Here is a 43,825-nt window from a genome sequence, read left to right on the forward strand (position 1 = left end):
GTGTTGGCATACAGTAAATCAACAAAACCAAGAATAGTACCCTAATAACAGCAATTTAACCGCTCCAAAACTTTTTTTTAACGACAATTTAAAATTAAATAAAATCAACATATTAAAAAATAGCTCAAAAAAAGGGTTTTCAAAGCCAAAATTGTTGTTTATCTTTATACAGCAAGATTTATCAAATCTTAAGCTCTACCTTAACGCCGTGTAGGCGGTTTAGAAATACCCGACTAAAGTTTTCCTTTAGTAATTCCACCTTAACGCCGTGTAGGCATTTAATCAGAATAAAATCAACGATATAGTTATAAAGACACAACAATCTTTCCAAAAATGATGGTTATGTTATTTGTCCTATTCCGGCGTCAGAATGTGCCGACAACAGAGCGAGGTTAGCACGCCAAACAGGGATGTTTGGCGAGGCTATGCTTCGCCGGGAGCGAATCATAGCCGGTGCGTCAAGACCGAGCGTCGGCGTCGGGCAGCCGCAGGCCACATTCTGCAGCCAAGCGCGGGATTGCTAAGGGAATTCGCTCTAATTCCCTTAGCTCGGACGTGGTCACGGTAGCTATTTTATCCACTCAAGGTCAAAACGTCCGAAACCACCGCACCCAATCCATCCTATTCACCAACCCAAAAAGGCCTGATTTTACACCCAAAAATCGGTCAGAAAAGGTATTGATTTTATTAAAGTTTTTATTTAATGGTTTTACCAAAAACCATAAAAAAACCCAGCCAAAGCTGGGTTCTTATTTTAACCAACTAATTAAATTTTAGTTGTAAATGTACGAGCAATAACGTCGCGTTGTTGTTCAGCAGTTAGTGAGTTAAAACGCACCGCATAACCAGAAACACGAATGGTTAATTGTGGATATTTTTCTGGATGTTGTACGGCATCTTCTAAAGTTTCACGACGAAGAACGTTTACATTTAAATGTTGACCACCTTCAACTTTAACAGTTGGGGCAACATCTAATGGGACTTCACGATATTCGAATTTACCTAGTTCTGCAGTTGGGATCACTTGATCTTCTTTATAAACTGATTTAGCAGCTACACAACGTGCTTCTTTTGTAGCGTTGTCTAATAACCAGAAAGAGTTAAGAAGTGCTGCATTGTCTGCTTTAGTAATTTGGATACCTGTAATCATTTTAAATCCTCCTAACGGGGCCTTATTGCCCTAAAATAATTAGGGTTAATATAGCACTTTGGATATTTGATTAAAGTCAAAAAAAGCTATCAATTCAATAAGCAATACCTTTGTTTAGCATTTTAGCTATGGTTGTATGAAAACTATTTATTACATTAATTATTTATTTTCTTTGTTAATTGTCCTTTTAGCAATAAAGGAGCACGACTGAATATTTAATACTCTTGATGTAGTGAGGTTTAAGCTGATTAGCATTAGGTTTATTATGATTTTTAGGTATAATTATTGTAATCAGCAAGTAGCATTGTTGAGTCATATAAAATTATAGTATAGGTATTGTATGAGTAATCAATTAACATGGCATGACGTCATCGGCGGTGAAAAAGAGAAGCCCTATTTTCAGCATATAATACAATTTGTGGCATCTGAGCGCGCTAATGGTAAGATTGTGTATCCGCCCCAGCATGATGTGTTTAATGCGTTTCGTTTTACGCCATTTGATCAAATCAAAGTCGTAATTTTAGGGCAAGATCCTTATCATGGTCCTAATCAAGCCCACGGACTTTCATTTTCTGTTTTACCGGGCATTAAGCCACCACCATCGTTAATGAATATCTATAAAGAGCTATCAACAGATATTGAGGGATTTACAATTCCTTCCCATGGTTATTTAGCTTCTTGGGCGACTCAAGGCGTATTATTATTAAATAATGTGCTCACTGTTGAAGCAGGGCAGGCGCATTCTCATGCAAAAATAGGTTGGGAAACCTTTACTGACCATGTGATAGCCGCAATTGATAAACATCTTGAGGGTGTGGTTTTTTTATTGTGGGGATCACCTGCACAAAAAAAAGGGCAGTTTATTAATCGTCAAAAACACCATGTATTAACGTCAGTGCACCCATCGCCGTTGTCTGCTCATCGTGGCTTTTTTGGTTGTAAGCACTTTTCTAAAGCAAATGATATTATTACGCAGCAAGGTAAAACGCCAATTGATTGGCAACCAACGCTACCGGAAGATCATAAATGAATACGAATAAAAAACGTCGAACAAGTTTGCAAGAGATCGCTAATTTAATTGGGATTAGTAAAATGACGGTGAGTCGTTTTTTGCGCGATCCTAATTCAGTGTCTAAGCCTCTTCAATTACAAATTTCTGCTGCGATTGATAAGCTTGGTTATATTCCGAATAAAGCGCCTGATATGCTGTCTAATGCAAAAAGTAATGCAATTGGCGTTGTGTTTCCTTCGTTAACTAATCAGGTTTTTGCTGATATCTTAAAAGGTATCGAAAAGGTTACCGATGTTAGGGGTTATCAAACTATGATTACCCATACTGGCTACAGTGCAGAAAAAGAAGAGTCTCGATTACGTTCACTGCTTTCTTATAATATCGATGGCCTAATTTTAACCGAAAGAATACATACCCCTGCAACATTAAAAATGATCGAAATTTCTGGTGTTCCTGTGGTTGAAATTATGGATAGCGTTTCCCCCTGTATTGATATGGCTGTTGGATTTGATAATTTTACTGCGACTAGAAATATGATCCATCGTATGATAAATAAAGGGCGTCGTAATATTGTCTATTTTAGTGCAAGGCAAGATCAGCGCAGTATTATTCGTCAACAAGGTTATGAAAAAGCAATGGAAGATGCGGGATTAAATCCACGAACGCTAGCGACTAAAGAAGCATCGTCTTATGAATTGGGTGCAAGATTTTTACATCAAGTTTTAAATGATTTTCCTGATGTTGATGGTATTTTTAGTACTAATGATGACTTAGCTTTAGGGGTATTGCTTGAATGCCAGAGAATTGGAATCGAAGTGCCAAAACAAATCGCGATTGTCGGATTTCATGGACACCAAATTGGTCAATTTATGAATCCAAAATTGGCGTCTATCCATACCCCAAGAGTTGAAATGGGGCAAATTGCTGCCGAGCTGTTATTAAAACGAATTAATGGTGAAAAAGTCGAGCAAAAAGTGGTTGATTTGCCGGTTGAGTATTTAGACGGCGAAAGTATCTGATCAAATAATTTTAATAAAACAACTGTTAATATTAAAATTGATTTTACTTTATCCAGCTCGTTGATTTCAGGTTTTCATAAAATGAGTTCTATGTTAGAATTATCGCTCAGTGGTTATTTATACCTACTAATAGATTATAGAAATAACACTGAGGTTCCCTCCCATGAAAATAGTTGAAGTAAAACACCCTCTCGTTCGCCATAAAATTGGTTTAATGCGTGAACATGATATCAGTACCAAGGACTTTCGCGATCTGGCCAGTGAAGTTGGTAGCTTATTAACTTATGAAGCAACGGCTGATCTCCCTACCGAAAAAGTCACCATAAATGGTTGGTGTGGACCGGTTGAAGTTGAGCAAATTAAAGGTAAAAAAATTACTGTCGTGCCTATTTTGCGTGCGGGCTTAGGTATGATGGATGGTGTGCTTGAGCATATTCCAAGTGCTCGTATTAGTGTTGTCGGTTTTTATCGTAACGAAGAGACACTTGAACCTGTTCCTTATTTCCAAAAGTTAACCTCAGATATTGAAGAGCGAATGGCTTTGGTTGTTGATCCAATGCTGGCAACAGGCGGTTCTATGGTTGCGACGATCGATCTGCTTAAAAAAGCAGGCTGTAAAAATATTAAAGTATTAGTTTTGGTTGCTGCACCAGAAGGCATTAAAGTGCTTGAACAAGCTCATCCTGACGTTGAACTTTATACCGCATCAATCGATGAGAGGTTGAACGAAAAAGGCTACATATTGCCAGGACTTGGGGACGCTGGAGATAAAATCTTCGGCACAAAATAAAATCTCAAATTTTAGACCGGTTAATCCGGTTTTTTTATGCCTGTCAATTAGGCAAGTTATACAACAAATTAGTTAAGTAAGAGAGGCGCGATGTGAGCAATATCACAACAGACAAAACAAAAAATATAACATCACTGCATAAGCATTCTTGGCAGGATATTTTTACTGGCGCACAAATGTTATTTGTCGCATTTGGTGCATTGGTGTTAGTACCATTGTTAACGGGGTTAAATCCCAATGTAGCGCTTTTTACTGCTGGGGTAGGTACTTTACTATTTCAATTAACCACTAAAGGTAAAGTGCCGGTATTTTTAGCTTCATCATTTGCTTTTATTGCCCCTATCTCATTTGGTGTTGCTCAGTGGGGGATCCCCGCTACGTTAGGTGGTTTAGTTGCCGCTGGTTTTGTATTTATGCTTTTGGCTTTTTCAGTCAAAATGAATGGTAGACATGTTATTGACCTCATTTTACCGCCGGTTGTGACCGGTCCAATTATTATGGTTATTGGTTTATCGCTTGCACCGGTTACTGTTGGGATGGCAATGGGTAAAAATAGTGGGCTACAAGCTGAAAATTATCAATTGATTCTTATTTCAATGGCTTCACTATTAACAACGCTAGTAGTGGCTATTTGGGCAAAAGGTTTTTTAAAATTATTACCAATTATTTCCGGTATTGTGGTTGGTTATGTGCTTTCTTGTGTGTTCGGTATTGTCAATTTTCAACCGGTGATTGATGCGCCATGGTTTAAAGTGCCTGATTTCACGTTTCCTGAATTTCACTGGCAAGCGATTTTGTATATGTTGCTAATTGTGATTGCTCCAACCATTGAACATGTTGGTGATATTATGGCAATTGGTGCTGTTACAGGTAAAGATTATACGCGTGATCCTGGTTTACATCGCACATTACTCGGTGATGGACTAGCAACTTCGGCAGCTGGATTTTTTGGTGGACCACCTTGTATTACTTATGCCGAAGTGATTGGTGCGGTTACATTAACGCGTAATTTTAAAACTCGCGTTATGACATGGGCGGCAATTTGGGCTATTTTAATGTCTTTTATTGGTAAAATCGGTGCACTTTTAGGAACAATTCCAACTGTAGTCATGGGGGGAATTATGGTGCTATTGTTTGGTTCAATTGCATCAGTAGGCATTAATATTTTAGTCAAACATAAGGTAGATCTATCCGTGCCTCGAAATATGTGTATTGTCTCATTAGTTTTAGTTTTTGGGATTGGTGGAATGATTTTTGATTTTGGGTCATATGCATTACAGGGTATAAGCTTGTGTGGGATTTTAGCCATTGTGTTAAATCAGATTCTACCACATCAAGGAAGCTCAACTGATATTCATTAAGTCCTTCTCCTATAATCGTTGGCGCTATTATGGTGGCCAACGATATAGATAAATCAACGTACTAATCTATCGTGGTATTGTGCATTTTTTATGGCTTGCATGAATAGTTAAAAGTGAATAATTACTCACTTCTTTATTTTTATTGGACACAGTTAAGAACACCTATCTTTATTTCCTTATAATGAGCCCCCTCAACCAATTTTCCCTTCGTTTAGTTATGTTATTTTTGTTGTTCTATTAGCATAATGTATATTGTTTTTTTGAGTATGTAAGTAAAAACTCACAACTGATCATGGCTTTTATATATTGAGTATTAAATAAGGTTTAATTTAGATTTAAGTAATATTAATGGGTGCGCCTTTGGGGAGAATGATGCAGATCTGTTTATCTTAATTGTGGGCGAAGTGAGTGCTTAAGCATAAAAACTCACTTATCAAAAATAAGTGAGTTTTAAGTAATAATTGACTTTATTTGATTGGACGCATAGTCGGGAATAAAATCACGTCACGAATAGTGTGACTATTGGTAAATAGCATCACGGTACGGTCAATCCCAATCCCCAGTCCTGCTGTAGGTGGTAGGCCGTGTTCAAGTGCGGTGATATAATCTTCATCATAAAACATGGCTTCATCATCACCCGCATCTTTTTGTGACACTTGGTCAGCAAAGCGCTGTGCTTGATCTTCCGCATCATTAAGTTCTGAGAATCCATTGCCAATTTCACGACCACCAATAAAGAATTCGAATCGATCAGTAACAAATGGGTTGTCATCGTTACGGCGAGCAAGTGGTGAAACTTCGGCTGGATATTCAGTAATAAACGTTGGTTGAATTAAATTTGCTTCAGCCACTTCTTCAAAGATTTCAGTCACAACACGACCAAGTCCCCAGCCTTTTTCGATTTTGATGCCAACAGATTGAGCAATGGCACATGCTTTATCAAAATCATCTAAATCGGCATTATTGGTTTCAGGGCGATAATGGCAAATGGCTTCACGCATGGTCATTTTAATAAATGGTTTACCAAAATCGAAAGTATGCTCGCCATATTGCACAACAGCATCACCTGTTACGGCAATCGCTAAACGACGGAATAAGGCTTCTGTTAACACAATTAGATCTTTATAATCAGCATAAGCCATATACATTTCCATCATGGTAAATTCTGGATTATGTCTTGGCGATACGCCTTCGTTACGGAAGTTACGGTTAATTTCAAAGACACGTTCAAAGCCACCTACCACTAAACGTTTTAAATAAAGCTCTGGCGCGATTCGTAGATACATATCTAAATCAAGCGCATTGTGATGCGTAATAAATGGTTTTGCTGATGCACCACCTGGAATGACTTGCATCATTGGAGTTTCAACTTCCATAAAGTGATTTTCAAGCATAAAGTTACGGATTTCGCTAACCACTTTTGAACGAGCCTTAAACGTCTCTCTTGATTCTTGATTGGTGATAAGATCCAAGTAACGTTGACGATAGCGCATTTCTTGATCGGCAAGTCCATGAAACTTATCAGGCAATGGACGTAGCGCTTTGGTTAGTAAACGAATTTCTTCACAGTGAATAGAAAGCTCGCCTGTTTTTGTTTTAAATAGGTAACCTTTCGCACCGACAATATCGCCTAAATCCCATTTTTTAAATTGTTCGTTATAAAAACCTTCAGGGAGATCATCGCGGGTAACATAAAGTTGGATCTGTCCAGCAACATCTTGCAAAGAAACAAATGACGCTTTCCCCATAATACGGCGCATCATCATACGTCCTGCGACCGTTACGGTAATTTTGTTTTCAATAAGTTCTTCGTTAGTTTTATCGCCATATTGTTTGTGGAGATCATTGGAAATCGCATCACGGCGAAAATCATTAGGAAACGCAACACCTTGTTCGCGAAGATGAGCGAGCTTTTCGCGACGTACTTTTAGTTCGTTATTTAACTCTTCAATTTGTTTTTGTTGATCTTGCTGCTCTGTTGACATAGTTTTACCTTTTATTTATAGCCAAGCGGTTTATAAGCCTGCTTTTAAGCTTTCTTCAATAAATTGATCTAAATCGCCATCTAATACGGCCTGCGTATTACGCGTTTCAACACCAGTGCGTAAATCTTTAATACGTGAATCATCAAGCACGTAAGAGCGAATCTGACTGCCCCAGCCGATGTCAGATTTGTTTTCTTCCATCTGTTGCTTTTCGGCATTTTTTTTCTGCATCTCAAGCTCATACAGTTTTGCTTTTAACTGTTTCATGGCTTGATCTTTATTGCTATGTTGTGAACGGTTATTTTGACACTGCGTCACAATACCGGTTGGCACATGGGTAATACGTACAGCAGACTCAGTTTTATTCACATGCTGTCCACCCGCACCTGATGCACGGTATACATCAATGCGAAGATCAGCTGGGTTAATGTCGATATCAATATCATCATCAATTTCAGGATAAACAAACACTGACGAAAACGAGGTGTGACGTCGATTACCTGAGTCAAATGGACTTTTACGGACAAGGCGATGTACGCCTGTTTCAGTACGTAACCAACCGTAAGCATAATCACCGGATACTTTAATCGTTGCTGATTTAATACCGGCAACATCGCCATCAGAGACTTCCATCACTTCGGTTGCAAAGCCTTTTGATTCCGCCCAACGCAAATACATTCTCAGTAGCATTTCAGCCCAATCTTGTGCTTCAGTACCGCCCGATCCAGATTGAATATCCAAATAACAATCTGCACTATCGTAATTGCCTGAAAACATACGCCGAAATTCAAGGCCGGCCAGTTTTTTTTCTAGTTGTTCAAGTTCGCTATTTGCTTCATCGAAAGTCTCTTGATCGTCCGCTTCGATAGCTAGTTCAAGTAAGCCTTCAACATCGTCAAGACCTTGCGTTAATGAATTGATAGTATTAATAATTTCATCTAATGCAACGCGCTCTTTACCTAACGCTTGCGCTTTTTCGGGATCGGCCCAAACTTCGGCTTGTTCTAGTTCGGCATTAACTTCTTCTAGCCGTTCCTTTTTGACATCATAGTCAAAGATACCCCCGAATCACGGCCGTGCGTTCGGTAAGTTCTGCTATCTTTGATCTAACAGGATTAATTTCAAACATGATTTAAATTGGTTTGCTCAGTTTTATGATTTTTTAACAAGCGTTCATTGTAGCGGATTTGGGCATAATTTAGCAATTGCCAATTGCCATTTTGACTTGAACTTGATGAATAAAGTGCTCAGCGAAAAGCAAAGATAGCGCATAAAGCGCTATCTTTTTAGTCGAAGATATTTAGTGCAAGCTGGGTTATTTTTTTGCTTCAGCGTATAGCTCAGCAACTTTATCCCAGTTAACCACATTCCAAAATGCACCGATGTAATCAACACGACGATTTTGGTATTTCAAATAATAAGCGTGTTCCCAAACATCAAGCGTTAAGATAGGTGTACCAGAAACGCCAGCAAATTTTTCGCCCATCAATGGTGAATCTTGATTAGCTGTTGAAACAACTTCAAGTTTACCATTTTGTAATACTAACCAAGCCCAACCAGATCCAAAGCGAGTGGCTGCCGCTGCTGCAAATTTTTCTTTAAATGCATCAACTGAACCAAAATCTTTTTCGATGGCTGCTTTAAGTTCACCTTTAAGTTCGGTACCAACTTTTAATAGTTCCCAGAAAAGGGTGTGATTAACATGACCACCTACGTTATTTTTAATGCCTGTAAGTTTATCAGCGGGCACTTTATCTAAATTTTTTAATAAATCGCTTGGGCTAAATTCTTTAATTTCAGCAGATAAAGTTTCAATGATAGCATTGGCATTGTTAACATAGGTTTGATGATGTTTATCGTGATGAAGATGCATTGTTTCAGAATCAATATAAGGTTCTAATGCATCATAAGCATAAGGTAAGGGAGGTAAAGTATAAGCCATGAAATTTGCTCCTTTCATATATTAGGTATTATTAACTACTTTATCTTATGAGTATACGGGCTATTAGTATAGCCCTCAAACTATCACTTAGATAGTTAGTGGCTATCTGTGATTGGGGTGATTATTATTTTCCCAATTAGCTTTCATTACTTGCGATAAATGGGGTATACATCATAATTGCGTGGTTTTCGCTGATGAGCTTTTCTTCGACATGGTTATCAATTAAATGTGTTTTGCGTTGCCATATTTTATTATGTCTGGTATAGCCTCCCCACCACTGTTGTTCAATGCGATGATCGGTTTCTAGGATTTGATAATGATGAGTTAATGGGATATTAGCAAGTAATTCACCATGTAAATACTTATCATCAAGCCAAAGATTAAGCCGGTAGGTGGTATTGGTTTTATTGATTAATTGTAAATCAACATAGTTATAAGACAAGGTTGCGCCACAAGCAAAAGGAATTGTACGATTGATATCAGGGAAAACATCAAAACTATGCCGCCAACGCTCCATAATGGTGAGATCAGAATGTAACACAATCCAATAAATCAAATTACCTAATTGGCATAATCCTCCACCAATATCTTTGCCTATCTGCCCATTATGTAATGATAGTCCTTCTAAAAATCCTCGTTTTTTCGATGGGCGTCCTACTTTTTGCCAGATCGAAAAACGTTGATTGGGCTTAATGATTGAACCATTAAGTTTTTCAATGGCTAATCTAAGATTAGTAATTTTATTATACTGTAAATACATATCCACATCTTTTAGCGGTCTTAATAAAACAGACTGATGTTTTTTGTGTGAATAACAACAGGTATTATTATTTATGTCGATAGTGCTATAGGCGTGACGATGTCGCCACCACTCAAATTTTCGTTTTAAGATAAAATACTCTTTGCCTAATTTTAGCCTTAATTTACTGCGCTTTATCGGTTTATCGACAATGATATCCTTCATATTTTTCCATTCCTTTATCTACAATATATAATCAGTTATTTTTTTAAAGATGATTGATAGTGCTGGCTCAACTTGTCGAGAAAAGTGAAAAGTTTTTGATTCATTGCCGTGTAATCATGCGAGCGAAGCGTTTCAGGCGTATCAACAAAGCGGTAATTTGCAGCTTGATTAAGCTCTTTTTGCGAATGGACAATCAGCAATTCAACGACTTCAGGCGTGAACTCCATATGGCATTGAAATCCATAAACGAATTTATTATAAGCAATAATTTGCCGAGGACAGCCTGTGCTATAAGCTATAATTTGGGCATCTTTGGTTAAACCAGGCATATCATTGTGCCAATGACCGACTTCTAATGTATTGCCAAAATCAGTAAATAAAGGATTTGTTTTACCGAGTTGCGTTAATGTAATTGGGAATTTTCCAATCTCTTTTTCTGGGCTTTGGGCATGACTTGCGCCTAACGCCTCGCCAATTAATTGTGCACCTAGACACACGCCAATAACTATTTTACCGGCATTTATCATTGATAAGATCACAGCTTGTTCTGCTATAGAATCAAAATGAGCGCATTCTTGTTTGGTTGTTGACGGTGATTGTGGACCACCCATCACAATAAGAAAGTCGATATCATCAATGCAATTAGGAAGTGGTTCACCAAGATAAACGCGAGAATAGGTTATGGTGTGATGATGCATCCTAGCCCATTGTTCATAGGCTCCAGGTGCTTCGAAAGCTTCATGGATAATAAAATGGATATGCATTAATAAAGGTTCCTTGCCTATAAATATTATCACCAAAAATCATGGTTTAATGACATTATATATATCTAAAGATAAATTTATTATTGAATTATTATGAATAATTTTTTCGCAAATACAATATAGACTTTTGATATCAACAGGATAAAAATTTGGAAGAAAGAAAAGAAGTTTGGTATAAGAAGTAATTTATCTAAGATGGTTTTAGAATTTAGAAGTTGGCTCCTCCAACAGGACTTGAACCTGTGACATACGGATTAACAGTCCGCCGTTCTACCGACTGAACTATGGAGGAACCGAAATGTAGCGCGCATATTATAGATTTTATGGCGCTATGTCAATAGTTAAATGCTTTTTTTGTATGAACTCGCCTCCTTTATAATCATTCAAGTGTTAGGATTGTCTTGAATAAGTGTTTTTGTCTGAGTAATTGTTGTGGATGCGAACCAAGCTCTTGTTGTGGGATGCTCTGTTTTAGATCGCGATAATAATCAAGCCAATAAGGCAAAATTTGATTTGTTGTTATATCCTTAAAATTCATTGGATATAATGCGAAATAATCATTACCTTGTTTAGTTTTAAAAGCATAAGTAATCAGTTCACTGCAATAAAAACCATCTGCATTTTGATGAAAGCTATGATTGTAAGGTGAACCTAAGCAATGTTTAGCTCGCTTTAATGCATTTTGAATAATGGCCAAATCATGGATTCTACCAATGATATTACGTCTAGCCGCACCAACAAAGTCAATCAAAGATTGTTCAATTACGCCATGCTTTTGTGTCGCTTCAATGACGCTATTATTGCCAATATATAAACCGACATGATTGATATTTTTTGTTATCTCATCCATGTTAGGCACTGCGCCAGAACGGTTTATTGCGTGACTAAAATCATTATCTTCGTTAAGGCTTTGGAAGATGATATCGCCACTTTGAATATTATTGATTTTTAGCACGATAACGCCATAGAGAAAACATTACACAAGTTGCAATAATAAATTTAAGTGCATCAATACCAACAAATGGAAAATAACCCACTTTTAATGCATCAATAAGTGTAATATGCAAATAACCCATTAAATAGACAACACCAAATATAAATAACAATTGATGTGCACAAGCAAATGCAATTAAGCCTAAAATAAAGTGACGATCATATCCCTTTTCTGCTGCAAAACCAGCTAAATAGGCACTAAATACATAGCCATATAAGTAACCGGAAGAAGGTGACGCTAATGCCATAATCCCACCACTGCCATTAGCAAATAGCGGTAATCCCATCGCGCCTAAAAAAAGGTATTGAATTATTGCTAATGCACCTAATTTACGACCTAAAAAAGCGCCAATTAGCAATACTGCCAATGATTGTAATGTAAATGGAACCGGATATGTCGGAATACTAATATTAGCAGCTAATCCTAAAAGTAATGCTGCACTAGTGGTGGCCAGTAATTTACGTTGCCAAGAAGATAAATTAACCAGTGTCGTGATAAATGTTGGATAATACGAAGTAAGTTGTTGTTTCATTATTTTCTACCTTTGATACATAAATAGTAGAACTATAATAGCGCAATGTATTTCAATGTAAACTATTTTTTATATAAAAAGTTTACATATGAGTTAAATTGTTGCTATCACAGCCCAATACAAAGAGCGTGATAACAAAAAATAAGGTTCTACTTAAACTAAGTAAGGATTGCTGATTCGTTCATGACCAAAACTTGACATAGGGCCGTGTCCTGGTACAAAAATAAAGTCATCACCAAGTGGTAATAATTTGTTAGTGATTGATGAAATTAAATCGGTATGGTTGCCTCGAGGAAAATCTGTCCGTCCTATACTGCCTTTAAATAATACATCGCCGACAAAAGCTAGTTTATCCAAATGATTAATAAAAACAATATGTCCAGGAGTATGGCCTGGGCAAAAAAGCACATCAAGAGTTATGTTACCTACTTGAATTTGGTCGCCTTCTTTTAACCAACGATCAGGTAAAAAGCTGTCAGTATGAGGAAAACCAAATTGTATGCATTGCTGTGGCAAACTTGTTAGCAAAAATTCATCTTCTTGGCTTGGTCCAATAATCTTTACATTATAATATTGAGCTAATGTGGTTGCCGCACCAACATGATCCAAATGTCCATGGGTTAATAAAATCTGTTTAATATTTACACCTAGTTTTTCAACGGCTTTTTTCAGTAGTTCTGGTTCACCACCAGGATCAATCAGTGCGCCTTCCATGGTTTGATCACACCAAATAATGCTACAGTTTTCTTGGAAAGCAGTAACAGGGACGATTTGATATTGAAACATTTACTTATCTCCTTATTTCTTGGCGATGGGTGATTAGATTTTTGCCGTCTTCATTTTTTAGTTGCGCAAAAATAATGCTTGATAGCACTGTAACCACACCGAGTATAACAAATGTTAATTGAAATGCGTGAATAGTACTAGCAGAGTTGCTAATTAATCGCAGTAAAACTGCACCAAATCCTGTACCAAAACTAATAGCAAGTTGTTGATTAACTGCCATTAAGCTATTGCCACTACTCGTATTTTCCTTTTCTAAGTTCGCTAAAGTTATGCTATTCATCGCGGTATATTGCATAGAATTAATACCACCAATACAAAATAGCAATAAACTAATTAATATAAGTGGTGTTGATAAATTTAACAACGACATTAAAACAATCATGATGCCCGCTAAAATGGTATTAGCAACGAGCACAAAACGATAGCCTAAACGAGCTAAAATACGTGGAATAAATATGCGAGTACAAATTGATGCAATGGCCATTGGCATTAGCATCACACCGGCAAAAATGGCTGAGTAGCCAAAACCAACTTGTAACAACAATGGAATTAAAAAAGGCACACCAGATATACCTAATCGGCAGATTAAATTGCCAATAATGCCTATTTTAAAAGTATGGATCTTAAAAAGTGATAGTGGGAATAAGGGGGTTGGTTTCTTTTTGGCATACCCATAATAAATAATTAGAAAAACGAAGCTGATTACGGCAAGTAGCAATGGAAAATCATATGTCTGATTTTGGTTTAAAACCTCTACACTTAAAGTGGCACTAATAAAGGCAATCACAATAAATATAAAACCAAACAGATCAAAAGGCATATGTTCACCCTTTAGATTAGGCATATATTTCCAACTAATTATCACACCTAAAATACCAATGGGTAAATTAATAAAAAACACCCAATGCCAACTCACCACATCAACCAAATATCCTCCTAATACCGGTCCCAAAACAGGTCCAATTAAACCGGGAATGGTGGCTGTATTTAAGGCAGCTAAAAAATCACTACGCTTAAAAGATTTAATTAATACTAAACGTGATATCGGCACCATCATTGAGCCACCAATACCTTGAATAACACGTGAGATATCTAAAAAAATTAATGAATTGGATAAGGCACAAAGCAATGAGCCAAGGGTGAACAGTGAAACTGCCATCACAAAAATATTTCTAGTGCCAAATTTATCCGATAAAAAACCACTGACTGGAATAAATAATGCCAAGGTTAAAGCATAGCTTATCACTGCTGATTGCATATTTAGGGGGGATTCATTAAGATCTTTAGCCATCGTGGGAAGCGCAGTGTTTAATATCGAGGTATCAAGCGATTGCATAAAAAATGCAAATGCTGCAATCCATGGTAATATTCGATAAACAAAGGGTGGTAACTGTAATTCGCTATTCATTTTAATTTTGCCTAAAATTAATTTAAATGCTGGGTGAGCAGTTGGCTATAAGCACTGGAAATTAAGCTCTCTTACTACTTATTTTATTAAGAAAGAGAGCGATGGATGCCATTTTACAATATTATTTATTAATTATTGGCTTTTTTCTTATTCTTAACAGATTTATCTTGCCAATAGCCAGCTAGTAATGAACCAGAGATATTGTGCCAAACCGAAAATACTGCCGCGGGCAGCGCTGATAAGGCCGAAAAGTAGGTAGTACCTAAGGTAGCGGCAAGGGCGGAATTTTGCATTCCCACTTCAAGTGACATGGTTCGGCAAGTTGACTCATCAAAACCAAATAAACGACCACCCCAGTAACCGCCAAGTAAACCTAATGCATTGTGAATCACAACTGCAAAAATAACGGTGCCCCCCACTTGACCAATTTGCGTATGGCTACCTGCTACGACAATGCACAGAATTAATAAGATACAGAGCATTGATAAAAGTGGTAAAAATTGTTCACATTTTTTGACGATAGGATATAAAAAATGGTGAACAATTAAACCTAATATAATCGGTATTAAAACGATCTGTACAATATGCAAAAGCATGTCCCAAACAGGGACTTCAACAGTTGTTCCTACTAATAATAGTGTGAGTAGAGGTGTTACAACCACGCCTACTAGTGTTGACACTGATGAAATTGTCACCGATAACGCAACATCGCCTTTAGCAAGATAAATCATCACATTTGAAGCCGTACCGCTGGCAACGCTACCGACTAACACCATTCCAACTAATAATTCTGGTCTCATTGTAAACAGTTTGGCTAAGATTAAAGCAGTTAGTGGCATTACAATATAATGTAGTAAAGTGCAAATTATTACTGCTTTAGGCTTGGTTACCACACGTTTAAAGTCATCAATACTTAATGTAACTCCCATGGTAAACATTACAAACATAAGTAAATGTGCGGTGTGGGGGCGTATAGGAATAAAGGTATAAGGAAAGAAATAGGCAACACCGGCGCACAGTATTGCCCACAAAGGAAATAATCGGGTAAGAGAGATAATAGATCGAATCAACAGCTGATTAAATTGTCTGGTCATATAAACCTGCTATGGGTTTAATAAAATAATTCTAGAATAATGATAGGGTTATTTTATTTGTTTTGTGTAATTTTCATTCTATTTATTCTATTAAATAGCGTCAAGGTATTTATTAAAATCGTGCTGCGTATGTGTTCTGCTGATTCATTGCGTAATTGGGTTAATATTTTAAAGACTTCGGCGATATATTCAGGGCGATTTATTTGACCTTGACGGCCATTTAATGGCATATCAGGAGCATCCGTTTCGAGCACAAGGCTCTCTAGCGGTAATTGAGCAATCGTATTGCGCGTTTTATTCGCTCGTTCATAACTTATTACGCCACCTACACCAATATAGTAGCCCAACTTAACAAATTGCATAGCTTGCTGATAGCTACCTGAAAATCCATGTATTACACCACGGCAAGGTAAGTTGGCGCGGTGTAATTCGTGGTACATAATATCGTGCGCTTTGCGTGAATGAATCAAAACAGGTAAATCAAACTGTTTAGCAAGCGCTAATTGTGACCTAAAAAATGATAACTGCTGTTGCCAATCAATACTTAAATCATAGCGATCCAGTCCTATCTCACCAATGGCAATTAATTTTTTAGGTTTGGTTTTAACGATATTGGTTAACAGCTCTAAATCCGCCATGGTATGTTGATAAATAGGATGCAGCCCCAAAGCAGCATAGATCTCGCAATAATTATCAGCAAGTTGCAAAACGGTATTAAAATAGTTAGCGCTAACTGCGGGTATGATTAACCCAACAATATCCGCTTGGCGAATTTTATCTATTGAATCGGCCAGATGATCAGTAAAAGGCGGAAAATCAAAATGACAGTGTGTATCAATAAACATAATGCCCCTTATTCTACGGTTGCTTGATGTAATAAAATTGGTAGTAAAAATCGTTGGGCAGCAAAAGTAATTTGTTCAATTAATTCATCCGTTAATTCAGGATAAAGTCTAGCGTAGTAGCTATCACACTCAGCCGATTGGTATAATCCACCTTGCCAAGTATTTAACAGTTGATTAATTGCTTTTTCACTCGCGATAACCTCACCTGTTTTTTTGTTATAGGCTGCAATTAACCAATTCCATGCGCATTGTACAGGTAGTAATAAAGGTTGATTGATACCTTGTACATAGCCTTCAATTAACGAGGTTAAAATTGCCATAGCCTCATTACTTGGAAAGTGTGAAAAACGCCATTCGTTTTCTTCTCTGCCATAGATACGGCTTTGACTTTCAACTTTATCTGGATTTAAGATGCAATAAACCAAATGGTCGATCCACAACGAAATACCATCTCGAATTGAAAGTTTTGAAGGGCGCCATGTTAAAATACCATCATCTTGAATATGGGTTAACCAACCTTGTAATTGGTAATGTTGTTGATTTAGTGAAATGGCTAAGTTCACTTCTTGAGTTGTTATTTCTAGGCGTTCTTGGCAGATTTTATTAGCTAATGATTGCATTGCTTCATTTTGTTCATGATAAATAATCTGTCCAAATGCGCCATCTGGCAAGTCACCAGTTAGCGCTAAGTGTTGATAACAATCATTGGATTGTTGTGATTCTTTGGTGATAAGTTGATTTAAAATCTGCAAGTTCAATTGATAACGCTGTAAGCTATCAAGATTAAAGTTTTCCGCATCGGGTAATGTATCATCAAGATAATTAATATAAAAATTAAAACGTTTTTGTAAAAATAGCCTAATTGAGTGCTGGTAAAATCGTTTTAGTTCGTCAAGATTGATATTATCGACGCTAATAGCGGCTATTTCACTAATAAAGTCTTGATTTTCCCCTCGTTGTAATGCAGCGGGTAACCATTCATCAGCATAACTTTTGGGATCTTGCAAAAAGTTTTGGGGGTTAAATGGTGTGCGTGTATGGTTTACACGTAAAAAATCCAAGTTATTTGTCGAGCTATCAACTTGATTAACAGGCTTGTTATAATATTGTGCAATATACTCCCAAAGCTCATCAACTAGTATTGATGGGTAACGTTCACTATCATCTTTTATATCTCGCCCAATATAGCTAATATATAACTGGTTTTGCGCTGATAAAATAGCCTCTAAAAATAAATAGCGGTCATCATTACGGCGACTGCGATCGCCTCGTCTTGGATGATGAGCAATAAGATCAAAGTCGAGAGGAAGCGATGTTCTTGGATAATCTCCGTCATTCATACCCAGCAAACAGACCACTTTAAAAGGAATGGATCGCATTGGCATCATGGTACAAAAGTTTATCCTACCAACTAAAAAACGATGCGCTAGATGATTTTGCTCTAAGCGCGATTGCATTGCATCATGCAAAATTGTGATAGAAATATTATCAGTATAATTAGCAGCTAAACCACTATTAATTAATTTTTGCCATTCCTCTTCGATCATTAATAAAATTGATTCACGTTGTGGGGTATCGACAAAAAAATCGTTAATTAGTTCAAGACAGCAACTTTGCCATTCAACTAATGTTTTTTCTTCGCTTAAAGCTGTAAACCATTTACTTACAATTTTAATAAACTCAGCTAATTGGCCGATTAATTCGGCATCTAAGCCTGTCGCGCCATCATACGGCAAGATCTGTTGCCAACCGCCTTGTTCACTACTCATGGTATAGCCTAGTAATAAACGCTCCAGTCCAAATAACCAGCTATGTGCACTTTCAAGACCAAAACGAATGCCTGATTCAATAATCCAAGTACGTAATAAAGTTAACTGTGATTCACTAATTGCAAATTTTTCTGAAATAGCTGGTATCTCTAATAAATTAAACAGCTCTTCAGCAGTAAATCGACTTTGTGGAAAATTTAATATAGTAAAAAAACCTTGTACAATCGGATCAATGTTACGTGCTTTTTGATCAGATATAGTAAAAGGCAAATAGCGTTTTTCATAAGCATTACCAAAAACAGCACGGATATAAGGGACATATTTATCAATATCCGATACCATCACAATGCAATCACGTAATTCTAATGTAGGATCAGCATCAAAAACAGATAAAAGATAATCATATAACACTTCAACTTCACGTTGTTCGCTATGGCAAGCATGAAAAGATACGGATTTATCTGCTAGTTCAACGGGTTGTTGAGCATCTACCATTGGATAAAGATCAAGGATATCTTGTTGAATTGCATGTAATAGACAATCTCGGTTTTGATCGGCAAACACATCAATATCTTGCTTATTATTGAAGTCCTGTAATAAAAACAGATTATCACGCCCAAGTTTCCCCCACGAAGTTAAAAGTGGATTGGGGCTTTTTTCAGGGGTATTGAAGATATCTGATAACTGCTTTTCAACAATATCGCCCCAATACCATTTACATGGATTATTAAACATCAAATGGACATCAATATGTCGTCCAAGCGCTGAAAGTAGTGAAAGATAGATCGGTGGTAGCGAAGTAATACCGAAAATAAAAATACGGCTAGGTAACGGATCTAAACGTGAACGATCAAAGTTATTATCTAACAAAATTTCAAGCATTTGTTGATAAATATTAGCGCGATGATAAGGTTGACTTATGGATATTAGCTTTCGCCATAGCTCTGCTTGCCAAACTTCGTCAGAATGATGATTTAATTCGGCAACATTTTGGTTGGCTTCCCATTTGGCTAACCAATCGGGGCGATAAACTAAATATTGGTCAAACAAACGGGCAATTCGTGTTGCAAGTTGGTACTGCTTTCTATCTTGCTTATCAATATCAAGATAATGTTTAAGTGCGCTAAACTCAGGTTGTTTAATAACTTGAGGCAACAAATAATACAAACGCCAACTCATTGATTCAACATTATAACTATTTTCAATTGGCGCCTCGGGTAACAAGGTTTGATAAAGTTGCCAAATAAACTGCGTTGGAAAAAGAAAATCAACATTAGCCACAATACCAAGTTCATCCGCTAACGCAATTTGCAACCATTGTGCCATACCTTGGCTTTGCACCATGACTATATCAGGTGTAAATACATCCTCTAATGGTTGCCTGCGCATCAATTCACTTACAATAGACTTAAGTAGATCGACTTGGTTTGAATGATAAATGGTAAACATAGCAATACTAATTATTGGTAAGATTGGGTTAAGATTATCGCTGATCGTTACTCATAAATCTAGTCGCTATTATAGTATCAATTTTATAATAAAAAAGAATAATTAGCGGTTATGTAACTTGCTTTGTTTATTCTAATTTTATGAGCTGATGTAATGAATGTGCATAAAAAATAGCCTTAACCAATTTGGGTAAAGATTTTATGATCAGCCCTCGACAATCTATAACGAGATAAAAATCTATTAAAGATAAATTAAAACGGCAAGTTAAATGTGATAACAAAAATTATTCGAGTGGAGTGCTAGATATCGAAACCTAGCGTTTACAGTTAACCGAGCATCACAAAACCAAAGGCTTACTCAATAAGGGGGCAATTACTGAAGATATTGAGGTGGATAATATCACGCAAAAAGGCAGTGGGATTTATGGTGATAGGGTGAACATTAATCGGGCAACTACTTAACAGTGACGGGCAGCGAAGTGGTTGGGACGCATAATGTGAGTCTTAGTGTAGGCAAAGATATCACGATTTGACATGGCGGTAAGCCTTATCAACGGCTTATGATCTTGAATTAGTTGCTACAGCATCATTAGGCAGTAAAACGATGCAATGGATTGGTGGTAAATTGGTTAAAGTTGAGGTATTGCTAAAACGGAAAGGGGAATGCTAATGTAAGAAAATCACTTAAGTGTAAGTGAACAAATGGCAGTTAGGTCACTTGAAGAACAAATAAGATTACATGAAAAAAATTAGCGGAGTATAAAAGAGATCCATATTCTTTTTGATAATAAAGGGCATTTAAAAAATGCACCAAATCAAGAAATTAGACAAAAAATTATAAATGCTAGAATTAAACATTTAGAACATGAAATTAATACTTTTAAAAATAATATTAATAAAATAAAGGATAAATTAGTTATGAATATTGAACTCGATAGAATAGATAATTTTTTTAATTTAATTATAAAAGAATTAAAAGGTAACGGTATTCACAACATACCTCTCGATTATGATTTTTATTGGAATATACCGTCTGATTTGCTATATGATCTTTATAATGAACCAAAAGAACTTGATATGGGGCAATTAAGCGAAGATTATCAATTTTTATCTTATGCTATAAATCAAGATATACTTACTAGTGGTAATTTGAGAAAGTTGTCTAGTCTTTTAAGATATATAGCAGATAAGTTAGATATGTAAAATTAGATGTAGTAGCTCAAACTTAACCCAATAAATATAGCGTATAAAAAAATTGGATTTTTTACTTTTAATTTTGGGGTGCAGTTCAAGCCACTTTAAAATTTTAAATTATTAATGACTAACCTAAAAATAAAAAAGGTTACTAGATATTTTAGTAACCTTTATTATTTTGATAAGATACTAAAAAGCAAACTATTGACCCATGCGGCGAGTCAATTCGATAACACGAATTTTTGCCAACGCTTTTGATAGTTCTGCAGAAGCTTGAGCAAATGACATATCATCGCTTGGGTGATTAATATGCTCTTGCGCTTGTCTTACTGCTTCTTGTGCTCTTGCTTCATCTAGATCTTCGCCACGGATAGCGGTATCCGCTAAGATGGTTACGATGTTAGGTTGTACTTCTAATATGCCACCAGATAGGTAGATAAACTCTTCTTTACCATCCGCTTTCACAATGCCAACCATACCGGGTTTTATGGTTGTCAGTAAAGGGGTGTGCCCAGGATAAATTCCAAGTTCACCTTCTTTACCCGTGATTCTGATTCGCTGAACATCACCTGAAAACAAGTGAGATTCAGCACTAACAACTTCTAATTGATAGGAAGTTAGTGCCATAATACGATCTCCATTAAATACGATCTTCGCTCAATGAATCTCTTAGAGAGATTTTGCCTTCTCAATCGCTTCATCGATTGAACCAACCATATAGAATGCTTGTTCAGGGATGTGGTCATAATCACCGTTCATGATTCCTTTAAATGCACTGATCGTGTCTTTTAAAGGTACATATTTTCCTGGTGAACCAGTAAATACTTCTGCAACAAAGAATGGTTGAGATAAGAAGCGTTGAATTTTACGAGCACGAGCAACGATCAATTTATCATCTTCTGATAACTCATCCATACCAAGAATGGCAATAATATCTTTCAATTCTTGATAACGTTGTAGAATTGATTGAACGCCACGGGCACAATCATAGTGCTCTTGACCAACAACTAAAGGATCTAATTGACGGCTGGTAGAATCTAGTGGATCCACGGCCGGATAGATACCTAAAGAAGCAATTTGTCGACTTAATACGATTGTTGCATCTAAGTGAGCAAAGGTTGTTGCTGGTGATGGGTCAGTTAAGTCATCTGCTGGTACGTATACGGCTTGGATTGACGTTATCGAACCTGTTTTAGTAGATGTGATACGTTCTTGTAGTAAGCCCATTTCTTCGGCTAATGTTGGTTGATAACCTACCGCCGATGGCATACGACCTAATAATGCAGATACTTCAGTACCGGCTAAGGTATAACGGTAAATATTATCGATAAATAATAAAACGTCTTTACCTTCATCACGGAATTTTTCAGCCATGGTTAACCCCGTTAACGCAACACGTAAACGGTTTCCTGGTGGCTCATTCATCTGACCATAAACTAACGATACTTTATCAAGTACGTTTGATTCTTTCATTTCATGGTAAAAGTCGTTACCTTCACGAGTACGTTCACCCACACCAGTAAACACTGAGTAACCCGAGTGTTCGATAGCGATATTACGGATTAACTCCATCATATTAACGGTTTTACCTACACCCGCACCACCGAATAGACCCACTTTACCACCTTTAGCAAATGGGCAAATTAAGTCGATAACTTTAATACCTGTTTCAAGCAATTCAGTTGAGTTTGCGAGTTCTTCATAGGTTGGCGCTGCACGGTGAATCGCCCAACGCTCTTCTTCACCAATTGGACCTGCTTTATCAACAGGATCGCCAAGCACGTTCATAATACGACCAAGTGTTTTAGTCCCCACTGGTACTTCGATACCGTGACCTGTATTTACAACTTTAAGTCCACGTCTTAAGCCATCAGATGATCCCATTGCGATACAACAAACAACGCCACCACCTAATTGTTGCTGAACTTCCAGAACTAATTTTTCAGTGCCAGTTTCCACTTCTAATGCATCATATACCTTTGGTACTGCATCTTCTGGGAATTCGACATCAACCACCGCACCGATGATCTGGACAATCTTTCCAGTAGCCATTTTTAATCCTCTACGTCTTTTTCTTAACTATAAGCCAATATTTAGCACTAACCTGAAACAGCGGCTGCACCGGATACAATATCAATTAATTCATTAGTGATAGCACCTTGACGTGCTTTGTTATACACAATTTGTAATTCATTAATTAGGTTTGCACCGTTATCTGTTGCTGCTTTCATGGCCACCATTCTTGCTGCTTGTTCACTCGCTAAATTATCAACCACTGCTTGATAGACTTGTGATTCAATATAGCGACGTAAAATCACGTCTAATAGCGATTTAGCATCAGGCTCATAAATATAATCCCATGATGAAGCTTTGAGCTCTTTATCTTCTGATGGCGGTAAAGGTAATAATTGCTGAATTGTTGGCTTTTGTGACATGGTATTAATAAATTTATTCGTCACAATATATAATTTATCAATTTTACCATTATCATATGCCTCAAGCATTGTTTTTACCGGACCAATTAAATCGGATAAATTGGGTTCATCCCCTAAGTTAGTCACTTGAGTTAAGATGTTTGCTTTTATTGATGAGAAAAACGAAACACCACGAGAACCAACTAAAGCAACATCAGCTTCAACACCTTTTTCCTGCCATGCTGACATGTCAGCAATGACAGTTTTAAAAAGATTGATATTTAAACCACCACATAAACCACGATCGGTTGAAATAATAAGGTAGCCAACTCGCTTTACATCTCTTTCTTCTAAATAAGGATGTTTGGCGCCTATCTGAGCTAACGCTAAATGTCCAATTACTTCGCGGATCATTTCGGCATAAGGTCGACTAGCGGCCATTCTATCTTGCGTTTTACGCATTTTAGAATTGGCAACCATTTCCATTGCTTTTGTGATCTTTTGCGTACTTTGGATACTGGCAATTTTTGTTCTAATCTCTTTTGCATTAGCCATTTGTTACCTCACCCTTACCAAGTTTGAGTTGATTTAAAGCTTTCAAGTAATGCTTTTAGCTTACTTTCAATCTCATCATTGTAATTACCCGTCTCGTCGATTAATTTGACAAAATCGGCATATTGACTATGGGCATAAGCAAGTAGCGCTGTTTCAAATGATAATACTTTAGCCAGTTCTACATCTTCAAGATAACCACGTTCAGCAGCGTAAAGCACAATTGATTGTTCAGCAACAGTCATTGGAGAGTATTGCTTTTGCTTTAACAATTCGGTTACTTTTTCGCCGTGACTTAATTGGTTTCTTGTTGCTTCATCTAAGTCAGATGCAAATTGAGAGAACGCAGCTAACTCACGATATTGCGCCAGTGCGGTACGAATACCACCTGATAATTTTTTCATTATCTTTGTTTGCGCAGCACCACCCACACGTGAAACCGAAATACCCGGGTTAACCGCAGGACGGATACCTGAGTTAAATAGGCTAGTTTCAAGGAATATCTGACCATCAGTAATCGAAATTACGTTAGTTGGTACGAATGCCGAAACGTCACCTGCTTGAGTTTCAATAATTGGTAATGCTGTTAATGAACCTGTTTTACCTTTAACTTCGCCTTTTGTGTACTCTTCAACATAAGCTTCGTTCACGCGCGCTGCACGTTCAAGTAAACGAGAGTGAAGATAAAATACATCACCTGGATAAGCTTCACGTCCAGGTGGACGACGAAGTAGTAATGAAATTTGACGATAAGCAACGGCTTGTTTAGATAAATCATCATAAACAATTAATGCATCTTGACCACGGTCGCGGAAGTATTCACCCATTGCACAACCCGCATAAGGTGCTAAGTATTGTAACGCAGCTGATTCAGACGCTGATGCCACAACTACAATAGTATTTTTAAGGGCACCATGTTCTTCAAGTTTACGCACAACATTTGCAATAGTTGATTGTTTTTGCCCAATGGCAACATAAATACATTTTACCCCTGAGTCACGTTGGTTAATGATGGCATCGACAGCAAGCGCTGTTTTACCTGTTTGACGGTCACCAATGATCAGCTCACGTTGACCTCGTCCAATTGGAATCATTGAGTCAACGGCTTTATAACCGGTTTGTAATGCTTGGTCAACGGATTTACGATCGATAACACCTGGAGCAACAACTTCGACAGGTGAAAAGCCATCATGTTGAAGTGAGCCTTTACCGTCAATTGGTTCGCCTAGTGTATTAATAACGCGACCTAATAAACCTTCACCAACTGGTACTTGTAAAATACGACCAGTACATTGTACTTTCATACCTTCAGACAAGTCTTCGTATGGTCCCATAACTACCGCACCGACAGAGTCTCTTTCAAGGTTTAATGCCATTGCATATCGGTTGCCAGGTAATGCAATCATCTCACCTTGCATTACATCAGTTAATCCGTGGATTCGAAGAATACCATCACTTACAGATATGATAGTTCCTTCATTGTGAGCATCACTCACAATATTGAACTGAGCTATCCGCTCTTTAATTAGTTCACTTATTTCAGTTGAATTTAGCTGCATTATCAGTCCCCTTAAGACTGTAGAGCGTCATTTAAACGATTTAAACGCCCTCTGATACTACTATCAATAACCATATCGCCCGTACGAATAATAAAACCAGAAATGAGCGACTTATCTATATGACATTTTAGTTTTACTTTTCGTGATAAACGTTTTTCGACAGCGACAGAAATCTTATTAAGTTGTTCATTAGATAGTTCACTGGCAGAAATAACATCTACATCTGCTTGTGCTTCTCTATCTAAACAATATTGTTCAAACAAGGTTAAGACTTCAGGAAGAAGTGATAATCGCTTGTTTTCAGCCATAATCTTAATAAAGTTAGTACTAAACTCATCTAACACATCTTTACAGATGTTGATGAGTAAGTTAGCCACCGAATCGGTTTTCATGTCAGATGTTAAAACACTTCTTATTTGAGCATCTTTACTCACTTCAGATGTTAACACTAACATGTTATGCCATGATTCGATGCTGTTTCTTTCTACTGCAAAATCGAAAGCGGCTTTAGCATAAGGGCGAGCAATTGTAATTAAGTCAGCCATTGCTCTATTCTCCTTATAGTTCAGCTACGAGTTTATCAATGATGTCGCTATTTGCGGCTTCATTAACAGAACGTTGAATAATTTTTTCTGCACCAGCAATAGCAAGTGTAGCGACTTGTTGTTTGAGCTCTTCTTTAACTCGTTTGCGCTCGGCCTCTACTTCGGCAAGTCCTTGCGCAACAATTCGTTCTTTTTCACGAGAAGCTTCTTGTTTTGCTTCTTCAAGAATGGCTGCTTTACGTTTGTTGGCTTGCTCAATAATTGCATTAGCCTCAACCTTAGCCTGTTGCATTATGTCAGATGTATTTGCTTTGGCTAATTCCAAATCTTTTTTTGCTGTTTCTGCTGAAGCAAGTCCTTCGGCGATCTCTTTTTGGCGTTTTTCAATTGCGCCAATAACAGGAGGCCAAACAAACTTCATACAGAACCAAACAAACAATACAAATGTAATTGCTTGGCCGAGGAGAGTTGCGTTCATATTCATGACACGATTCCTCTTAAATTTTTATTAACCTGCGACAGCAAAAATAACATAAAGCGCAATCCCCACACAGATCATTGGGATCGCATCAACTAGGCCCATAACGATAAAGAATTGAGTACGTAACATAGGCATCAATTCTGGTTGACGAGCAGCACCTTCTAAAAATTTGCCACCTAATAAACCAATACCAACTGCACCACCAATTGCAGCTAATCCCATCATGATGCCTGCGGCTACAAATAACATACTATCCATTATATACTCCAGTTTATTATCAAAAAAATATTAAAATTAATGATCTTCCGTTGCCGACGCCATAGCTAAATAGACGATCGTCAACACCATAAAAATAAAAGCTTGTAACGTAATTATTAAAATATGGAAAATGGCCCATGGTAACGATAATACCCATTGTGACCACCAAGGTAATAATGCAGCAATTAGGATGAAGATAAGTTCACCTGCGTACATATTTCCAAAAAGTCGAAGTCCTAAAGAAACAGGTTTCGCTAATAGACTAACTAATTCAAGTACTAAATTGATAGGAGCAAATGCCCAGTGGTTAAATGGGTGCAAGGTATATTCTTTGATAAACCCTGAAATCCCTTTGTACTTAATTGAATAAATGATGATAAGTGCAAACACACCTAAAGACATTGACATGGTAATGCTAACATCTGCAGTTGGCACAACTCTTAAATGCGATAGACCTAAATATTGACCGGCATAAGGGAGAAAATCAACCGGGATAAGATCCATTAAATTCATCAAGAAAACCCAAATAAATACCGTTAATGCTAACGGTGCAATGAGTTTATTCTGACCGGTGAACATATCTTTGACAGTATTGTTGACAAACTCAAAGATCATTTCTACTGCACATTGTAGCTTACTTGGTACGCCACTGGTTGCTTTTTGGGCAACACGATGAAAAATCCACAAAAAGATAACACCAAGTAGAATCGAAAAGAACAATGAGTCAAGATTAAAGGTCCAAAAACCGGAACCTACTTGCAAGTTCTCAAGATGATGCTTGATATAAGCTTGTGGTGAAGCTGGAGAGGAAACTGACATATAACCCTCTTAACCTATTTCTAAAAATAAAATATTGCTTATAGTTTCATTCAAAAAGGTATAAGCAATCGCTGTAATAATTTGAAGTTACTATTTTAAACCTAATAGCCTATACCAAGTCAACCTTTGATTAGCTAAATTAAGAATTTAAACACTTTTTACTAATTTTTCGTAAATATGTATAACTTCTTTTATTATTTTAATCCGAATATTAGCCTATCAATGGTTAAATTAATGGGTATAAATTGTGCTATTTCAAACGTTAACTTTAAGCTGTAAGTGCTGCTGCGATATTTTGGGCCAATTTTTGCACTTCGTGTTGATTACTTCCTTCCACCATGACACGAATTAACGGTTCGGTTCCTGATTTACGAATCAACACTCGACCGTGATGACCAAGTTGTTTTTCTGCTTGCTCAATCGCCGATTTTACTGTAGTGCTATTTAGTGGATCATGCTCACCCGAAAGTCTAACATTAATCAACACTTGTGGTAACATTGTCATACCGCTACATAAATCAGCTAATGACATGTCATTGCGTACCATTGCGGCTAGTACTTGTAGGCCAGCAACGATACCATCTCCTGTTGTCGTTTTATCTAATAATAAAACGTGACCCGAATTTTCAGCGCCTAAGCGCCAATCTTTTTCGACCAGTTTTTCAAGCACATAACGATCTCCAACTTTGGCACGAACAAAAGGAATACCAAGCTTTTTAAGTGCTATCTCAAGCCCCATATTGCTCATTAATGTGCCGACAACACCACCTTTTAGTTGACCTTGTCTTAATGCTTCGCGTGCAATGATATAGATAATTAAATCACCATCAACTTTGCGACCTTCATGATCAACCATGATGATGCGATCGCCATCACCATCTAATGCAAAGCCTAGATTGGCTTTTTCGTCAATAACACATTTGGCTAGTGCTTTTACGTCAGTTGCGCCACAATTTTCATTAATATTTACTCCATCTGGCTCACAGCCAATTTTAATCACTTGCGCACCAAGCTCTCGTAATACTTTAGGGGCAATGTGATAGGTGGCACCGTTAGCGCAATCGACGACAATTTTTAATCCTGCCAAACTTAAATCATGATCGAATGTACTTTTACAGAATTCAATGTAGCGGCCTGCGGCGTCAGTAATACGGCTTGCTCGACCAAGTTGTTTGGACTCTACGCAATCGATCTCTTTTTCAAGTTCAGCTTCAATTTCTAATTCGATGGTGTCATCAAGCTTTTTCCCTTCAGTCGAAAAGAATTTAATGCCATTATCATAAAAAGGATTGTGTGAGGCAGAAATAACTACGCCGGCATCGGCCCGGAAAGTACGGGTTAAATAGGCAATCGCTGGGGTTGGCATTGGGCCTGTAAAAGCCGCAGCAACACCTGCCGAGGCAAATCCTGCTTCGAGTGCCGATTCAAGCATATAGCCTGAAATGCGAGTATCTTTACCGATTAATACTTTTTTCACGCCATCTTTAGCAAGCACACGACCTGCTGCCCAGCCTAATTTGAGCGCAAAATCTGGTGTGATAGGATATTCTCCAACTTTACCGCGAATCCCATCTGTACCAAAATATTTTCGATTAGACATTTTACTCCCTCACACTAAATTATTTTTGATAAACGCATATTTTAATTTGTAAAAAACTTTCAGGAAAGTATACCGCTTTGTATAAAGTTACTCTCTATTATCATTGGCAAATTTTAATAATACTTGGCTCTCTTTAATAAAGCGCTCTGCGTAAGAGCCAAACCAAGTAGTTACTTCATTAAAATTTTTGATAAATTTTGCTTTGTCTCGCTGTTCAATTAATTTAACCATTTGTCCAAAGCGTTCGTAATAGCGTTTAATTAATTCGATATTATCATCCGATGCCATAATGATATCAGCATAAAGCTCGGGATCTTGAGCAAACAAGCGCCCAACCATCATCAGTTCAAGACGATAAATAGGCGAGGAGAGCGCAATGAGTTGTTCTAAATCAGCCTGTTCACGTTGCAAATTAACGCCATATGAAAAAGAAGTAAAATGGCGCAGAGCTTGGATGAACGACATGCATTTGTCATGCTCTTTGGCATCAATTGCGCATAAATTAGCGCCCCATATACGCATTTGCTCAATTAGCCATTGATATTTTGTTTGATCGCGTCCATCGCAATAAACAATGATTTGTTTAGCTAAATTAGGAACGTCGGGACCAAACATTGGGTGCAACCCGACTACTGGACCTTGATGTTTATCAAGCATGGCTTGGAGTGGCTTGACTTTTATGGATGTGAAATCTGTTAAAATACAATCTTTAGGTAATGGTGGTAATTGTTTGATGATTTCGCAAGTTTTGTTTATTGGTACTGTCACAATCACAGCCGCTGCATCAGCAACCACTTCGGCGGCTTGATGCATGGTTTTTGATCCCAAGGTTTTAACCTGATAGCCAGATAAAGTAAATAATCGAGCAAACAACCGCCCCATTTGCCCATTACCGCCAATAATCACGACTGAACCTTCACCAGTATAGACTTTTTTGAAACCTTTGTTGTTTTCACTAATATAAGATTCACGCATTAAACGACGTAAAATATCTTCAATTAAGGCAGGGGATACACCTTGAGCTTCAGCCTCTTGCCGCCGTTTAGCTAGCATATCGGCTTCACGCTGAGGGGCATAAATGGGAATACCATGCTTGCTTTTCACCTCGCCAACTTCGGCAACTAATGCTAATCGTTTGCTAATTAAAGATAAAATAGATTTATCAACTTCATCAATTTTATCGCGTAAGGCAAGTAATTCCGTAGACATATGCGGTGATTCCTTATTATCACAAAGGTTGCTTTTTCTGTAATAGCTTAACAGTATAACGTATTTTTGATACGATGCGTATTTAGAACATCAAATCAAAGACAATAAATCAGTATGAAGATTATCTCTTTTAATATTAACAGCCTTCGTGCTCGCATCCACCAATTATCCGCTATTATTGATAAATATCAGCCCGATGTAATTGGTTTGCAAGAAACTAAAGTGCATAATGATCAATTTCCCGTTGCCGAACTTGAACAATTTGGTTATTACCTCAACTACCATGGGCAAAAAGGACATTATGGTGTTGCGTTGCTAACAAAACAAAAACCGTTGTCAGTACAATATGGCTTTCCAACTGATGGTGATGATGCGCAATGTCGCTTAATTATAGTTGAACTACCCACAAGTAAAGGCAATTTAACGGTAATTAATGGTTATTTTCCTCAAGGTGAAAGTTTACATCATGAAATAAAATACCCTGCAAAGCGTAAATTTTATCAAGATTTGAATAATTATTTACAAGAAAATCAATTAAATAATCAGTTATCTTTAATTATAGGTGATATGAATATTTGCCCAACCGACTTAGATGTTGGCATTTCGCAAGAGAGCCGTAAGCGTTGGCTACACACCGGTAAATGTTCATTTTTGCCCGAAGAACGCGAATGGATGAACAGTTTAATGTCGCTAGGTTTTGTTGATACTTACCGCCACGACCACCCAACTGCGCAAGAGTATTCTTGGTTTGATTATCGCTCAAAAGGTTTTGAAACGGATACAGGGCTTAGGATTGACTTGATCTTAGCCAGCCCCAAATTACTAGCACATTGTCAACAAACGGGGATTGATTATGATATTCGTGCAATGGAAAAGCCATCTGATCATGCGCCAATTTGGGCTAAATTTGATTTAGTATAAACCTATCTCGTCATAACAAAGGATCATCACATGCAAAACAGCTCCGTTTTATCGGTCAAAGATCTTAATCAAATAGTTAAAGATTTACTTTCTGATGCGATCGGACAGGTTTGGTTAGTGGGAGAGGTTTCTAACTTTTCGCGCCCTTCATCAGGGCATTGGTATTTTTCATTAAAAGATGATAGCGCACAAGTGCGTTGTGCCATGTTTCGCAATAGTAATTTTCGTGCTGGTTTTACTCCACAAAATGGGCAACAAGTTTTGGTTAGAGCAACGGTAACGCTGTATGAAGCGCGTGGTGAATATCAACTGGTGATTGATAAAATTCAACCCGCAGGTGCAGGGCTATTACAACAAAAATTTGAACAGTTAAAGAAAAGGCTATCTGATGAAGGGTTATTTGATGCCATTTATAAAAAGCCACTACCCGAAAATATCCGCACCGTTGGGATTATTACCTCCTCAACGGGAGCCGCGTTGCATGATATTTGCCAGATATTAAAACGTCGTGATCCAAGTTTGCATTTGATTATCTACCCAACACAGGTACAAGGCAGTGAAGCGGCAGGGCAAATTGCTAAAATGATTCAAATTGCCAACATTCGTCAAGAATGTGATGTATTAATCGTTGGGCGAGGCGGTGGCTCGCTTGAAGATTTATGGTCATTTAATGAAGAAGTGGTGGCAAGGGCTATTTTTGCAAGCCAATTACCTATTGTCAGTGCGGTTGGGCATGAAATTGATTTTACCATTGCCGATTTTGTGGCTGATGTCAGAGCAGCAACACCATCTGCTGCGGCAGAATTAGTTAGCCAAGATAGCTTAGCTCAAGTAAAACGCCTACAAGTTCAAGAACAACACCTATCTATGGCAATGGATTACTATTTAATTCAGTGTCGTGAAAAACTCAACAAATGGCGTCATCAATTACAAACTCAACACCCACAAGCAAAACTAGCAAAACAGCTAAATATGTTACTAACTTATCGCCACACATTATACGACAACATTCAGCAATATTTGCTCAGACAGTCAAACCGCCATAATCAATTAGATAAACGATTATCGCGCGTCTCACCGCAAAATAAGATCCATTATTTACAGCAACTTGTTGGCCAAAAGCAACAACAAATTACTCATTTAGCACAACAAAAACTGACTCAATCTCAACATCAATTTGTGTTACAAACCTCGCAACTTAACAGTGTTAGCCCACTAGCGACACTTGAAAGAGGTTATTCAGTTACGACCAACCAAAACAAAGCAGTGGTTCGTTTTTCTGAGCAAGTTACTGTGGGTGAATTAATTATAACAAGGTTAAAAAAAGGAAAACTCATTAGTCAAATTACAAAAATTGATGAATAAAATTATTTTGCAAATCAACCTCTACAAGGCATAATAATGGCAAATTTATTGGAATTTGATTATTACTAAGTAATAAGTCATAAGGAGTGATAATGAAAAAAGTGACCTTAATGGTAATGTTAATATCTTGCACATTAATATTACAAGGCTGCGTTGCTGCCGTTATCGGGGTAGGAGCAGGGGCCACGGCAAAAGTTGCCACAGATCCTCGTACAGCAGGTACTCAAGTGGATGATACAACACTCAATTCACGTATGAGTATGAAAATTAAAGACAATGGACCTTTCTTTATTGGATCGCGTGTTATTTCGAGTACTTATAATGGCAACATTCTTTTAACTGGGCAAGCAAATAATGAACAAGCTGAAAAAGCTGAAAGTCTTGCTTATCAAGTTGACGGGATAAAAAAAGTCTATAATCAAATTCGTATTGGTGAACCTGTTGGCGCCGGTACAATTACCAATGATGCTTGGATAACAACACAAGTTAAATCTCAATTAATTTTAAATGCACAAACAAAAGCACGCAATATTAAAGTTGTTACTGAAAATAGCGAAGTATTTTTAATTGGTATTGTCACATCAGAAGAAGGCAAAGCAGCGGCTGAATTGGCAAGTAAAGTCAATGGTGTGAAAAAAGTCATCACACTATTTACTTATATTGAAAACTAACCAATACCGAAAATATACTAAAAATAGGGGCTAATTAGCCCCTTTTTTTATGTGATCGATTTAATACGCTCAATTAATTTTGCAAGTCCTTGCAAACGGGATTGACTGAGTTCGTCAGTAATTTTTAATTCATGCAAAATCGATTGAAAATCAATAGCAGCAATTTGCTGTGCTGTTTTGTGATTAGCAATAATGATTAAAATTGCCAATAACCCTTTCACAATTCGCCCTTCGCTATCGCCGCTAAAAATATAGGTATTATCGGCCTGCTTTTGATAACTAAGCCAAACTCGATTTTCGCAGCCATTGACTTGGTTCTGCTCTGTTTTTTGCTCGTCAGGAAAATCAGGCAATTGCTTTGCTAACAACACTAACTGTCGATAACGATCTTGCCAATTATGATGCTTTGCAAATAACTCGGTTAAATTTTGCTGTGATAGCATAATATTGACCTATTTATGGTTGACTATTTTGTAAAAAACTTTCAGGAGTCTATACCGTTTAGTATAGAATTACACCAATATTTCAATTGCACTTTGCAATTCTGAAATAAATTTATCCACATCTTGCTGATTATTATAGGGCATTAATGATAGACGAATCGCACCATGGCAACCTAATTTATTCATTAAAGGCTGAGCACAAAGCTCACCAGTGCGGATGGCAATATTTTGTTCACTTAACAAAATAGCAATATCATTATGATGAATATTGTTGATATTAAACGTGATGATTGGGCTATTATCCACACTATAAAATTGAATATCGGTCAGTTGGTTTAGTTGTGATTTAGTATAGAAAGCTAGCTGCTTTGTGTAGTTTTCTGCTTGCTTATTATCCCAACTTTTTAACCATTCAAGTACTGCGTTAAAGCCAAGAATGCCTGCAATATTGGGGGTGCCTGCTTCAAATTTATAGGGGAGATCTTCTTGAATAAAATCATCAAATGAGGCGCTTTTTAGCATTTTACCGCCACCATGCCAAACCGGCATTTGCTCAAGTAAAACCTGCTTACCATATAAAACACCAAGACCCGTTGGTCCATACAATTTATGGGCAGAAAAAGCATAAAAATCAATATTTAATTGCTGAACATCAAGCGCATGGTGAACAATACCTTGAGCACCATCAACAACTAAAATAGCATTATGTTGATGAACAATGTGGCTAATTGTCGCTAAATCAGGGCAAAATCCAGTGACGTTTGACATTTGGGTGATGGCAACAATTTTGGTCTTTACTGACAGTAGCGATGATAATTCATCAATATCTGATGACCATTTTATGACTTTAGCACCTGTTTGCTTAGCAATAATTTGCCAAGGTAATAAATTGCTATGATGCTCTAACTCACTCACAATAATTTCATCATCAGGTTGTAGCAACGGGCGAGCATAGCTTTGTGCGATTAAATTAATTGATTCGGTTGCACCCCGTGTCCAAATAATTTCAGCACTGTTGTTGGCATGAATCAAATCAGCAACATTTTGCCTTGCCTTATCAATTGTTGTTGTGACTTGCAAAGCATCTTGGTACAAACTACGTTTTGCGGTGGCTGTATTTTGTGCATAATATGCAAGTGTTGCATCAATCATCACTTGTGGTTTAAGTGCAGTTGCAGCCGAATCCAGATATACGCTTTCATCATTAAGCGCAGGAAAATCTCTTCTAAATTGCTCAGGCACAAAATGCTTATTGGGTAAGTTCAAGTCCGGCAATACCATTCCAGTAACCATTACAATCCCGTTTATGTTCAATTTGTAGTGGATTTAATCCATCTTCATTAGCTTTGAACTGTTTGACAATATCGAGCGTTTCAAGACCAAGTGGTGAAATTCTAACAATATCCACTAATCCTTTCATCTCTTTGAGATTATTGCCCAAGTTATAACAATAACCACTTTGGGTCTGAATACCATTTAGCACAAATACTTTTTGCTGTTCTTGCGAGAACACTTCGCGCCCAACAGGATAGTTAATGCAACAAGTTTCACATTTATCTTTAGGCTTGTCTTCTGATCGAGCGGTAAAACAACGTGCTGAATAAGCTAAAGGTAAATAACCGTAACTGAATACTTCAACTTCAAAATTTCGCTTAATATTTAAATTTTCAAACTGATTAAGCACATTGGTTAACCAATCACGAGAAAGCTCAACCGGCATACACCAACGTACCATTCCTTGTTTTTGTAATAATTTTAAAGTTAACGCGTTATAACAGTTAATGGCAGGACCTGCAACAAACGGTAATTTATGCTCTTGCGCAATATTAATGGCAGCTAAATCATTTGCTTCCACTAAAAAATCACCATTATTGACCAATTGTCGTAAATCGTTTAATTCTGATGGTGCTTCAAGTAACGCCAGAGTTGAAAGTACTACTTGTTTACCCGATTTAGCAATTTCTTTTGCCAGTTCAAGCCAATTGGCAACTTTCATTTCACGACGTTTGGTGCAAACGGTTTCGCCCATATAAATAATATCCGCTTGACTATCTTTAGCGGCATAATAAAAAGCTTCTGTTTCAGTTTTAGGCCAATAATAGAGCACCGGTCCTAATGCGTATTTCATAGTTTTGCTCACAATATTTTTTATATCAGATCAATTAAATCATTAAGATAATACCTTATCACCTGCATGTGTTGACAAAAAACAGAAGATATAAAAAGCAAAATATTACCTTAAAACATATATTTTTTAATTATTTAGGTAGATAAATTACGTTATTGCCATTTACGGTGATAAGCGCCTAATGTTGTCTGTGTCCCTTCTGAAACAGAGCCAAGCGTATCCATCCAGCTTTTTTCTGCTTGGAATGACTCAGGATTGGCTTTATAACGATCGATGGCTTGGCGCCACACTTTTGTCACTTGCTCGACATAAGCAGGACTACGTTGACGACCCTCAATTTTAACCGAGGCAATATTAGCAGCAAATAGCTCAGGTAATAGCTCAATCGTATTTAAGCTGGTTGGCTCTTCGATAGGATGGTAAAGCTCTTCACCAACAAAATACCGTCCTTTACATAGCGTTGGGTAGCCTGCATTTTCGCCTTTTTTATGGCAATCAATTAACACATTATTGAGTCGTGACTCAAGTCCTTTATCGGTCTCTTCCCAGCGAACAAATTTAGCTGGCGAACAAGCCCCAACAGTATTGGGTGATTCACCAGTTAAATACGATGATAAATAACAGCGTCCTTCCGCCATAATGCACAAGCTACCGAAAGCAAATACTTCAAGCGGAACAGGAGAAACTTGAGATAATTGTTTGACTTGATGCATCGAAAGTACACGCGGTAACACAATACGATGTACCTGAAAATTGTTATAGTAAAACTTAATCGACTCTTCATTAGTCGATGATGCTTGCACCGAAACATGACGTTCAAGATCAGGGTACTTTTCAGCCGCATAATCAAGCATAGCAAGATCAGCAATAATTAACGCATCAGCCCCAATATTGGCTGCAGTATCAACCGCATATTGCCAACGCTGAAAATTTTCAGGATGGGCAAAAGTATTAATGGCAATATGTAATTTTTTGCCGCGTTTATGTACATAATCAGATGCTTCAATCAAGCGCTTCTCGTTAAAATTCAAACCAGCAAAATGGCGGGCATTGGTATCATCTTTCAAACCAATATAAACAGCATCAGCACCGTTATCGATAGCCACTTTTAGTGACGGTAAAGATCCTGCTGGGCAAAGAAGTTCCATAATTATTCCTAACTTTAGTTTGGTCATTTATACGCAGTGTATTATGCAATAATTCTGAAAGTAATGCGAATGGAAAGCAACAGGGTTAGCTAAAAAAACAGCAGACGCGAGTGTATTGTATAACGTTGCTTGACCGTAGTCTGATTTGAATACTAATACACACTTGTTTGATTAGTTTTTATTTTTAAAATAAGACAACATATAGTTAAACACATATTGATGCAATTTTGAATAACGATCTTTTTTAGGGTGACACAGCAACACCTTCCAATCAATGGGATCGACAAAACGCCGTTCGACAATATTATGATTCGAATAAATATCCAAAATAGGCGAAGGTAGAATAGTCAAAAACTTCGAATTTGTGGCAAGTAATAACAAAAAATCCCATGATGCTGACATGGTACATTTTTGTGGTTGAATATTGTATTCACCGAATTTTTTCATCAATTTATGGTGAATCATAAAACTAGGTTCAAAAATGGCCAGCATCTGATCATTTAAATCTAACCATGTTAATTTTTCTTTTTCGGCAAGAGGATGCTCACGATGAAAAAAAACTGACAATTCACTTTGTTGTATTAAATGTTCATCAATAATAGAAGGATTGATATTAGTTGGATCAAGTAAAATAGCAAAATCCAGCTCATCAACCATAAACATACGACCTAATTCGTACGCGCCTTTTTCGATAATTTCGACTTCAATATTGGGGTGGTTAATAATCAAATCAGCAATAATATCAGAAAACACCGCTCCCAAAATCAATGGTGGTATTCCGATTCTCACTTTACCTTTTAATTGCCCTGCATCTTCCCGAATTGCTGTTAGCATTGAATTATATTGTAATAACAGCTGTTTAACTTGCTCATAAAAGAGTTCACCAGTTGGTGTTAAACCTTGTAAACGGCCTTTATAACGTTCAAACAAATCGACCTTTTCTGAATCCTCAAATTGTTTAATAAATTGACTTAAAGCTGGCTGAGAGATGTAAAGCCTTTTAGCCGCTAAAGACAAATTAAAATCCGCCTTCACAATTGCAACAAAATATTGAAGATGCCTGATATCCATACTTTATTATCACTTTTCAACGTTAAATAACAACACATTCTATAAGATGAACTTATAGATACTATAATAAACCAGTCTTGGACAAAGATAAATCCTTCACTTAGCATAAGTTAAATTTATTGTTTAGGCTAAAAAGGATGATATCGTATGAAAGAAGTTGTAATCGTATCTGCTGTTCGAACACCGATTGGTAGTTTTGGTGGCGTATTTAAAAATGTATCTGCTGTTGATTTGGGGGCGACGGCGCTGAAAGAAGCGATGGACAGAATCTCCCTTAACCCTAGTGAAGTTGACGAAGTCATTTTGGGCAACGTATTGCAAGCAGGGCTAGGGCAAAATGTTGCAAGACAAATTGCCATCAAGGGCGGCGTGCCTGACAATGTATCGAGTTTTACCGTCAATAAAGTGTGTGGTTCCGGTTTAAAAACGGTACAACTTGCTGCTCAAGCTATCGCAAGTGGTGAGGCTGACGTCGTTATTGCTGGTGGGGCCGAAAGCATGAGCTTGTCACCGTATGTCATGCCCAATGTACGTTTTGGTCTAAAAATGGGCAATGCACAAATGGTTGATACCATGATTAACGATGGATTAACCGATGCTTTCAACCACTACCACATGGGCATCACGGCCGAAAATGTTGCTGAACAATACAATATTACACGAACCGCTCAAGATGAATTAGCTTTTGCTAGCCAACAAAAAGCTGCAACCGCACTACAAAGCCAACGATTTAAAGACGAAATCGTACCAGTATCTATCCCCAACAAAAAAGGGGAGCCAACTGTCATTGATACAGACGAATACCCAAAACCCAACACAACATTAGACAAATTATCTGCATTACGCCCAGCCTTTAAAAAAGATGGTACTGTTACCGCAGGTAATGCATCGGGCATTAATGATGGGGCTGCAATACTTATTTTAATGAGTCGAGAAAAAGCAGAAAAATTAGGACTTGAACCACTTGCCACCATCACCAGCTCGGCATCGGCTGGTGTTGCTCCAGATGTGATGGGCATCGGCCCAATTCCTGCTACGCAAAAGGCACTGCAAAAAGCAGGATTGACTGTCGACGATATTGATTTATTCGAAGCTAACGAAGCATTTGCCGCACAAGCACTAGCCGTTTGTAATACCTTAAAATTGCCAGCCGAAAAAGTGAATGTCAACGGGGGCGCTATCGCCTTAGGGCACCCAATTGGTGCTAGTGGTGCTCGAATCTTAATTTCACTTATTTACGAAATGAAAAAACGTAATGTAAAAAATGGTTTGGCTACACTTTGCATCGGTGGTGGTCAGGGTATTGCAATGGTTGTTTCTCGATAAGGACTGGAGGCGTTATGGATAAAGTAGTAAGTATTGAACAGGCGTTATCTTTGATTAAAAATGATACAGTCATGATGGTAGGCGGATTTATGGCAAACGGATCACCTGAAATGCTGATTGATTTTTTATGCCAACAAAACATCAAAGATCTAACATTAATTTGTAATGATACTGGCTTGATCGACAAAGGTGTTGGAAAAATGGTGATGCTAAAACAATTTAAAAAAATTATTGCATCTCACATTGGACTAAATAAAGAAACAGGTAGACAAATGAATACCGGTGAAACCGAAGTTGAACTTGTTCCACAAGGCACGCTAGCCGAACGTATACGATGTGCAGGCTATGGTTTAGGTGGCGTTTTAACACCAACGGGCATAGGAACATTGGTCGAGCAAGGTAAACAAAAAATCACCGTTGATGGTAAAGATTATTTACTTGAAAAACCATTATTTGCCGACGTTGCTTTATTGTATGCAGCAAAAGCTGATCGTGCAGGCAATCTCATTTATAAAGGCTCAATGAATAACTTCAATAATGTCATGGCTAGCGCAGCCAAAACAACGATTGTTGAAGTAGGAGAAATTGTTGAAGTTGGTGAACTTGACCCACAAGAAATAGCCACACCAGGGATTTTTGTTGACTACATTGTAAAAGGGAGAAGTTGCTAATGGATAAAGAACAATTACAAAATTATATTGCAAAACGTGTTGCTAAAGAGTTACATGATGGTGATATTGTTAATCTTGGAATTGGTTTACCGACTCGTGTTGCTAACTTTATTCCCACAGGGATTGAAATTATCTTACAATCAGAAAATGGCTTTTTAGGACTAGGTCCAACCCCATCAACAGACGAAATCGACGAAAGCATCGTCAACGCAGGGGGGCAAGTTGTCACCATTTTACCCGGTGGCAGCTTTTTTGACAGTGCCACCTCGTTTGGAATTATTCGCGGGGGGCATGTTGATGTTTCTGTACTTGGCGCACTACAAGTAGACAAATCTGGTAATATTGCTAATTATATGATTCCGGGCAAAATGGTGCCGGGCATGGGGGGCGCAATGGATTTAGTGACTGGCGCTAAAAAAGTCATTGTCGCAATGGAGCACACCTTGAAAGGCACACATAAAATTCTAAAAAGTTGCACATTACCATTAACGGCAGTTAATGCGGTTGATCTCATCATTACAGAAATGGGCGTCATCGACGTAACACCAGAAGGGCTCAAACTAATTGAAATAAACCCTGAATATTCCATTGACGACGTTATTGCTGCAACCGAAGCGCCATTAATTATTGCATTATAAATTAGTGTATTATAATTATTGCAACATCATGGCAATTCACTACCAACAAAACCATTCATCACAGTGAGTGGTTTTGTTATTCCACAACGCAAGGTAAGCAATATTTTTATAAAAAACAGCTAGAAAAAACTTGAATAAAATCAATACCTTTTCTGACAGATTTTTAGCGGAAAATCAAGCCTTTTTTGTTTTGGTGAATAGAATAAATTGTGCAGAGGTTTCGGACGTTTTGACCATTGGTGAATAAAATAGCTACAGTGACCACGTTCGAGTTAGGGAATTAAAGCGAATTCCCTAACAACCCACGCTTTGGCTGCAGAATGTGGCCTTCGGCTACGCTACTCGTATCATCCTGATACTCGCCTCTTCGAGGCCACCTTCGCTATGCTCAGGTGTTCAAATTTGTTCCAGACAAATTTGTCCGCCGTCGCTCGGTCTTAACGCACCGTTTGTGGACGCGCTCCCGGCGCACCACAAACTCGCCAAACGTCCTGTTTGGCGTGCTAACCTCGCTCTGTTGTCGGCACATTCTGACGCCGGAACAAGACAAACAACATAATCTTAAGTATTTTTTGATGAGTTACTTTTGTGTTAAAAAGCAATGCAATTACATCCAAAAATCGGTCAGGAAATGTATTGATTTTATTAAAGTTTTTTATGAGGTGATTTTTAGCCAAAAACCACCACCCCAAATCATTCCCCCAAAGTCAGCCAACGTTAGCTGACTTTTACTTAACAAAACTTTACAAAATTTTAACAAAAAAAGTAGCACATTATTAATCAAACGCTTATAATTTAAGCGCTTTTAAAGCAAGAGAGTGCTCATTAGTTGAGCGGTCAATTATAAAAAAATCAAATAAAACAAAAATTTACTTGACAGGATAATCGAAATGCGCTATCATACTTGGCATCTGGCATCTGGCATCTGGCCTGCCAAACTTACGCCCTAAATCTTTTTCAATTTCACCGTAGTCGAAATCAGACACAGTTCTTATTTTCATCACCGAGGTCATTTCGCGTAGCGAAATCGGCGACGTTATCGCCAAGGCCGAGACACTTATCTTCTCTATTTAAATTACCAGACTTACTTAAATTATTTAGATTACCTAAAGTGTTGTTCTTCGTGCCATTATTGTTGTCATATACACAGAGTTCTGTGGCATTAACCGCGCATACATCAAGAGTCATTGAAGGTACTCCGCCGTATTTTACGTTTGATGCGGGTCAGGTTAAGGTAACTTCAACGGATAGTTTATTGTCTATTAAGTTGAATGGTAATCGACTTATCACACCGTCGACAAATACATCAAGTCCGACAAATCCGATAATATTACCAGTAGCGAGTGGTTTGGATAATATAAGAACGGTAGTTCCATCATCAGCTAGTTCAGTAAGTTTTAGTGATTTAGTGGATAGATATCTGAATTGGGGGGACGCTGATGGGGATGGTCAGGGTAGAAATGATGTTACGGCATCTGGGAGTGTGTCAATATCATTTACGGATAAGGATGGGAATACTGTTAATCGTAGTGATAGATTAGATATATGTAATGCTCCTTATAGGGTAACCTTAAGTAGTACAGGGGGATATTTACAAACACGGTACGGGGTTCCTAATAGAACTAATTTTAGTGGTAGTACAGTGACATATTATGTTAATCCGTATGGTGGTCCTGTTGTTTGTCACGTAAGGCCGAATTTGTACTTTGGTGGCACTGGTGTTAATATTTCTTTTCCTTGGGGTATGATGTATGACGATTCCAATCAGGCCGGCCCATCTATCATATGGTCTCCTAAAAAGGGTTTTTTAACTCAGTCAATAAGTTCATCATCTTACGGCCAAAATTTTCCTACAACAGGCGCTGATGGTTTGTATTTTGATTTGCTCATAGGTGGAGTTGATGGAGATGGGTTGTCGTGGTCATCTGCCACGACCGCGAGTGGTAGTATAAGAGCAACGGTGAATCAGAGGGCGCTGCCAAACCAAGGCGCAAACGAAGATAGATGGATTACTGATAAATCAAAACGTGTAGTAAGAGTAACGTTAAAAGGTCCTAGGGCAAGTAGTTCTCAGATACAGTCAGCTAATCCTAGTCCACTAACTGTGCCATCTTTGCCACAGACATTTGAGTTAGAGGGTCGTGATAGAAATGGTAATGTAGTGAGGTATGGATTTGTGTTAAAGCAGTGGTTTGTCAATCGGGGTGATAAAGGGGATACATCGTCTAACCAAGTATCTTGGTGTAGTCGTTTAGGTTATCGTATGCCACGGATTAAGGATTTAACTAACGCGAAGTGTGGTGTTTATAATAGTTTCCCATGTAGAAGTGGCATAGATGGAGCCACGCCTTACTCATCTGGTAATCATTACATGCGTAACATAGGTGCTGGTTTTTTCACGGAGTGGGGCAGCATGAATGACTACACTGATGCGGGCTTCGTCTACTTCTCTTATTGGACGGGCGAATCTGTAAGTAGCTATGTGTTATCCAGTGTCTCTTCGTTCAACGGCTCTGTTGAAGCCTATGGTGCCAGCAACTACTTTGCTGTTTGCACTACACCTTAACTTTTATATCTTAGTTATTAATCTTTAGGCCGCGGGGGCGGTTATATTGACTGAGAGGACAATATAACAAAGAATAACGCCCCCGCGTCAGTTGGGGCATTTCCCTTAGGGTTGCGCTGTTGTGGCAAAGCCACAATCGCGCCGCCCCCCCGCCCGCCGACGCTGAAAGCGTGGTTGGCAATTCTAGTGATTACGCTGTAGCGGTTTAAATTCGTAGTTTATTTATAGTACGGCAAGGTTTCGGACGTTTTGACCTTTGGTGAACAAAATAGCTACAGTGATCACGTCCGAGTTAGGGAATTAAAGCGAATTCCCTAACAACCCACGCTTTGGCTGCAGAATGTGGCCTTCGGCTACGCTACTCGTATCATCCTGATACTCGC

At 37.8% G+C, this 43,825-nt stretch carries 40 protein-coding genes and 1 tRNA gene; 12 read left to right on the forward strand and 29 right to left on the reverse strand.

The features are described 5' to 3' along the window. Nucleotides 1-766: 766 nt before the first annotated feature. The gene (gene grcA, locus GA0061081_RS09640; RefSeq protein ID WP_091350418.1) at nt 767-1,150 is read right to left on the reverse strand and encodes an autonomous glycyl radical cofactor GrcA; all 384 of its coding nucleotides are present in this window, start codon (nt 1,148-1,150) and stop codon (nt 767-769) included. 340 nt (nt 1,151-1,490) lie between these two features. On the opposite strand from grcA, the gene ung reads away from it, so the two are divergent. From ung to GA0061081_RS09660, 4 genes are all read left to right on the forward strand, one after another. Next, the gene (ung, locus tag GA0061081_RS09645; RefSeq protein WP_091350421.1) at nt 1,491-2,180 is read left to right on the forward strand and encodes a uracil-DNA glycosylase; all 690 of its coding nucleotides are present in this window, start codon (nt 1,491-1,493) and stop codon (nt 2,178-2,180) included. Then, the gene (gntR, locus tag GA0061081_RS09650) at nt 2,177-3,181 is read left to right on the forward strand and encodes a gluconate operon transcriptional repressor GntR (RefSeq protein WP_091350424.1); all 1,005 of its coding nucleotides are present in this window, start codon (nt 2,177-2,179) and stop codon (nt 3,179-3,181) included. Before ung ends, gntR begins: the two co-directional genes overlap by 4 nt. A gap of 163 nt (nt 3,182-3,344) precedes the next feature. Next, nucleotides 3,345-3,971, forward strand: coding sequence for a uracil phosphoribosyltransferase (gene upp / locus GA0061081_RS09655; protein ID WP_091350428.1), 627 nt, complete (start codon nt 3,345-3,347; stop codon nt 3,969-3,971). Between the two features lie 101 nt (nt 3,972-4,072). Continuing rightward, entirely contained in the window at nt 4,073-5,332 is a 1,260-nt protein-coding gene (locus GA0061081_RS09660; RefSeq protein ID WP_425337795.1) for a uracil-xanthine permease family protein, read from the forward strand. 467 nt (nt 5,333-5,799) lie between these two features. Here the strand turns inward: GA0061081_RS09660 and lysS are convergent, their stop codons facing one another. The 13 genes from lysS to recC form a co-directional block, all read right to left on the reverse strand. Beyond that, nucleotides 5,800-7,317: a lysine--tRNA ligase gene (gene lysS / locus GA0061081_RS09665; protein WP_091350430.1), complete on the reverse strand. Its 1,518-nt coding sequence runs from the start codon at nt 7,315-7,317 to the stop codon at nt 5,800-5,802. A gap of 30 nt (nt 7,318-7,347) precedes the next feature. Further along, a protein-coding gene (gene prfB, locus GA0061081_RS09670; protein WP_141683368.1) for a peptide chain release factor 2 occupies nt 7,348-8,446 on the reverse strand; the annotation gives its coding sequence in 2 pieces (ribosomal slippage) (nt 7,348-8,370 and nt 8,372-8,446; 1,098 coding nt in all). Nucleotides 8,447-8,632: 186 nt separating this feature from the next. Further along, on the reverse strand, nt 8,633-9,259 hold the full coding sequence (locus GA0061081_RS09675) for a Fe-Mn family superoxide dismutase (protein ID WP_091350432.1): 627 nt from the start codon (nt 9,257-9,259) through the stop codon (nt 8,633-8,635). Between the two features lie 136 nt (nt 9,260-9,395). Then, the gene (locus tag GA0061081_RS09680) at nt 9,396-10,223 is read right to left on the reverse strand and encodes a VanW family protein (protein ID WP_091350434.1); all 828 of its coding nucleotides are present in this window, start codon (nt 10,221-10,223) and stop codon (nt 9,396-9,398) included. Nucleotides 10,224-10,258: 35 nt separating this feature from the next. Beyond that, nucleotides 10,259-10,987, reverse strand: a complete 729-nt coding sequence (locus GA0061081_RS09685; protein ID WP_091350437.1) for a type 1 glutamine amidotransferase — start codon at nt 10,985-10,987, stop codon at nt 10,259-10,261. 216 nt (nt 10,988-11,203) lie between these two features. Further along, nucleotides 11,204-11,279 (reverse strand) — tRNA-Asn (locus GA0061081_RS09690). A gap of 87 nt (nt 11,280-11,366) precedes the next feature. Further along, on the reverse strand, nt 11,367-11,942 hold the full coding sequence (locus GA0061081_RS09695) for a YiiX/YebB-like N1pC/P60 family cysteine hydrolase (protein WP_167349347.1): 576 nt from the start codon (nt 11,940-11,942) through the stop codon (nt 11,367-11,369). Continuing rightward, nucleotides 11,926-12,513: a biotin transporter BioY gene (locus GA0061081_RS09700; RefSeq protein ID WP_091350442.1), complete on the reverse strand. Its 588-nt coding sequence runs from the start codon at nt 12,511-12,513 to the stop codon at nt 11,926-11,928. Before GA0061081_RS09700 ends, GA0061081_RS09695 begins: the two co-directional genes overlap by 17 nt. 153 nt (nt 12,514-12,666) lie before the next feature. Further along, nucleotides 12,667-13,299, reverse strand: coding sequence for an MBL fold metallo-hydrolase (locus GA0061081_RS09705; protein WP_091350444.1), 633 nt, complete (start codon nt 13,297-13,299; stop codon nt 12,667-12,669). Nucleotides 13,300-13,303: 4 nt separating this feature from the next. Continuing rightward, nucleotides 13,304-14,707 carry a DHA2 family efflux MFS transporter permease subunit gene (locus GA0061081_RS09710; RefSeq protein WP_091350448.1) on the reverse strand — a complete coding sequence of 468 codons (1,404 nt, stop codon included), beginning with the start codon at nt 14,705-14,707 and terminating at the stop codon, nt 13,304-13,306. 128 nt (nt 14,708-14,835) lie between these two features. Further along, nucleotides 14,836-15,801, reverse strand: coding sequence for a ketopantoate/pantoate/pantothenate transporter PanS (panS, locus tag GA0061081_RS09715; RefSeq protein ID WP_091350450.1), 966 nt, complete (start codon nt 15,799-15,801; stop codon nt 14,836-14,838). Nucleotides 15,802-15,854: 53 nt separating this feature from the next. Next, nucleotides 15,855-16,646, reverse strand: coding sequence for a TatD family hydrolase (locus GA0061081_RS09720; RefSeq protein WP_091350452.1), 792 nt, complete (start codon nt 16,644-16,646; stop codon nt 15,855-15,857). Nucleotides 16,647-16,654: 8 nt separating this feature from the next. Further along, complete coding sequence (gene recC / locus GA0061081_RS09725; protein WP_091350456.1) at nt 16,655-19,864, reverse strand: exodeoxyribonuclease V subunit gamma; 3,210 nt, start codon at nt 19,862-19,864, stop codon at nt 16,655-16,657. A 917-nt stretch (nt 19,865-20,781) separates the two neighbouring features. Here recC and GA0061081_RS09730 point away from each other — a divergent pair. Further along, complete coding sequence (locus GA0061081_RS09730) at nt 20,782-21,066, forward strand: hypothetical protein (protein ID WP_091350458.1); 285 nt, start codon at nt 20,782-20,784, stop codon at nt 21,064-21,066. A 192-nt stretch (nt 21,067-21,258) separates the two neighbouring features. Here GA0061081_RS09730 and GA0061081_RS09735 read toward each other — a convergent pair whose 3' ends face one another. The 10 genes from GA0061081_RS09735 to tyrA all read right to left on the reverse strand — a co-directional run bounded on the left by GA0061081_RS09735 (nt 21,259) and on the right by tyrA (nt 30,494). Continuing rightward, entirely contained in the window at nt 21,259-21,684 is a 426-nt protein-coding gene (locus GA0061081_RS09735; protein ID WP_091350461.1) for a F0F1 ATP synthase subunit epsilon, read from the reverse strand. Nucleotides 21,685-21,726: 42 nt separating this feature from the next. Then, nucleotides 21,727-23,109, reverse strand: coding sequence for a F0F1 ATP synthase subunit beta (gene atpD, locus GA0061081_RS09740; RefSeq protein WP_065635973.1), 1,383 nt, complete (start codon nt 23,107-23,109; stop codon nt 21,727-21,729). A 47-nt stretch (nt 23,110-23,156) separates the two neighbouring features. Continuing rightward, nucleotides 23,157-24,026: a F0F1 ATP synthase subunit gamma gene (atpG, locus tag GA0061081_RS09745; RefSeq protein WP_085247559.1), complete on the reverse strand. Its 870-nt coding sequence runs from the start codon at nt 24,024-24,026 to the stop codon at nt 23,157-23,159. Between the two features lie 14 nt (nt 24,027-24,040). Then, entirely contained in the window at nt 24,041-25,582 is a 1,542-nt protein-coding gene (gene atpA / locus GA0061081_RS09750; RefSeq protein WP_091350464.1) for a F0F1 ATP synthase subunit alpha, read from the reverse strand. Nucleotides 25,583-25,593: 11 nt separating this feature from the next. Next, the gene (gene atpH, locus GA0061081_RS09755) at nt 25,594-26,127 is read right to left on the reverse strand and encodes a F0F1 ATP synthase subunit delta (RefSeq protein WP_091350466.1); all 534 of its coding nucleotides are present in this window, start codon (nt 26,125-26,127) and stop codon (nt 25,594-25,596) included. Between the two features lie 13 nt (nt 26,128-26,140). Continuing rightward, on the reverse strand, nt 26,141-26,611 hold the full coding sequence (atpF, locus tag GA0061081_RS09760; RefSeq protein WP_085247556.1) for a F0F1 ATP synthase subunit B: 471 nt from the start codon (nt 26,609-26,611) through the stop codon (nt 26,141-26,143). 24 nt (nt 26,612-26,635) lie between these two features. Further along, nucleotides 26,636-26,866 carry a F0F1 ATP synthase subunit C gene (atpE, locus tag GA0061081_RS09765; protein WP_034901511.1) on the reverse strand — a complete coding sequence of 77 codons (231 nt, stop codon included), beginning with the start codon at nt 26,864-26,866 and terminating at the stop codon, nt 26,636-26,638. Between the two features lie 36 nt (nt 26,867-26,902). Further along, on the reverse strand, nt 26,903-27,685 hold the full coding sequence (atpB, locus tag GA0061081_RS09770) for a F0F1 ATP synthase subunit A (RefSeq protein ID WP_091350468.1): 783 nt from the start codon (nt 27,683-27,685) through the stop codon (nt 26,903-26,905). 268 nt (nt 27,686-27,953) lie between these two features. After that, nucleotides 27,954-29,285 carry a phosphoglucosamine mutase gene (gene glmM, locus GA0061081_RS09775; RefSeq protein ID WP_091350470.1) on the reverse strand — a complete coding sequence of 444 codons (1,332 nt, stop codon included), beginning with the start codon at nt 29,283-29,285 and terminating at the stop codon, nt 27,954-27,956. A gap of 87 nt (nt 29,286-29,372) precedes the next feature. Continuing rightward, the gene (tyrA, locus tag GA0061081_RS09780) at nt 29,373-30,494 is read right to left on the reverse strand and encodes a bifunctional chorismate mutase/prephenate dehydrogenase (RefSeq protein ID WP_091350472.1); all 1,122 of its coding nucleotides are present in this window, start codon (nt 30,492-30,494) and stop codon (nt 29,373-29,375) included. Between the two features lie 114 nt (nt 30,495-30,608). Here tyrA and xthA point away from each other — a divergent pair, with 114 nt between their 5' ends. The 3 genes from xthA to dolP all read left to right on the forward strand — a co-directional run bounded on the left by xthA (nt 30,609) and on the right by dolP (nt 33,451). Then, entirely contained in the window at nt 30,609-31,415 is an 807-nt protein-coding gene (gene xthA / locus GA0061081_RS09785) for an exodeoxyribonuclease III (RefSeq protein WP_091350474.1), read from the forward strand. A 30-nt stretch (nt 31,416-31,445) separates the two neighbouring features. Then, nucleotides 31,446-32,780 (forward strand): exodeoxyribonuclease VII large subunit, encoded by a 1,335-nt coding sequence (xseA, locus tag GA0061081_RS09790; protein ID WP_091350476.1) that lies wholly within the window; start codon nt 31,446-31,448, stop codon nt 32,778-32,780. 92 nt (nt 32,781-32,872) lie between these two features. After that, on the forward strand, nt 32,873-33,451 hold the full coding sequence (gene dolP, locus GA0061081_RS09795; protein WP_091350478.1) for a division/outer membrane stress-associated lipid-binding lipoprotein: 579 nt from the start codon (nt 32,873-32,875) through the stop codon (nt 33,449-33,451). A gap of 47 nt (nt 33,452-33,498) precedes the next feature. Here the strand turns inward: dolP and csdE are convergent, their stop codons facing one another. From csdE to GA0061081_RS09820, 5 genes are all read right to left on the reverse strand, one after another. Continuing rightward, the gene (gene csdE, locus GA0061081_RS09800; RefSeq protein ID WP_091350480.1) at nt 33,499-33,894 is read right to left on the reverse strand and encodes a cysteine desulfurase sulfur acceptor subunit CsdE; all 396 of its coding nucleotides are present in this window, start codon (nt 33,892-33,894) and stop codon (nt 33,499-33,501) included. A gap of 69 nt (nt 33,895-33,963) precedes the next feature. Further along, nucleotides 33,964-35,187: a cysteine desulfurase CsdA gene (csdA, locus tag GA0061081_RS09805; protein ID WP_245176391.1), complete on the reverse strand. Its 1,224-nt coding sequence runs from the start codon at nt 35,185-35,187 to the stop codon at nt 33,964-33,966. Next, nucleotides 35,144-36,022: a U32 family peptidase gene (locus GA0061081_RS09810; protein WP_091350484.1), complete on the reverse strand. Its 879-nt coding sequence runs from the start codon at nt 36,020-36,022 to the stop codon at nt 35,144-35,146. The genes csdA and GA0061081_RS09810 overlap by 44 nt, the downstream gene beginning before the upstream one ends. A gap of 152 nt (nt 36,023-36,174) precedes the next feature. Continuing rightward, a complete protein-coding gene (ubiU, locus tag GA0061081_RS09815) occupies nt 36,175-37,170 on the reverse strand; it encodes a ubiquinone anaerobic biosynthesis protein UbiU (RefSeq protein WP_091350486.1) in 996 nt (331 codons plus the stop codon). 171 nt (nt 37,171-37,341) lie between these two features. Further along, a complete protein-coding gene (locus GA0061081_RS09820) occupies nt 37,342-38,241 on the reverse strand; it encodes a LysR family transcriptional regulator (RefSeq protein WP_091350488.1) in 900 nt (299 codons plus the stop codon). 147 nt (nt 38,242-38,388) lie between these two features. On the opposite strand from GA0061081_RS09820, the gene GA0061081_RS09825 reads away from it, so the two are divergent. The 4 genes from GA0061081_RS09825 (at nt 38,389) to GA0061081_RS09845 (ending at nt 43,442) form a co-directional block, all read left to right on the forward strand. Next, nucleotides 38,389-39,567 (forward strand): acetyl-CoA C-acetyltransferase, encoded by a 1,179-nt coding sequence (locus GA0061081_RS09825; RefSeq protein WP_091350490.1) that lies wholly within the window; start codon nt 38,389-38,391, stop codon nt 39,565-39,567. A 14-nt stretch (nt 39,568-39,581) separates the two neighbouring features. Beyond that, a complete protein-coding gene (locus tag GA0061081_RS09830) occupies nt 39,582-40,238 on the forward strand; it encodes a CoA transferase subunit A (protein WP_091350492.1) in 657 nt (218 codons plus the stop codon). Then, the gene (locus GA0061081_RS09835; protein WP_091350493.1) at nt 40,238-40,876 is read left to right on the forward strand and encodes a 3-oxoacid CoA-transferase subunit B; all 639 of its coding nucleotides are present in this window, start codon (nt 40,238-40,240) and stop codon (nt 40,874-40,876) included. The genes GA0061081_RS09830 and GA0061081_RS09835 overlap by 1 nt, the downstream gene beginning before the upstream one ends. A gap of 904 nt (nt 40,877-41,780) precedes the next feature. Then, complete coding sequence (locus tag GA0061081_RS09845; protein WP_141683369.1) at nt 41,781-43,442, forward strand: hypothetical protein; 1,662 nt, start codon at nt 41,781-41,783, stop codon at nt 43,440-43,442. Nucleotides 43,443-43,825 lie beyond the last annotated feature (383 nt).

This window comes from Gilliamella bombicola, assembly GCF_900094945.1.
In the GTDB taxonomy this organism is placed as follows: Bacteria; Pseudomonadota; Gammaproteobacteria; order Enterobacterales; family Orbaceae; genus Gilliamella; species Gilliamella bombicola.

Excerpts from the sequence above, each read along its gene's own strand:
- grcA (WP_091350418.1), bottom strand. The coding sequence starts at position 1,150 with ATGATTACAGGTATCCAAATTACTAAAGCAGACAATGCAGCACTTCTT.
- ung (WP_091350421.1), top strand. The coding sequence starts at position 1,491 with ATGAGTAATCAATTAACATGGCATGACGTCATCGGCGGTGAAAAAGAG.
- gntR (WP_091350424.1), top strand. The coding sequence starts at position 2,177 with ATGAATACGAATAAAAAACGTCGAACAAGTTTGCAAGAGATCGCTAAT.
- upp (WP_091350428.1), top strand. The coding sequence starts at position 3,345 with ATGAAAATAGTTGAAGTAAAACACCCTCTCGTTCGCCATAAAATTGGT.
- lysS (WP_091350430.1), bottom strand. The coding sequence starts at position 7,317 with ATGTCAACAGAGCAGCAAGATCAACAAAAACAAATTGAAGAGTTAAAT.
- GA0061081_RS09675 (WP_091350432.1), bottom strand. The coding sequence starts at position 9,259 with ATGGCTTATACTTTACCTCCCTTACCTTATGCTTATGATGCATTAGAA.
- GA0061081_RS09680 (WP_091350434.1), bottom strand. The coding sequence starts at position 10,223 with ATGAAGGATATCATTGTCGATAAACCGATAAAGCGCAGTAAATTAAGG.
- GA0061081_RS09685 (WP_091350437.1), bottom strand. The coding sequence starts at position 10,987 with ATGCATATCCATTTTATTATCCATGAAGCTTTCGAAGCACCTGGAGCC.
- GA0061081_RS09700 (WP_091350442.1), bottom strand. The coding sequence starts at position 12,513 with ATGAAACAACAACTTACTTCGTATTATCCAACATTTATCACGACACTG.
- GA0061081_RS09705 (WP_091350444.1), bottom strand. The coding sequence starts at position 13,299 with ATGTTTCAATATCAAATCGTCCCTGTTACTGCTTTCCAAGAAAACTGT.
- GA0061081_RS09710 (WP_091350448.1), bottom strand. The coding sequence starts at position 14,707 with ATGAATAGCGAATTACAGTTACCACCCTTTGTTTATCGAATATTACCA.
- panS (WP_091350450.1), bottom strand. The coding sequence starts at position 15,801 with ATGACCAGACAATTTAATCAGCTGTTGATTCGATCTATTATCTCTCTT.
- GA0061081_RS09720 (WP_091350452.1), bottom strand. The coding sequence starts at position 16,646 with ATGTTTATTGATACACACTGTCATTTTGATTTTCCGCCTTTTACTGAT.
- recC (WP_091350456.1), bottom strand. The coding sequence starts at position 19,864 with ATGTTTACCATTTATCATTCAAACCAAGTCGATCTACTTAAGTCTATT.
- GA0061081_RS09730 (WP_091350458.1), top strand. The coding sequence starts at position 20,782 with ATGAATATTGAACTCGATAGAATAGATAATTTTTTTAATTTAATTATA.
- GA0061081_RS09735 (WP_091350461.1), bottom strand. The coding sequence starts at position 21,684 with ATGGCACTAACTTCCTATCAATTAGAAGTTGTTAGTGCTGAATCTCAC.
- atpD (WP_065635973.1), bottom strand. The coding sequence starts at position 23,109 with ATGGCTACTGGAAAGATTGTCCAGATCATCGGTGCGGTGGTTGATGTC.
- atpG (WP_085247559.1), bottom strand. The coding sequence starts at position 24,026 with ATGGCTAATGCAAAAGAGATTAGAACAAAAATTGCCAGTATCCAAAGT.
- atpA (WP_091350464.1), bottom strand. The coding sequence starts at position 25,582 with ATGCAGCTAAATTCAACTGAAATAAGTGAACTAATTAAAGAGCGGATA.
- atpH (WP_091350466.1), bottom strand. The coding sequence starts at position 26,127 with ATGGCTGACTTAATTACAATTGCTCGCCCTTATGCTAAAGCCGCTTTC.
- atpF (WP_085247556.1), bottom strand. The coding sequence starts at position 26,611 with ATGAATATGAACGCAACTCTCCTCGGCCAAGCAATTACATTTGTATTG.
- atpE (WP_034901511.1), bottom strand. The coding sequence starts at position 26,866 with ATGGATAGTATGTTATTTGTAGCCGCAGGCATCATGATGGGATTAGCT.
- atpB (WP_091350468.1), bottom strand. The coding sequence starts at position 27,685 with ATGTCAGTTTCCTCTCCAGCTTCACCACAAGCTTATATCAAGCATCAT.
- glmM (WP_091350470.1), bottom strand. The coding sequence starts at position 29,285 with ATGTCTAATCGAAAATATTTTGGTACAGATGGGATTCGCGGTAAAGTT.
- tyrA (WP_091350472.1), bottom strand. The coding sequence starts at position 30,494 with ATGTCTACGGAATTACTTGCCTTACGCGATAAAATTGATGAAGTTGAT.
- xthA (WP_091350474.1), top strand. The coding sequence starts at position 30,609 with ATGAAGATTATCTCTTTTAATATTAACAGCCTTCGTGCTCGCATCCAC.
- xseA (WP_091350476.1), top strand. The coding sequence starts at position 31,446 with ATGCAAAACAGCTCCGTTTTATCGGTCAAAGATCTTAATCAAATAGTT.
- dolP (WP_091350478.1), top strand. The coding sequence starts at position 32,873 with ATGAAAAAAGTGACCTTAATGGTAATGTTAATATCTTGCACATTAATA.
- csdE (WP_091350480.1), bottom strand. The coding sequence starts at position 33,894 with ATGCTATCACAGCAAAATTTAACCGAGTTATTTGCAAAGCATCATAAT.
- csdA (WP_245176391.1), bottom strand. The coding sequence starts at position 35,187 with ATGGTTACTGGAATGGTATTGCCGGACTTGAACTTACCCAATAAGCAT.
- GA0061081_RS09810 (WP_091350484.1), bottom strand. The coding sequence starts at position 36,022 with ATGAAATACGCATTAGGACCGGTGCTCTATTATTGGCCTAAAACTGAA.
- ubiU (WP_091350486.1), bottom strand. The coding sequence starts at position 37,170 with ATGGAACTTCTTTGCCCAGCAGGATCTTTACCGTCACTAAAAGTGGCT.
- GA0061081_RS09820 (WP_091350488.1), bottom strand. The coding sequence starts at position 38,241 with ATGGATATCAGGCATCTTCAATATTTTGTTGCAATTGTGAAGGCGGAT.
- GA0061081_RS09825 (WP_091350490.1), top strand. The coding sequence starts at position 38,389 with ATGAAAGAAGTTGTAATCGTATCTGCTGTTCGAACACCGATTGGTAGT.
- GA0061081_RS09830 (WP_091350492.1), top strand. The coding sequence starts at position 39,582 with ATGGATAAAGTAGTAAGTATTGAACAGGCGTTATCTTTGATTAAAAAT.
- GA0061081_RS09835 (WP_091350493.1), top strand. The coding sequence starts at position 40,238 with ATGGATAAAGAACAATTACAAAATTATATTGCAAAACGTGTTGCTAAA.